This window comes from Rhizobium sp. 05L429 (assembly GCF_056397645.1).
The window spans coordinates 1-55,636 of the sequence record NZ_JBFTNV010000005.1 but is presented as its reverse complement, the minus strand read 5'-3'; the positions used below and the strand labels follow the sequence as shown (position 1 = coordinate 55,636).

The following is a 55,636-nucleotide window of genomic DNA, read 5'->3' as shown; positions in this document are numbered from 1 at the left end:
GCGAGAGATCGTGGGTGGCGATCACCACTGCGGTGCCCAGACGGTTGAGTTCCATGAAGAGGTTCAGCAGGCGCTTGGCCATCGGCGGGTCAACATTGCCGGTCGGTTCGTCGGCAAGCAACACTTCCGGCCGGTCCATCAGCGCGCGGGCGATCGCGGCGCGTTGTTTCTCACCGCCTGATAGTACCGGCGGCAGAACATTGATGCGTTCGCCGAGGCCAACCCATTTCAGCAGGTCCAGCACGTCGGTCTTGTAGGTGCTCTCGTCCTTGCCACGCACGCGAAGCGGCAGGGCGACATTCTCATATGTCGTCAGGTGGTCGAGAAGGCGGAAATCCTGAAAGACGATGCCAACACGACGGCGCAGCAGCGGCAACTCAGGGCGCGGGATCTCGGAGATGTCGCGGCCGAACATGCGGATCAGGCCGCGTGTCGGCTGCAGCGACATGAAGAGCAGGCGCAGCAGCGTGGTCTTGCCGGCACCGGAAGGGCCGGTCAGAAACTGGAAGGACTTTTTCGGGATGTCGAAGGTCAGGTCCCGGAGAATTTCCGGACCCATGCCATATCGCAAACCGACATTCTCAAAGTGGATCAACGGGCAGCTCAGTCTTTCGTGGTTTCACCGCATGACTTGTTAACCAACACCGTTAACAGCAGGTAAATTTTGCCGAAAAGACGCCCGTTTGATGGCGATCTTTGCGAAGCATTAACTATTGAAATTTACGACTGGGGCGGATTCGTTTCAATGCCAAGATTGTCTTGAGCAGTGAAACCATGTGGACATCCGAGAGGTCGCCACCATGGAAGCATCCTCCTTCAGACGACAGACCGCCGGCCGGGCCTATGATTTTCTGCCGCCGGAACCAACTATCCGACGGACCCGACGCTTGCCGCGCAGGGATGACGTTGCCGATGCCGAGTTCATTGTTGTCGGTAAGGCGCGGCCGCAAGGCGCATCTGCCGGTGCCCGCGACACGACCCATAACGACAAACGCCGTCGCAGCGCCCCACCCAACACCCAGCCGCCGGTCCTGTTTGCTGCTGCCGCCGCGATCCTCCGTGGTACGGAGATCTGGCTGCAACGTGCGTCGCTGCGCGGTTTTGCGGCACTGGTGATTTCGCTCTTCGTTCTGGTCTTCGGGCTTGCCGGTGGGTTCTCCGGCCTTTCGCGGGGGGAGGCTTCCGCCGCCGGCCTTCACTTCTCGCATGTCACGATCACGCCGCGCGATGCCAATGGCATGCGCATCCTGCTCATCAACGGCATCATCGAGAATGAGAGCGGTGTGACGCAATCGGTGCGGCCTATCCGCGCCGATCTCGTGACCGATGAGCGGCTGATGGCGAGCATCGTCATCACGCCGCCGACGGATGCCATTTATGCCGGGCAAAGCCGCGGTTTTTCGGCCCGTGTTCAGCATGCCGGCGGCAAGGTGCCGGATATCAGGCTTTCCTTCATGCCTTGAGCGCCGAGTGGCGTTTTTAGGTCGATCGGTGGGAAAACCTGTCCTTCCGGGGTGTTTCGACGGAATTAATGTGCTAACGGCTTACCCTTCTTTTTGTGGAGCAAGCCTTTATGCCTGTCGTGCGCGGAAAAAACATCGAGCCGCTCTTCACTGCCGAGCAGATTGCCGAGCGCAATCATTCCATGGCGCAGGATATCGCCGCCGGCCCGACGAAGGATCTGCTGGTCATTGCCGTGCTCAAGGGCTCGTTCATCTTCGCGGCCGATCTGCTGCGCGCCCTGCATGATACAGGCCTTGCTCCCGAGGTGGAATTCATTACGCTCTCAAGCTACGGCGCGGGCACGGTTTCGCAGGGCGTGCGCATCGTTAAGGACATCGACAGCGACGTGAAGGACCGTGACGTTCTGCTCATCGACGACATCCTCGAATCCGGCCGCACGCTACTGTTTGCCAAGGAACTGCTCTATGAGCGCGGTGCACGCAACGTTACCATCGCCGTGCTGCTCGACAAGCGAGTCAAGCGTAAGGAACAGCTGGAAGCAGACTATGTGGGCTTCGAGTGCCCCGATTATTTCGTTGTCGGCTACGGCATGGATGTCGCCTACGCCTTCCGCGAACTCCCCTTTGTCGGCGTGGTTACCGGTGACGCGTAAGGTGTCTTGCTTCAAGACGGCTTGTTAACCATTTCGCCGATCGGCTTGGCATGTTTACCGATCGCTAGGGAACCGCATGCGATCTCCGTCGCGGGGCATGACGACGGAGCAATGCACAGATGGCAAAAATTCTGATCACGGAAGACGAAGATTCCCTTCGCACTTTCGTAGCCCGGGCACTACGCCTTGACGGTCATGAGACCGATGAAGCCGCCGATGGGGCGGAAGGGCTGGAAAAGCTGAAGGGCGGCAATTACGACTTGCTGCTTTCCGATATCCGTATGCCGGTTATGGACGGCATCGAACTTGCGCATCAGGCGAAGGACGCATTTCCAGCGTTAAAAATTCTGCTGATGACCGGCTATGCCGAACAGCGCGAACGGGCCGACGATCTCGCAGAAAAAATCATCGATGTCGTACCGAAGCCGTTCGCCCTGCCGGATATCCGAAAGGCCGTAGCGCGAGCGCTGGTGGCCTGATATTTGACGGCACGGGCGTGCCGACAGGCACGCCGGCAATCTGCATTCTCTCTCAGTATCACTGAATATCCAGCAACCGCTCGAGATATTGCCGCTCGATCGCCTGGGTCGGATTGTTGCCGAGCTTCTCGCGGATAGCGTCCAGAATCTCTCGGGCGCGCTGAACATCGATCTCGTCGGGTATCTTCACATCGTTGTTCATATCCGGTCCGAGATCGGTCTGGCGCGGGCGGCCCAGCGGATCGCGGCCGTTCTGGTTGCCCTGGCCGAGCTGGCCGTTTGGACCCTGCTGTCCTTGCTGGCCCTGCTGCGCCTGCATCATCTGGCTCATCATGTCGCGAGCGCCCTTGCGCAAGGCTTCGAGGGCCCGGCCCTGACCTTCCAGTGCGCTGCTGCCGTTACCCTGTCCGAGGTCGCGGCCAGCGCCTTCCATTTCGCGCTGTGCCTGACCAAAGCCTTCGCCCGGCTTCATGCCCATATCGCCGAGGCTCTTCTGTAGTTCCTGCAACTGCTTGCCGAGCGCGTCCTGCTGGGCACGAAGCTGCTTTAATGCTTCGCGCAGTTGCTCGGCCGTCATCTGGTCACCGGGTTTCTGGCCTTGCTGTTCCTGCTGACCCTGTTGCTGCTCGCCTTCCTCGCCCGGCATCATGTCGTCCATATTGGGATCACCGCGCTGCATGCGGTCGCGGAGTTGCTGGTCGAGGCGGAAGGTCTGGTCCATCAGCTTCTGCTGATCGCGCAGGATCTGGCCCAGCTTGTCCATCTGCTGCGTCATCTGGCTGTTTTCCTGCTGCTGCTGGCCGCGCTGCGGGCGGGCCGTCTGCAGGTTGTTCATCAGCCGCTGGAGGTCCGAAAGCATCTGCTGGGCGGCATCGCGATTGCCGGAGCGTGCCAGGTTTTCGATCTGGTCCATCATGCGCTGCAGATCTTGCTGGCGCAGGAAATTCTGGGCGTTCTGGTTGGGCTGCATCGGCATGTTCTGCAGGCGCTGTGCCAACTCACTCATATAGTCCTGCATCGCCTTGCGCAGTTCGTCCATCAGCTTCTTGATCTCGGCGTCCGGCGCATTGCGGTTCAGTGCATCGGCAAGATTCTGCTGGGCGTCGCGCAGGCGACGCTCGGCAAGCGAAAGATCGCCTTCCTCGATGCCGAGGGCAATGTCCCAGAGATACTGGGCCGTATCCTTGAGCTGCTCATCGCCCTTGGCGAGCTTCATGCGGGTCAGCGCGGACTCGATCAACAGGTAATGAGTGGTGTTCGGGATCGTCTCCTCCGGCCGGATCGTCAGTGCTTCGTTGAGCGCGATCGCATCCGGCATTTTGCGAGTATCGAGAGCGAAGGTCTGTCGCTCTTCGGCGACGGCCGCAGCCAAGGGCTCGCTGAACGGACGCGACGGCATGATCATCTCATAGGGCGGGCTGCGACCCGTCTGCCCCGCGGCGTCCTTGGCGACGAGAGTGATGCGCACGCGTTTGCCGGCGAGTGGATGTTCGGTCAGGTTCTTGCTCGTCAGGCCTTTGCCGTCACGCGCATTGCGGCGGGGAATGTCCAGCTTGAATTCCGGCAGCGGATAGAGCGGCGTTGCGGCCGGATCGGATTCGACGGGCACGATCTCGGCATGGGCCTCCTGCACGCCGTAGTCGTCCTTCACCGTAAAGCCGACTTCCAACGCGCCGTTGACGGCGCGACGCGGCATGCCGTCGAAGGCGATTTCCGGTGCCTTGTCGGGCAGCACGTCGAAATTCCAGGTGCGGCCGTTCGCCTGCAGCGCGCCATTCTCCTCAAGTTTCATGATGTGCGTCTGCGCCATCAACTGGGGTGCTGTGGGCGCGCCTGAGGCCTGCTCTGCATTTACGTTTGTAGTCGGCAGCTGTGGCCGAGTGTCTTCCTGAACTGCGATTTCCTGGCTTTCGCCATTAGCCTTCCTGAAGATGACCTTCTCGGCCGATTGGCCGCCGCTGACACGCACCGTCAGGCTGGAAAACTGCGGAATGCCGATCGGCGCCTGTTCGCTGCCATCGGCTGTCAGATAAATTGGCGGGCGGCCGGTATAGGATGGCGGGGTCACCCACGCATCGATGCGCACGGCCGGATCGCTCTTTACCTGAGCGGGTGCCGACTGCAGTGCATCGGCGATGGACCCGCCATTGATCGACGTGGAATAGCCGAAGGCGGTGACGACCAGCAGCGCCGGAATGGCGCGCAGTGCGAAGCGATCGTGCCGGGCGATATCGGGCTGCGGCAGGCCGGCGTCGAGCGTTGCGATCTTCCGCGCCATTCGCGTCTGGTGTTCGCGCCACAAGGCGCGGGAGAACGGTGTATCGAAGGCCGGCTCATCCTCCTGCACCATGACGGGCTGGTGCGGCAGGCCGTTGCGCTCTTCAAGCATGCGGTCGGCCTCAACCACCCGCGGCCAGCGAAGATTGCGCAGTGGCAGTAGCGAAGCAAGGAAACCAGGAGCAAAGGCAATCAGGAGAAGAATGCGCAGCCAGTCAGGCACGAGGCGGAAAAAACCGAACCAGGAGATCGAGAGATAGATCGCGACGACGCCAACAGCCGGCATCAGCAGCGGAAGGATCTGCTCGGCGAAAAGCACGATCCTGGCCAGGAAACGTTTTGCCGCCACCAGCCGCGCCAGAGAGGGTTGAAGCGCGAATGCGCCTTTCTTCTGCCTTGCGGGGCTTGTCATCAATCCGGTCTCCGCGATCTGGCGTTCAGGAAACAGAGGGCGCTTCCGGCGATTGCTGGGCAATACGCTCGCGAAGGAAAAGGATAACACTCTTTGTGGCGAAGGCGAGGGCGAGCGCCTGTGAATACCGGTTTTTCGCGTGCGGTCGCCAAAAAGTGATTGCGGCCTTCAAAGCGTGTTGTGCATCTTTCGGATGCGCTCGCGACGCTTTTCATCTTTGTCTCACGCATCTCGTTATCGCAAAACCGCTGCGCACTTTTGCGCGATATGCGTTAGTCCAGCCAAGCCGGGACGGAATCGAGACCAATCAGCTCCGAGTAGGTACGGCGCGGGCGAATGACATGGAATTCGTCGCCCTTGACCAACACTTCAGGCACCAGAAGGCGGCTGTTATAGGTGCCGGCCTGAACCGCGCCATAAGCGCCGGCTGTGCCGACGGCCAGGAGATCGCCGGGCTTCGGCGTCGCCATTTCGCGGTCGAGGGCGAGGTAGTCGCCGGTCTCGCAGACGGGGCCGACGACATCGGCGCGGATGCGCGGGGCATTGGCTGCCGAAATCACCACTGGCATGATCTCGTGATAGGCCTCGTAGAGGGTCGGGCGGATGAGGTCGTTCATCGCGCCATCAACAACCACGAAGGTCTTTTCGCCGCCGTCCTTCATATAGATGACTTCGGTCACGAGGATGCCGGCATTGCCGACGATCAGGCGTCCGGGCTCGGCGACGATCTTGCAGTTCAGGGCGCGAAGCTGGTTCTTGACGATTGCGGCATAGGCCTCCGGTGAGGGCGGCGGGTTGTTGTCGTCCTTGTAGGGAATGCCGAGGCCGCCGCCGATATCGACGTGGTGGATATCGTGGCCGTCGGCGCGCAACGTGCTGACCAGATCGTGCAACAGCTTGAAGGCATCGTCAAAGGGCTGCAACTCGGTGATCTGGCTGCCGATATGCATGTCGATGCCGGTCACTACGATGCCCGGCAGACTGGCGGCGCGGGCATAGATGGCGCGAGCGCGTTCCCAGGATATGCCGAACTTGTTTTCCTTCTTGCCGGTCGAGATCTTCGCATGCGTGCGGGCGTCGACATCGGGATTGATGCGGAAGGAGACGGGAGCCTTCTTGCCGGCGCGCACGGCGCGCTGGTTGAGGATCTCCAGTTCCGGTTCGGATTCGACGTTGAAGCAGTAGATGCCGGCTTCCAGCGCATAATCCATTTCATGCGGCGTCTTGCCGACGCCGGAGAACATGATGCGGCTGGCCGGGATGCCGGCGGCAAGCGCGCGGCGCAGTTCACCTTCGGATACAACGTCGATGCCGGCGCCGAGCCGGCCGAGCGTTTTCAGCACGGCCTGGTTCGAATTGGCCTTCATCGCATAGCAGACCATGGAATCGACATCGCTGAAGGCTTCGGAGAAGACCCGGTAGTGACGCTCCAGCGTTGCCGTCGAATAGACGTAGAAAGGCGTGCCGACCGCCTTGGCGATCTCAGGAACGGGGACATTCTCGGCATAGAGGATGCCGTCGCGATACTCGAAATGGTTCACGGGAGTCCGGCCTTAGAGAAGGGGATCGAGAATGAAGGGCTTGTCGACGGAACCTGGTTGTTTCGTCGGCTTGGAGATATCGCCCCCCTTCGTCGCATTGGCGCTCGGCGGATCGAGGTCGCCCTTGCGGCCGCATCCGGCAACGGCAAGGCCGATGACGGCAAAAACCACCGTAAGGCGGATGAGATGCGGCAAGCTCGTCTGCATGGATATCCTCATATCGGGCACTGGCTGGCATCTTCATAGCGAAGTTTATCAACCTTGTGCACCCTGATTATTGAAGCTTGATGCTCAGCGCATTTCCGGATGGAGAGGCGGTTTGCCCTTCACCCGGAGGTGCTTCAGTTGCGAGCGCGCCAGTAGGCGATCTGTTTGCGGACTTCCGACGGTGCGGTGCCACCGAAGCTCTTGCGGCTGGCGACAGAGGCCTCGACCGTCAGCACGTCATAGACCTTGTCGGTGATCGCGGAATTGATCGCCTGCAGATCGGCGAGCGGAAGCTCGGCGAGATCGCAGCCCTTGCTTTCGGCAAGTGCCACGGCGCGGCCGGTGACATGGTGGGCATCGCGGAAGGGAAGGCCTGCCTCGCGCACCAGCCAGTCGGCAAGATCGGTTGCCGTCGAGTAGCCGGAACCGGCGGCCGCCTTCATGCGCGCTGTGTTAACAGTCATGTCACGCACCATGCCGGTCATGGCGGCAATCGCCAGTTCCAGGCTCTCGGCGGCATCGAAGACCTGTTCCTTGTCTTCCTGCATGTCCTTGGAATAGGCGAGCGGCAGGCCCTTCATGATCGTCAGCAGGGCAATCAGCGAGCCGTTGATGCGGCCGGTCTTGGCTCGCACCAGCTCGGCGGCATCGGGGTTCTTCTTCTGCGGCATGATGGAGGAGCCGGTGGAGAAGGCGTCGGAGAGGCGCACGAAACCGAATTGCGGCGTCGACCAGATGACGATTTCTTCGGCAAGGCGCGACAGATGCACGGCGCAGATCGCGGCAATCGCCAGGAATTCGATGGCGAAGTCGCGGTCGGAAACAGTGTCGATCGAATTGCGGGTCGGCTCACGGAAGCCAAGGGCCTTGGCTGTCATGTGGCGGTCGATCGGATAGCCGGTGCCGGCGAGCGCTGCCGCACCGATCGGGCTTTCGTCGAGGTGCTCGATCGCATGGCGCACGCGCGAGCGGTCGCGGCCAAACATTTCCACATAAGCCATGCAATGGTGGCCGAAGGTGACCGGCTGGGCGGTCTGGAGGTGGGTAAAGCCGGGCATGACGCTGTCTGCATGTTCCTCGGCGCGGTCGAGGAAGGCCGCGATGAGGCTGGTCAGCATGGTCTCGGTCTTCTGCAGCTCTTCCTTGACCCAGAGGCGGAAATCGAGCGCCACCTGGTCGTTGCGCGAGCGGGCCGTATGAAGGCGGCCGGCGGCCGGGCCGATCAAGGTCGCGAGCCGGGCTTCGACATTCATGTGAATGTCTTCGAGCTGGCGGGAGAATTCGAAATTGCCGCTTTCGATTTCTGACAGGATCGTGTTTAGCCCGTGAACGATCTTGTCCTTATCGTCGGTTGAAATGATGCCCTGATGAGCGAGCATCGTTGCGTGGGCGATCGATCCGCGGATATCCTGGGCAAACAGCTTCTTGTCGAAACCGATCGAGGCATTTATCTCCTCCATGATTGCATCGGGGCCGGAAGCGAAACGTCCGCCCCACATCTGGTTGGAGGATTTGGTGTCCGTGTTGCCCTCGGCCATGGAAGATGCCCGTCCTGGAGAATGAAATGATGACGAAAAAACCCTTCGGCCTGCCGTCCGTGAAACTGATCGCAATCGCCGCCGTTGCAGGCATTGTTGCCGGTGCGGCAGCGGTATACGTGAAGGAGACGGGCATTGGCAATGCCGTCAGTGATGCCGCCTCGGCCGAATGCCCGCTGACGAAGGAGCATGCCGCCAATCTGACGCCGCTCATGAAGGGCCAGGTCGCCGCGATGGTTGCCGCCAACCAGCCGAAGAAGCTTGAGACCGTCGCCTTCAACGGCCCTGACGGCAAGCCGATGACGCTCGATCATTTCGCCGGCAAGACCGTGCTTCTCAATCTCTGGGCCACATGGTGCGTGCCGTGCCGCGAGGAGATGCCGGCACTGAACGCGCTGGAGAAGGAGATGGGCAGCGACAAGTTCCAGGTCGTGCCCGTCAATATCGACACCGGCGATGACGAAAAGCCGAAGGCGTTTCTCAGCGAAATCGGTGTCGATGCATTGCAGTTCTACCGCGACAACACGATCGGTGTGTTCAATAACCTGAAGAAAGAGGGCCTTGCCTTCGGCCTCCCGGTCACGCTGCTGCTTGACGACAAGGGCTGCCTGATCTCGGCCATGAACGGTCCCGCTGCATGGGATAGCGAGGATGCCAAGGCGCTGATCAAGGGTGCTGTCGGATCGTAAAGACGGCAGTCAGGAGTCGCCGGCGCCGCGGATGAGGAAAACACCCGCAAGTCCGATCAGGACGCAGCACTGCAGCAGAAACATCGGCAATTCGCTCGACATGGCATTTTCCTTCCGTTCGCCGGAAGGAAAGCATGTCTCGGGCGTTTGTTCCATTCACCCGATCTGATGACGGGCGATCTTAGCGGGTCGGAACCGGCGTTTCGCCGCGATAGTCGTAGAAGCCACGGCCGGATTTGCGGCCGAGCCAGCCGGCCTCGACATATTTCACCAGCAGCGGGCAGGGGCGGTATTTGCTGTCGGCGAGACCATCATGCAGCACCTGCATGATCGAAAGGCAGGTATCGAGGCCGATGAAATCGGCAAGCTGCAGCGGTCCCATCGGATGGTTGGCGCCGAGCTTCATGGCGGTGTCGATGGCATCGACGGTGCCGACGCCTTCATAGAGCGTGTAGATCGCTTCGTTGATCATCGGCAGGAGGATGCGGTTGACGATGAAGGCCGGGAAATCCTCGGCGACCGTGACCGTCTTTTCCAGCGATGCGACGAATTCGCGGGCGGCGGAGAAGGTGGTCTCCTCGGTCGCGATGCCGCGCACCAGTTCCACGAGCTTCATGACCGGCACCGGGTTCATGAAATGAATGCCCATGAAGCGCTCGGGGCGGTCCGTTGCTGCAGCCAACCGGGTGATCGACAGCGAAGAGGTGTTGGTGGCGAGGATCGCTTCCGGCTTCAGTACCGGACAGACCTGCGTATAGATCTTGCGCTTGACGCTTTCGTCCTCGGTCGCCGCCTCGATCACCAGGTCGGAGGGGGCGAGGTCATTGATGTCGGATGAGCCGGTGATGTGTGAAAGGGCGGCGCTACGCTCTTCGTCCGTCATCTTGCCGTTCGTCACCAGCCGGGCGAGATTGCCGTTGATAGTGGCAAGGCCGGATTCGATGCGGTCCTGCGAGAGATCGTAGATATGAACCTTATATCCTGCAGCGGCCGAAACATGCGCGATGCCGCAGCCCATCTGGCCGGCACCGATGATACCAATATTCTTCAACACCGCAGCCATCTCCAACCCCCGCCAGCATACGCCCCCGCGCTGCCGGTATTTCTATATGAAATTGCCGGACGAAAGATCGCCCGGCAAAAGTAGTAGACCGATAGAAGACAATTTTCCAGTCATTCGCAAGTGCGAAAAGAAGGCAATGTGCCCGATCAGAGTGCCTTTTCGAGTTCCGGCAGAGCCTCGAAGAGGTCAGCGACAAGTCCATAGTCGGCGATCTGGAAGATCGGGGCTTCCTCATCCTTGTTGATCGCGACGATGACCTTCGAGTCCTTCATGCCGGCCAGATGCTGGATGGCGCCGGAAATGCCGCAGGCGATGTAGAGCTGCGGGGCGACGACCTTGCCGGTCTGGCCGACCTGCCAGTCGTTCGGGGCGTAACCGGCGTCAACTGCGGCGCGCGAGGCGCCGACGGCAGCGCCGAGCTTATCGGCGACCGGCAGGATGACTTCCTTGAACTTCTCGGCAGAGCCGAGTGCGCGGCCGCCGGAAATGATGATCTTGGCGGAGGTCAGCTCCGGACGTTCGGAAGCCGACAGCGCATCGGACACGAAGTTCGAAAGGCCCGGGTCAGAGACGGCCGGGATCGCTTCAACGCCAGCCGAGCCACCCTCGCTTGCAGAGGCGAAGGAGGCGGTGCGCACGGTGATGACCTTCTTGGCGTCGGTCGCCTGCACCGTCTGGATCGCATTGCCGGCATAGATCGGGCGCTTGAAGGTGTCGGGCGAAACCACTTCGATGATTTCGGAGACCTGGGCGACATCGAGGAGTGCTGCGACGCGCGGCATGACGTTCTTGCCGGTCGAGGTCGCAGCGGCGACGATCGTATCATAGCTGCCGGCCAGCGAAATGATCAGGTCGGCGAGCGGTTCGGCAAGGTTGTTTGCGAGTTCGTCGCTTTCGGCGAGCAGCACCTTGGAGACGCCGGAGAGCCTCGCAGCTGCATCGGCTGCCGCCTTGGCGCCCTTGCCGGCCACGAGAACGTGGACGTCGGTTCCCGCTTCCTTAGCAATCTGCGTTGCAGCGGTCAGGGCCTTGCCGGTCTGGTCGGAGAGGCTCGCATTGTCGTGGTCAGCCAGAAGAAGAATGGCCATGGTCGTATTCCTTTCTCGAACCTTAGAGGACGCCGGCTTCGTTCTTGAGCTTGTCGACAAGCTCGGCGACCGACTTCACCTTCACGCCCGCCTTGCGGCCGGACGGCTCTTCCGTCTTCAGCACCTTGAGGCGCGGAGCGGTGGAAACGCCGAAATCGGCCGGGCTCTTCTTGTCGAGCGGCTTCTTCTTCGCCTTCATGATATTCGGCAGCGTGGCGTAGCGCGGCTCGTTCAAACGCAGGTCGGTCGTCACGACGGCGGGAAGCTTGACCTTGATCGTCTGCAGGCCGCCGTCAATCTCACGGGTGACGGTGGCGCTGTTGCCGTCGATCTCGACCTTGGAGGCGAAGGTCGCCTGGGCCGAGCCGAGGAGGGCCGCGAGCATCTGGCCGGTCTGGTTGCTGTCGTCGTCGATCGCCTGCTTGCCAACGATAACAAGGCCCGGCTGTTCGGCGTCGGCAACACCCTTGAGGATCTTTGCCACAGTGAGCGGCTCGACCGCATCATCGGTCTCGACGAGGATGGCGCGGTCGGCGCCCATGGCGAGAGCGGTGCGCAACGTTTCCTCTGCCTTGGCGGGGCCGATCGAAACGACGATCACTTCCTCGGCCTTGCCGGCTTCCTTCAGGCGAAGGGCCTCCTCGACCGAAATCTCGTCGAACGGGTTCATCGACATCTTGACATTTGCAAGGTCGACGCCCGATCCATCCGGCTTGACGCGGATTTTCACGTTGTAATCGACAACGCGTTTGACTGGGACGAGAATTTTCATGGGGTCCTTCCTTCGAACAGAGATGGGCCTTCAACAGAGACGTCTGGGAAAATGCGCGCTTGGGCGCCGCTCCGATTGTCGAATGGCGACATGGATACGCGTTTTTCCTCCAAATACAACGCTTCCATGGCGTAGCCAGTCGATTTGAATGGCAATATATTAACGTTTACGTTCACGTCAATATTAAAGCTTGTCGCGCCCCCATGGCAGGCGAGGCGGCACAGGCATGCCCGACGCAGTAACGCGGATGGGGACCAGCCGATCTTGGACGGCGCGCGGGGTGACGATCTGCCGATCGAAAAGCGGCACACCTGGCCGGCGCAGGATGAGAATAAGCAGGGTGCCCGTGACGATGCCGCCGACATGTGCACTCCATGACACGTTGCCGTCGGGATCGATCAGCAGCATGAAGAACTGCTGACCGACCCAGAGCAGGAGCGGAATGAAGGCCGGCAGCGGCAACGGCACGCGGAAGAAGACCAGCACCCAGACCCGTACGCGCGGATGCAGCATCAGATAGGCGGCCACCACACCCGAAATCGCGCCCGATGCACCGACGAGCGGCGCTTCCGACGTCGTCATCAGCAGACCATGACAGAGGGCGCCGGCCGCAGCGCAGGCTAGGTAGAAGACGAGGAAACGCAGGTGCCCCATCGCGTCCTCGACATTGTCACCGAAGACCCAGAGGAAGATCATGTTGCCGGCAAGATGCCAGAAGCCGGTGTGGATGAAGGAATAGGTGATGTAGGTCGCTGCTTCCGGCACGATCTCCAGCCCTGGCGCCAATACCGCATGGCCAAAGATGATGGCCGGGATATAGCCGAGCCCTATGGTCGTGGCCTGCGCGACCTGCTCGCTTTCGACCGAGGTGAAAATCCAGGCCGCGATGTTTGCCGCCATCAGGCCGAGTGTGACCCACTGAACTTTAATATACTTCAGCGTATTGGCGTCGTGCAGCGGTATGAACATGAAAGCCTGCCCCCGGGCGATCGTGACTGTGGCGAGCCTACCTGTTTTTTCCGGGAACCCAAAGCACATCTGCCTTGCCTCCATCATTTGCATGACGGGCGGCAACGAACAGGAAATCGGAGAGGCGGTTGACGTATTTGAGTGCGGCGGCGCCGACAGTTTCTCCTTCGCTGCGGGCAAGTGCGACCATCAGCCGTTCGGCGCGCCGCGCGATCGTGCGAGCGAGGTGCAGATGGGCGGCGGCGGGGCTGCCGCCTGGCAGCACGAAGGATTTCAGCGGCTCCAGATCGGCATTCAGCCTGTCGATGTCCTGCTCCAGCCGGTTCACCTGGCTTTCGACGATGCGCAGCGGCTCGTAGGCCGGCGGCTCAGCAGTTTCGGGTGTGGCGAGGTCGGCGCCGAGATCGAAGAGGTCGTTCTGGATCAGCGCCAGCATGGCGTCGAGTTCGGCCAGCTCCGCCGTGTGCAATCTTGTCACGCCGATCGCCGAATTGGCTTCGTCGATGGTGCCGTAGGCTTCGACGCGCAGGTCGTGTTTGGCGCGGCGCGGGCCGGAGACCAGCGCAGTCGTGCCATCATCGCCGGTTCTGGTGTAAATCTTGTTGAGCTTTACCATTGCCGCTCTCAGATCAGCTCGGGCGTCCGCCGCCAGTCAACCAGAGCGTCAGCATGATCAGGAGGACGGCGATCGCCTGCAACAGCACGCGAAGCTGCATCAGTTTGTTGGAAAGGTTTGCGTCGCCACCCTTCATCATGTTGAACAGGCCGCGGATCAAAACGAGGGCAACGAGGCCCATGACGATGATCGCGATGACGTAGGTGACCGTGGACATGGCAGTCTCTTTTCTTCTCAATCCGTCCAGCGCATCAGGCGGTAGAAGAGGTCGGCCGGAAGCAGCCTCTTCAGCCATATGCCCTGTTTAGCCGGAGTCGTTACGGGATAATGTGGCTTTGGATTTTTCGAGTTCAATGCATGCGTCAATACTGCATAGACGGCCTCGGGGCCAAGCTTGTGGCGGTTGACCGGGCCTGAGCCTTCAAGGCGGGCAAGCTGTCGGCGGTACTCGACCGCATGGGGTGAATTTTCGAGGTCGATATGTTCCTTGATCTTCGCCAGCGCGTTTGCCGTAAAGCGGCTGGTGATCGGTCCCGGTTCGATCAGGCTGACGTGAATGCCGCTTCCCTGCAGTTCCATGCGCAGGGTGACGCTCAGGCCTTCCAGCGCGAATTTCGAGGCCGTGTAGGCGCCGCGATAGCGGTAGGGCACGAGGCCGAGGATCGAGGAGCATTGCACGATACGGCCCTGGCCGTGCCGGCGCATGAAGGGAATGACCTGCCTGGTCAGTTCGTGCCAGCCGAAGACGTTGGTTTCGAACTGCTCGCGCAACACCTGTGTGGAGATATCCTCGACCGCGCCCGGCTGCCCGTAGGCGCCGTTGTTGAACAGCGCATCGATCCTGCCGCCGCTGCGTTCGGCCACTGCACCCACCAGTGCCGAGATCGTTTCGGGCTGCGTGTAGTCCATCAGGAGGGCTTCGATACCGTCTGCTTCAAGCGACGATAGATCCTTGGTTTTGCGCACCGTGGCAAAGACACGCCAGCCGTCCGCTTTCAGGGCGCGTGCGCAATAGGCGCCGATGCCGGAAGAGCATCCGGTTACGACGATGGTGCGCTGGTCGGCCATTCAATGATTCCTGTACAAAATGGGACTCGTTTCCCATATTCGCCGAAAGGATACAATTGGGAAGCCGAATGCCGAAAATCCTGCGCACGCTGTACGATGTGGTCTATGATGCCATCTGCCACCTCATCGACGATGACGGTTTTGCCATGGCAAGCCATGTGGCGCTTTCGAGCCTGCTTGCGGTCTTTCCCTTCCTGATCTTCGGCACGGCGCTCGCCAATTTCCTTGGGGCCGACCAATTTTCGATTTATGCGATCCACTTCATCTTTGACACCTGGCCGGAGGCAATCGCCAAACCGCTTTCGGATCAACTTGTCGAAGTTCTGACAATCCCCCGTGGCGGTCTTCTCACGATTTCTGTACTGGCGGCCGCTTATTTCGCTTCGAATGGCGTAGAGGCACTGCGCATCTCTCTCAACCGCGCCTACCGAGTGCAGGAAACCAGGCCGTGGTACCTGACACGTCTTTTCAGCCTCGGTTATGTTCTTGTTGCGGTCATTATTGTCGCCGCCATCAGTATCCTGCTCGTCGCCGTTCCCGTCGGTCTCAATTATGCGCGCGATTGGCTGTTGCATAACGACACTCTCGAAGTGCTTCCAGAAGTCGTGCGCCAATGGTTGCCAACGGCCGTCGACACGCTCGAAATCGTTTTCGGCTGGCGTATCTACGGGACCCTGGTGCTCCTGACACTTGGCCTTTTGGTCGTCCATCTCTGGCTGCCTTCGGGCAAGCGTCGCGTGTTCGACGTCGTTCCGGGTGTATTTCTGACCCTGCTGCTCTGGCTCGCCGGCGCGCTGATCTTTGCTTATTATCTCGCGACCTTCGCCAATTACACCGCCACCTATGCCGGCCTGGCATCCGTCATGATCGTCCTGATCTTCCTTTACATGGTGAGCGTCATCTTCATCGTCGGAGCGGAGATCAATGCGGCATTGATGAAGTTTCGGGTGTTGCGCAATTTCTCACGCACCTTTTCGGTGGTCGGGCGTGACCGCGTTGCCGGTTCAAAGCCCGACAAGACGGCGAATATCGGCAGCTGACAGACCACTTGCGCGCAATTCCGCAAGGCCGGTGTCGCTCTGGCTCTTGGAAAGCTTTCGGCCCTCTCCATCCGCAACGAGTCGATGATGGTGATAGACGGGCTGCGGCAGGTTGAGCAGGTTCTGCAGCAGCCTGTGTACCGAAGTGGCGTGGAAGAGGTCGAGGCCGCGTACGACATGGGTCACGCCCTGCAGCGCATCGTCGATGACGACGGAGAGGTGATAGCTGGAGGGGGCATCCGAGCGCGAGAGAACGACATCGCCCCAGGCGCCGGGCTCGGCCAGGATTTCGCCCTTCCGCTCATCACCGGTCTCGGTCCAGAACAGCGGTACACCGATCAGATCCAATGCCCTGTTCATGTTGAGCCTCCATGCATGTTTGAGACCGGATGCCAGCATCGCATCGCGCTCTTCCTCGCTGCGGTCACGGTCGTCGGCTGGATAGCACGGCGTGCCGTCGGGATCGCGCGGCCAGCGTTCGCCTGCTCTCTCATAGGCGGCGAGGCGTGTTTTGACTTCACCGCGCGTCAGGAAAGAGGGATAGACCAGTCCGCGTTCGATCAGTGAACGAAGAGCTGCCTGGTATTCGGGAAAATGTTCCTGTTGGCGACGGACCGGCCGTTCCCATTCAATGCCCAGCCACTCGAGATCGGTGTAAATGCCGGCCTCGAATTCTGGTGTGCAGCGCGTCAGATCGATGTCTTCGATACGCAGCAGCAGCCGGCCGTCTGCGGCCTTGGCCATGTCGTCATTCAGGAAAGCCGACAGCGCGTGACCGAGATGCAAAGGCCCATTGGGGCTCGGGGCGAAACGGAATAGGGGTTTTTGACGCGGAGTCGTGATCATGCTTTCTTCTGGCATGGATTTGAAGCGATCGCGAGGCAAGGTGCGGGTCATCAGCAATGAGAAGGATATCGAGGAGGGGCTTGCCGCTCTTCTTGTTCTCGATCCCCGGCTCGTGGCAATTGCCAGGGAGGCAGGTTCTGTCCCGCTCAGGCTTCGCGAGCCGGGATTTGCCGGCCTTGCCCACATCATCGTTTCGCAAATGGTATCGCGCGCCAGCGCTGAGGCGATCTGGCGGAGGATGCAGCCCGAGAGCGGATTGCTGAGCGCTGAGACTTACATACTGCTTCATCCCGAGGCTTGGCGTGAATTCGGACTGTCCCGCGCCAAGGCCGACACGCTGACGCGGATCGCGCAGGCCGTCGCTTCCGGGCGAATCAATCTGCACGAACTGGTCCAAAAACCACCCGGCGAAGCGCTCGCCGAACTGGTGGCGCAGAAGGGAATCGGTCCCTGGACAGCAGAGGTCTATCTGATGTTCTGCGGCGGGCATGTGGATGTGTTTCCAGCCGGCGACGTCGCACTTCAGGCCGCTGTCGCTGCGGCATTCGGTCTCGCTGAACGCCCGCCGGCCAAGGCGCTCGCGGGGCTTGCGGAAATCTGGTCGCCGTGGCGCTCGGTCGCCGCCCGGCTTTTCTGGGCTTATTACGCCGCAAAAATGCGTCGCGACCTGCTGCCGATCGGCTAACGGACGCCCTCCCTCAATTCGCCTTTATCCGCTGAATTTATTGGACTTCACAATCCTGTAACAACCGGCCTAATATACAAGTGCAGATGCCGAATCGATCCAGGAGGGCTCCTTGACGATTGCAGTCTCCCCACAGGCCCTGCCGGCGCTCGTTCTGAACGCTGACTACCGGCCGTTGAGTTATTACCCCTTGTCGCTATGGTCCTGGCAGGACGCGATCAAGGCGGTATTTCTCGACCGTGTGAACATCATCGCGGAATATGAGCACGAGGTTTCCTCACCGAGCTTCTCGATGCGGCTGCCGAGTGTCGTTTGCCTGAAAACTTATGTACAGCCATCCCGCAATCCTGCTTTCACTCGTTTCAACGTCTTCCTGCGCGACAGGTTCGAGTGCCAGTATTGCGGTGCGCATGACGATTTGACCTTCGACCACGTCACCCCGCGCGCTCATGGCGGCGAGACGACCTGGGAGAATGTCGTTGCGGCCTGCTCGCCCTGCAATCTGCGCAAGGGCAGCAAGCTTCCGAAGCAGGCAGGCATGTTCCCCGCTCAGAAGCCATACCAGCCGACGGTGCAGGATCTGCACAATAACGGCCGGCTTTTCCCGCCGAACTATCTGCACGATAGCTGGCTCGACTACCTCTACTGGGATACCGAGCTGCAGCCCTGATCGAAGCCCCTACGCAGTCTTCTTCACGCTCCAGAAGGCGAAGGCCGCGAGGATCAGGCTTGCGATCACATTCCAGCCCGCAAAAGACAGGCCGAGAACGCGTAGCGCTGCATCCGTGCAGGACGGGCCTTTGATCGTGTTCAGTTCGCCCAGAAGGTCGCCGGCATTGGTCGTCATGCTGCTTGCCGTGGTCGAGCAGGTAGCCGGGCCTGCCCAGAAATGCCATTCCACGCCCGAATGATAGACGCCCATGCCGGCGCCGACGAGCATCAGGATGCCGACGGCGAGAATGATGGCGCGCGTCATCCAGTTCGGCAGGCCGATGACGGCCGCAACAGCGCCGAGGATGGCGATCGGAATGCCGTAGTAATAGGGCTGGCGCTGCAGCAGGCAGAGCGCGCAGGGAATATAGCCGCCGATATACTGGAAGCCGAGAGCCGTTCCGACGACCACGGCCATGCCGATGGCAAGCAGCAGAGAGTAGACGACGCCCGAACGGGCAAGCGGCAGGGTGGAGGCGTTCATGGCGGAACTCCGCGAAGTTGGCTCAGTGGGCAAGATATCGGTAGGCTAGATATAGCACGATCACGAACGCCGCGCCGATGCCGACGATCTGTCCGAGGCGCTTCTCGATGAAGTGACGGATCGGCTCGCCGTAACGGCGCAGCAGCCAGGCGAGGAAGAGGAAGCGGGCGCCGCGAGCGATAATCGCTGAGACGATGAAAAGCGGCAAGCTGACGTGGATGACCCCGGACAGGATCGTCACGATCTTGATCGGCGGCAGATGCGCCAGACCTGAGGTGACGAGCAGCAGCAGGATCGTCTCGTAAGTGACGTAGGATTTCATCTGCTCGAATTCATCGAGCTTTCCATAGAACTCGAGAACCGGGCGTGCCACAGCTTCGTAGGCGTAATAGCCGAGCGCCCAGCCGGCGATGCCGCCGAGCACCGAGGCGACGGTGGCGACGATCGCATAGCGATAGGAGCGCTCGGGCTTGGCGAGTGCCATCGGCAGGAAGAGCACGTCAGCGGGAACGAGAAAGACGGAACTTTCGACGAAGGCGATGACGGCGAGCCAGACTTCGGCCGATTTTTTCGAGGCCAGAGACATGGTCCAGTCGTAAAGTCTGCGGAGCATCCGTTTCCTTTCCCTGTTGCAACGCACAAAGCATTAGGGGGCGATCACGACGCTGTAAATGCTCGGCCTGCGGCTTACCGGGTTTAGTGTTGAAAATTTCGTGATCTGCGTCGGCTCCTCCCAAAATTTCGCGGGATGGCAAGCGGGCGAATCTGCGGCAAGCTTTATGCGAGTCGAAATACCGGGTGGCATGCCATGCGATTGAGGGTGATAGAAGGCGGGCTCGCTGCGGCCGGCCAGCGGGGTCGCGGAGCCGAGAGCCGTAGGCCGGACAGCGAGGATGTCCGCCGTGAGGCGGCGCGACGTCTTGGTGCCAGCGGCTATAACCGTTCACGGGTCATGGAATTTGCCGCTGGTGTGCCGATGCCGGCCATACTCAAATATCTCGCCATGCAGATCAATTTTGCCGCCGAAGCGATTTCCAGGCTCGATCCGATCCCGGCCGATTACCATTCGGATCTCTACTGGCCGAAGATAGACGACATCACGACAGCGTGATCAGGGCTGCCCGCAGATCGCACGATGTGCGGGAATAACGGGTCCTGCGCACTGTTCCCACCTCGTGACGTTGCGGCCCGTGCGGCGGCGTTTTTACGACAGATCCATGGATTTTTCCCACTGTTGGCGCATCACGTTCATTGCGGTGCGCTTCTGTGCCATTTCACTGACGATCGTACGCAGATGCGGATGGCGCGACATGAACATGTTGAAGTCACGCCGATCCAGCACTTCGAACTGGCAAAAATCGACGGCCGTGACATCGGCAGTGCGGCGTCCGCCGCTGAGCAACGCCATTTCGCCGAAAAAGGCCCCGGGCTCGAGCCGCACAGCCCCGCTTGCAAGCCGTACCTCGACTGCGCCGGAAGAGATGAAATACATGCTGTCACCGCGATCCCCGCGGCGGATGACGCGCTCGCCGGGCGAGGCGAGTTTGGGGTTGAACAGCAGCAGCAGTTCCTCGAGCGCATCCTCGCCGACTTCGGAGAAGAGCGGGAAAGTCTCGACCAGTTGCTGGATCCGCAGATGATGCTGGCGCGCGCGTTCCTCGCCGAGCGCCCTGATCTTTTCCAGTTCCCGCGCCAGGGCATCCTGGTTCTTCCGGCCGTAGCTTTCGTAGAGACGCGGCCATTTCTTCTTGATTTTGCGGTTCAGCTTCTCCGCCACGAAGATGACGAGCGGGTTCAGTGTGATGGAGAGAATTGCTGCGGCGAGGATCAGGTCTTGTCCCTCGTGCGGCAGCAGCCCGAGCGAAACGCCAAGGCCGGCGAGAATGAAGGAGAACTCGCCGATCTGGGCAAGGCCGCCGGCTGCCGTCAGCCCCATGCCGATCGGATAACGCAACAGGGCTACGATGCCGAAGGAGATGACCGCCTTGCCGATGATGATCAGTGCCAGTGCGCCGATGACGGCGAGAGGCTGATGTACGATGATCGAAGGGTCGAAGAGCATGCCGACCGAGACGAAGAACAGCACCGAGAAGGCATTCTGCAGCGGCAGGGAATCGGCGGCGGCGCGATGGCTGAGATGGGATTCGCTCATGACCACGCCTGCGAAAAAGGCGCCGAGCGCAAAGGAAACGCCGAAGATCGCCGCCGAGCCGAAGGCGATGCCAAGCGCGATGGCGAGCACGGTGAGCGTGAAGAGTTCACGTGAGCCGGTCCGGGCAATCAATGTCAGAAGCCAGGGCACGATGCGGGGGCCAAGGAAGATCGCCATGGCAGCAAAGGCCACAACCTTCAGCAAGGTGAGTGCGATCGTCACCGAAAGCGGCAGATCGAGGCCGTGCGTGGCGGCGTCGCTTGCGTGACCGCCCAGAAGTTCGGCAAGGGCCGGCAGCAGGACGAGCGCCAGCACCATGGCGAGATCCTCGACGATCAGCCAGCCGACGGCAACGCGCCCGCCTGCGGTGTTGACGAGGTTGCGCTCTTCCAGCGCTTTCAGCAACACGACGGTGCTGGCGACCGAAAGGCTGAGCCCGAAAACGATGCCGGCGCCGAGGCTCCAGCCCCACAACTCCCCGAGACCGATGCCGAGCAGGGTCGCAAGCAGGATCTGGCCGATGGCGCCCGGAACGGCGATGCCGCGGACAGCCAAAAGATCAGATGCGGAAAAGTGCAGGCCGACGCCGAACATCAGCAAGATCACACCCATTTCGGCAAGCTGGCTCGCCAGCTCCGTATCGGCGACGAAGCCCGGTGTGAACGGGCCCATGACGATACCGGCGACGAGATAGCCGACCAGCGGCGGCAGCCGCAGCCTGTCGGCGCCATAGCCAAGAATTGCCGCGAAGACGAAGCTTATGGCTACCGTTGCGATGAGTCCCGCTTCTTGATGCATCAGCCCTCTCAAAATGCCCTGCGGCCGGCACTTTAGGATGAAGCGCCGGCAAAGTTAAAGAGTTGATTTGGATGGATCGGGCCTAAATGTCCGGCTTTTTGGCGGAACCACTAAGCTCCCGTGTCGTTGCTTATACACGACGACAAGGAGAAGAAAGATGCGAAAGATCATCATCAACTGTGCAATCGTTGCCCTTGCCCTGGGCTCGACCGCAGCCCCTGTAATGGCAGACAGCGTGACGGTCACACGCGAGCGTGCATACGACGGTTATGATCATTACGATCGGTATGACCGTGACCGGGAGCGGGCGCGTCCCGGCGTAACCATTAGCGATCGCGGCATCACGTTCGGCGCGGTGCGCGAACGTGATCGCTACCGCGATCGGGACCGTGACCGCTGTGTCACCCGCAGTGTAACCCGTCAGACCGATGAAGGCGCTGTCACGAAAACGGTTCGCCGTTGTAATTAGTCGGCAGACTGAAGATCCGGCGCTCCACTCCGCCGGGTCTTCAGCATTGTCAGCCAAGGTTCACCCCTCGCCATCGGGGCGTAGGCAAAAATGAAATCCATTTATCTTAGAGATATCTGGTGCCCCATGCCGGGGTCGAACCAGCACTTCTTTCGAAACTCGATTTTGAGTCGAGCGCGTCTACCAATTCCGCCAATGGGGCAGCGAATACGAGGCGGCTGTCTAACATGCGTTCGCCCGCGCGTGCAAGACGGCGGGCGAAGTTTTGGCGTTTGGAAATCAAGGTTTAGTGGGCGACTGCCTCACCCGGGCCAGTGAGGTCGGATTTCTTCAGCGTGATTGCCAGGATCGAAGCCAGCAGGCAGAAAGCGCCGGCGATGAAGAAGGCGGGCAGGTAGCTTTCCAGGGCCGTGCGTGACAGGCCAGCGCCGTAAGCTGCGGTCGCTGCACCCAGCTGGTGGCCGGCAAAGACCCAGCCGAAAACGAGGCCGGCTTTTTCACGGCCGAAGCGGTCGGCAGCGATCTTGACGGTCGGCGGTACGGTGGCGATCCAGTCGAGGCCGTAGAAGACGGCAAAGATCGACAGGCCGTAGAAGCTGAAATCACTGAAGGGCAGAAAAAGCAGTGAGAGACCGCGCAGGCCGTAATACCAGAAGAGCAGCCAGCGATTGTCAAAACGGTCGGAGAGCCAGCCGGAGCCGATCGTACCGAAGAAATCGAAGATGCCCATGACAGCGAGAACGCTGGCGGCGGCAACTGGCATGATGCCGAAATCGCCGCAGAGCGTCACGAAATGCGTCTGGATAAGGCCGTTGGTGCTGAGACCACAGATGAAGAAGGTGGCGAACAGGATCCAGAAAGTGGACGTCTTCGAAATCTCCCTCAGGACGGTGATCGGCGTTGCCAGTGCAGCGATGAGAGTTCCGCGTGCCGGAGCCGGCGCGATCTGGGTTTCGCCGACCGACGGCAGGTTCACGTCCGAGGGACGGTCACGCATGAAGAGCAGCACGAGAAGGGCGGCGACCATGATCATGGCGCAGACGAAGAAGACGGTGGCGCGCCAGCCGTAGCGTTCGGTCAGTTCCGCCATTAGCGGCAGGAAAACGAGCTGGCCGGTTGCCGAGCTTGCCGAGAGCATGCCGACGACGAGACCGCGATGCTTGACGAACCAGCGGGTGGAAACCGTGGCCGCCAGTACCATGGCAGTCAGGCCGGTGCCGAAGCCGACGACGACACCCCATAGCGCCAAGAGATGCCAAAGCTTGGTCATGAACAGCGAGCCGACGAAGCCGGCACCAATGAGCGCCAGCGCGAAGACGATGACCTTGCGAACGCCGAAATAGTTCATGAAGGCGGCCGCGAAGGGACCCATCAGGCCGAAGAGGATCAGGCGGACGGCGAGAGCAGAGGAAATCTGCGAGGTTTCCCAGCCGAATTCGTCCTGCAGCGGTTTGATAAGGACACCTGGCGCGCCCATTGCGCCGGCGGTTACCAGCATGGTCAGGAAGGCGGCGGCAACGACGACCCATCCATAGTGGATGTTTCGCCGGGCAAGGGATGATGCAAGGACTGCAGAGACCATGGGCAAATTCCGTTAGTGGGAAGGGGACAATACAAGGCAGTTTTACATGATGATCATCATATTTGTTGCGTATTGATGATGGACATCATATAAATTGTCAAGCGACCATTTCCGGAGACGAAAAATGCGGGTCAGCCGCGAGAAATTTGCAGAAAACCGCGAGAAGATCCTGACGGCGGCCAGCGTGCTTTTCCGCGAAAACGGGTTTGATGGCGTCGGCGTTGCCGACATCATGAAGGCTGCGGGCCTGACGCATGGCGGATTCTACGGCCATTTCGAATCGAAAGACGGTCTTGCGCTGGAGGTTAGCCGCAAGCTGATCGAGCGCGTCGAAGAGCGCTGGCGTGAATTGATCGCCAATGCGCCCGACCGACCGCTCCGGGCACTGCTCGATCACTACATTGACTGGCGCACGGTCGATGATCCCGGCGGAAGCTGTGTGTTCGCTTCACTGATCCAGGAAGTCAGCCGCAGTGAAGGTGCGGTCCGTGCAACCTTCAGCGAGGGGCTGTCCACCCTGGTCGATGTGCTGAAGGATATCGTGCCGGGTGAGACGCCGGAAGAGCGCCGCGCCAATGCGACGACCACGCTTTCCTCGATGATGGGGGCCGTTATCCTCGCCCGCGCGGTTGAGGATCGAGCGCTGGCCGAACAGTTTCTGGTGACGATGCGCCGCAAGCTCGATTCCGAGCCGCAGTCCTAGTCGCGGAAGGCGATCAGCGCGTGGCTTTCAACGGTTTCGGTGAACCTGCCGTCCGGTGACAGGGCGGCCAGTTCATTGCGGAAGGCTGCCTCGAATTCCTGTGTCTTGTCACCCAGCGCCTGTGGCGAGGTGACGGACATGGAGAAGGCACGGCCGATGATGTCTTCCGCCCCGATCACCCTTTCGTTGACGATGCCGATGCGTTCCAGATTGTGGAAGGGGGAGCGCAGGAGGATTGTCTCATGCGGGCCGAATTCCGGCGCGCGACGCAATTTGCGTTCGGCGCTTTTTTCCGGCGAATAGGTCTCCGAGAGCTGATGCAGCACGTCGCGCCAATCCGGTGTCGCGGCGATATGCTTGTCGGCGAAGAGAACGACGGCGCCGCCCGGAATGATGAGCCTGTCGAGTGCTGCAAGAGTTGCCGGCCGGTCCATCCAATGGAAGGAACGGCCCATGATGGCAAGTTTCAGCGGCGCCAGATCCGGGCCGAGATCGTAAGACGAGCCTTGGATGAACCGCACGTCGACACCGGTTTCCGCGGCATTTTCGCGTGCGACCTCCAGCATTTCCGGCTCGGGATCGAGCCCGGTCACATCGCCGCCGGCAAGGCGCGCGAAGGCGACGCCGAGCGGTCCCGGCCCGCAGCCAAGGTCGAGTATATGCTCGCCGGGGTTCAGGCCGGTTCTTTCGGTAACGCGTTCAATCAGCCTGTCAGGATAGGGAACGCGGAAACGGCTGTAATAGACAGCGGTGCTGCGAAAGCGGTGAGCGTCGAAAGGAACGATGGTCATGCGGACGGTCCTCTGTTTACCGCAAACCGCTAAGACCTAACTGTGACCGGCTCGTGATGGTCTCTTGCTGCGGGCACGCGCAGCCTCGAAAGAGGCGACGTTTTCGGCGGCCCAGCGCCACATCGGCATGATCTGCTTCCATAGGTCGCGCCCGAGCGGGGTGAGCTCATATTCCGTGGCGGCCGGTTTCGATGAAGAGGCGACAAAGAGGTCGCTTGCCTGGAAGTCCTGACTTCAGGAAGTGTAAAGAGCCTCCCCCGCCAATGCCGAGGGAGGTCGCAATCCGGCGACTTATTTGAAGCCGGCGACATTGTGCGGAATGTAGGGTGTTTCGAGTGCCGCAATATCCTCGGCACCAAGCTTCACCGACAGCGCGCCGACGGCGTCGATCAGGTGCTGTGGCTTGGAGGCGCCGATGATCGGAGCGGTGACGGCGCTTTTCTGGAGGATCCAGGCGGTGGCGACCTGCGCGCGGGAAACGCCATGGGCCTTGGCGATTTCGGCGACCTTCTCGACGATCTTCCGGTCGGCATCCTCGGCCTGCTTGTAGAGCGTCTTGCCGAATTCATCAGTCTCGCTGCGGTTGGTCTTTTCGTCCCAATCGCGGGTCAGGCGGCCACGGGCGAGCGGGCTCCAGGGAATGACGGCGATTTTCTGATCCTCACAGAAAGGCAGCATTTCCCGTTCTTCTTCGCGGTAGAGCAGGTTCACGTGGTCCTGCATGCTGACGAATTCCGTCCAGCCGTTGAGGCGGGAGGTGTAGAGCGCCTTGGCAAATTGCCAGGAATACATGGAGGAAGCGCCGATATAACGCGCCTTGCCGGCTTTGACGACATCATGGAGAGCTTCCAGCGTTTCCTCGATCGGCGTCGTATAGTCCCAGCGATGGATCTGGTAGAGATCGACATAGTCTGTGCCAAGGCGGCGCAGGCTGTTGTCGATCTCGTCGAAAATCGCCTTGCGCGACAGGCCGGCGCCATTCGGGCCGGGGCGCATGCGGTTGAACACCTTGGTCGCAAGCACGATATCCTCGCGCTTGGCGAAATCCTTGATGGCGCGGCCGACAATCTCTTCGGAGGAGCCATTGGAATAGGTGTTGGCCGTGTCGAGGAAATTGATGCCGAGATCGATCGCCTGCTTGAGCAATTTTCGGCTTTCTTCTTCCGACAGGCTCCAGGCGTGGTTTCCGCGGTCCGGGTCGCCATAGGTCATGCAGCCAAGGCAGATCTTCGAGACTTCGAGACCGGTTTTCCCGAGTTTTACATATTCCATGAAAGTGCTCCGTGATGAATTTCAGCGACTCCCGAGGCGCATGCGCATGATGTAGCGCAGAAATCGTCATAGTCTCAGCGAGCTAGCGGAGAATGTGTTCTGCCGTTAGCGCAATAATACATGATGAGCATGCGGAACGTCGTCTCATCCTTGCGGATTACATCGCTTGCACATCCGCACGGTGAGGTGTTAGCTGGTGCAGCATTTTACGAGATCATGCTTATGAAACTGCCGCCCGGCGATCGATACGACACGCTCTACCGCGATTTCTCCTGGCAGATATCAGAGGATTTTAATATCGGCCGCGTCGTCAGCGACGACTGGGCCGCGCGTGATCCCGACCGCGTCTGCCTCGAACATTTCAGCCCCGACGGCCATCACCTGTCGCTGACCTACGGCGAACTTGCCGCTCGCTCCTCGTCCCTCGCCAACGCGCTTGCGGCACTTGGCATCGGGAGGGGAGACCGTGTGGCGCTGCTCCTGCCGCAATCCTTCGAGACAGTCATTTCGCATGTGGCGATCTACAAGATGGGCGCGATCGCCCTGCCGCTTGCGCTGCTTTTCGGTGTCGAGGCGCTGGAGTACCGGCTGAAGGCTGCGGGTGCGACAGCTATCGTCACCAATGGTTTCGGGCTTGCGCGCGTCAACCAGATCCGCGAACGGCTGCCTGACGTCAAACATATCATCAGCGTAGAGGGAGCCTCCGCAAGCACGCTCGGCTTTGCCGATCTGGTCTCTGCCTATTCCTCCACTTTCGAAATTGCGCGATCGGGACCGGACGAGCCGGCGCTGATGATCTTTACGTCCGGCACGACGGGGCCGCCGAAGGGCGCGCTGCATGGTCATCGAGTTTTGGCTGGCCATATTCCCGGCATGCAGTTTGCCCACGAGGGCTTTCCGCAGTCCGGAGACAAGGTCTGGACTCCGTCCGACTGGGCCTGGGCTGGCGGGTTGCTCAATGCGTTGTTGCCAAGCCTGCTGCTCGGCGCGCCTGTCGTCTCCTCGCCGGCACAGAAATTCGATGCCGACATGGCCTATCGCATCATGGCCGAGATGAAGGTGCGCAACGCCTTCATTCCACCGACGGCGCTGCGGCTCCTGAAATCCGTCGAGGATCCACGCTCGAAATATGATCTCGTGCTGCGCACCATTGGCTCGGCAGGTGAATCCCTGGGGCGCGAGACCTACGAATGGGTGCGCCGCACGCTCGGCGTCACCGTCAATGAATTCTACGGGCAGACCGAATGCAATTTCGTGCTGGCCTCGAGTGCAGCCTTCGGCGTATCGAAGGCCGGCGCGATCGGGCGTGCCTCGCCGGGCCACAGGGTGGCTATCGTCAGCGATGAAGGCGACGAACTGCCGGTCGGCGAGCAGGGGCAGATCGGCATTGCCAGCCCAGATCCGGTGATGTTTCTCGGCTACTGGAACGATCCTGGCGCGACCGAGAGGAAGTATGCCAAGGACTGGCTGCTGACCGGCGATATCGGCCGGCAGGATGCGGAGGGCTACATCACTTTTGCCGGCCGTGACGACGATGTCATCACGTCGTCGGGATACCGCATCGGCCCGGCGGAGATCGAGGACTGTCTCATCGGCCACCCGGCCGTGCAGCTTGCGGCGGCCGTCGGCAAGCCCGATCCGCTGCGTACGGAGATCGTCAAGGCTTATATCGTGCTTTCGCCGGGTTACAGCCCGAGTGCGGAACTGGCAGCGGAAATCCGGGACTGGGTGAAGACGCGGCTTTCGATGCACGAATATCCGCGCGAGGTTGAATTCGTCGATGCCCTGCCGCTGACGACCACTGGCAAGGTCATCCGCCGGCTGTTGCGGGAAAAGGCTGCAAAGGAATCTGCAACCTAGCCGCGGCCGGCAAGCGACATGATCTTCTCGCGCAGCATCTTCGCCATGTTGCGGGTGCTGCGGTACATGTGAAGCTGGGCGGCAACCTGGCGCATGTCGCGGTCGCCGTTCTGGGTGAGGCCGATCACCAGCGTGCCCATCTCCTCGCGTTCCCGCCAGAAGCGGCTCATGATCGGATGGTCGGAGACGGCGCATGAATCCGAGCGCACGACATTGGCGTCGTCGAGATGCCATTCGGTCAGTTCGCTCATCAACAGCTTGCCCGGCGAATAGCGAGAATAGCTTTCGTCATAGGCGGTCTTCCAGGTGTAGGCCTCGCCGCCCATCATCAGCACGACCACGGAGGCAATCGCCTTGCCTTTGAGGTCGATCGTGTGGATGCGCACGGCATCGATCTCCGCCAGGTTGGAGACGGCCTCGCGGGCGAAGGCGGTATGATAACGGTCGGTCACCAGCGCGCTGCGGCGCTTGCCCTTCCAGCCGCCGGCCTCCAGCGCCAGGAATTCCTCGAAGCGCATGTGAATCTCGCGCGGCTGGCGGGCAACCGTGTGGACGACCGTGCCGAGCTCTTCGAGCAGCCGCCACTGGCGGCGCATCTCGCGCAGGTGGGAAGAGGATACGGTGCGGCCGAGATAGACAATGGCGTCGTCATCGCTCTGCAACATCGGCCGCTCATAGGGATTGGCGATGGTCAGCGGCAGGTTGCGGCTCAGCGCAACGGCCTTTGCCATGCGCACGAAGATGCCGTTCAGCCGCACATCAGGCAGCACCAGCGTGCCCGGCAGGCCGAGATCCGGGGTGATCAGGCCCTCGAAGAGATTGTCCAGCGTCTCGGCCGCGTCCTCGGCATCGACCAAGGGCGTGCCGAGCGGGCCGAAGCTGTTTGCCCAGCCGCGGATGATCGATGGGCCAACGGCGAAACCGGGCTTGTCGACGGAGAAGGGCATGAGCAGGCGCATGCGGCTGCGCTTCTCGTTCAGGTCTCTGATAATGGCGAAATTGACCTGCCGATCCTCCAGCCGCGGCATGGCCGGGGCCAGGAAACGGCCGCTGAAGAAGACGTTCGGCTCCATCGCGCGGTTGGAGAGGAAGTCCAGTTCCTCCTGCAGATCGTAACCGAGCTTGCCGGGGTAAAGGCAGAGTTCACGGCCCGGCCGGCCGATTTCGATGCGCCCTTCGGCCTGCGGTGCTTCGAACTTGAGCGCGGCAAGATCGTGAACCATGCGGTTCGCGTTGCTGTCGGTACTCTCGGTGATGGGTGGTACGCGTACCATCTATCGGGCTCTCATTTCTGGCGTTGCGGCGGAAGGGGTGGCGAAAGCAAAAAGTACAAAGCCGAGCGCACGGCGCACGAAGACATGCAGCAGGATCGCTTCCACGGCCATGGCGGAGGCTGTAGCGATTGCCGTGCCGACGATGCCGTAATGCGGGATCAGCAGAATATTGAGGCCGACATTGGCGGTGAGTGCTCCGGCATAAAGGGCGACGCAGAGGTTTTGCTTGCCTGCCATCATCAGAAGCGTTTCGGCAGGACCGACGAGTGCCTTGGCGAGGATGCCGGCGAGCAGGATCGCCATCAGCATATAACCGGCCGTAAAGGCACCGCCGAAAAGCGACAGCAGAAGATGCCCGGCCGCCAGGACCACGAGACCGACGCCAAGGGCCGGCCAGAAGGTCCAGCGAGCGGCATCGATGGCCGCAGCCGCGAGATTTGCCTGGTTGCCTTCGGCAATGAGGGAGGAGAAGCGCGGGCCGGAGGCGGCCTTCACCGAGAAATTGATGAAATGCACCAGCGCCATGGTTTTGGCCGCCGCAAAGTAGATCGCGACGTCATGCGGCTCCAGGAAGATGCCGACGACGACGACGTCGGAATTGGTGAGCAGGAAGCTCATACCTTCGATCAGGAAGATCGGGAAGGCGACACCCAGCCATTCCACGAAATCCACCTTGCGGGGGCCGGCATCGTAATGCTTGCGCATCCGATAGAGCGTAGCGGCATATTGGCCGAGCGCGGTGACGAAGGTTGCCGCAAGTGCTGCCTGCATGGCGGTAACCGCCGTGTGCGGTACGCCGGAGAAGATCGCAGCCAGCATGAAAAGGATGATGAGGATCGGCCTGACAATATAGACAGGGCTGAGCGCCATGACGGGCCAATGATTGGCCCGTGACGTGCCCTCGAGGATGTCGCCGAGCGCGATCATCGGCATGGCCATGAGGCCGAGGAAGATCGGCACCAGGTAATAGCTTTCGATCCTGTCGCCGAAGAAATGCAGGCCGAGCATGCCGGCGATGAGAACGGTCGTACCTGAGAGCAGCGCGAAAACACGCGCCGTGCCGGTCAAGCCGCGGATCTCGGCAAAGGCGCCGGCAGCGCGATATTGCGGCAGGAAGCGGACGATCGCTGTGTGGAAGCCGAGGCATGAAAGATCGCCGCAGAGGACGACCAGCACCCAGACGAAAACGAAGATGCCGTATTCATATTCACCCATCAGCCTGGCGAGCACGATCTGCGACAGGAAGGCGAGTGCGGCGCTCAGAATGCGGATCGAAAAGGCGATCAGCGCCATGCGTTGCGCGGCTGCCTTGTCGCCCCGATCGGTCAGCACGGTGGCGAGCATGCGCAGCACGGGGCCGGCCATCGGCCGCAGCCCCGCCGGCAGCATTTTTTCCGCTGTTTCTATGACCGCCATTTTAACACGCAAAACTCTAAGGGCAGGGCATTCGCACCGGCAAGTCTTGCCAGACCAGGGTTAAGAAACGGTATTGCCGTGGTTGCCGAAGTACCTGCGGCTCATGACCAAAAATGGGAGGAAGGCAAAAGAAAATGGCGCCCGGAGGCGCCATTCTCAGACCTGTTCGAAAGCACCGTGGCAGTGCTTGTATTTCTTGCCCGAGCCACAGGGGCAGGCCTCGTTACGGCCGACCTTGCCCCAGGTTGCGGGATCGTCGGGGTTGCGGTTTTCCGGCGGGACGGTGATCTCAAGCGCCTGATAGGTCGTGTTCGTAAAATCATCCTCGCCGGTCGTCGGGTCGAGGTGATGCGCCTGCATGATCGGCGGTTCCGGCTGCGGCGGAGCCTGCTGCACCAGCTCGACACGCATCAGCTGTGCGGTGACGGCCTGGCGCAGATTGTTGAGCAGCGCTTGGAAGAGTTCGAAGGCTTCCGACTTGTATTCCTGCAGAGGATCGCGCTGGGCATAGCCGCGGAAACCGATGACGGAGCGCAGGTGGTCGAGGTTGACGATGTGCTCACGCCACAGATGGTCGAGCGTCTGCATGACGATCTGGCGCTCGACATAGTGCATGATATCAGGGCCGAAACGCTCCACCTTGTCGTTGAAGGCGGCGTTGGTGGCTTCCATCAGGCGCTCGCGGATATCGTCCTCGCCAATGCCTTCTTCCTTCACCCAGTCCTCGATCGGCAGATCGAGGTTGAGGATGTTGGCGACCTGTGTCTTCAGGCCGGCGGCATCCCACTGTTCGGCATAGGCCCGTTCGGGAATATGGGTCGTAACGAGATCGTCGACGGCTTCGCGACGCATGTCCGATACGGTCTCGGAAATGTTCGGCGCTTCCATCATCTCTACGCGCTGCTCGAAGATGACCTTGCGCTGGTCGTTCAGAACGTCGTCGTACTTCAGAAGGTTCTTGCGGATGTCGAAGTTGCGGGCTTCAACCTTCTTCTGCGCGCGCTCCAAGGCCTTGTTGATCCAGGGATGGACGATTGCCTCGCCATCCTTGAGGCCCAGCTTCTGCAACATGCTGTCCATGCGGTCGGAGCCGAAGATGCGCATCAAGTCGTCCTGAAGCGACAGGTAGAACTTGGAACGGCCGGGGTCGCCCTGACGGCCGGAACGGCCGCGCAGCTGGTTATCGATGCGGCGGCTTTCATGGCGCTCGGTGGCGATGACGTAAAGTCCGCCGGCGGCAAGCGCCTGTTCCTTGAGGGTTTTGATTTCTTCGCGAATTGCCGCGACTTTGGCGTCATACTCTGGGCCCGGCTCGATTTCGGCAAGCTCATGCTCGATGCGCATGTCGAGGTTGCCGCCGAGCTGGATGTCGGTACCGCGACCGGCCATGTTGGTAGCGATCGTCACTGCACCCGGAACACCGGCTTGAGAGACGATATAGGCTTCCTGCTCGTGATAACGGGCATTGAGAACCTGGAATTTCGAGAAGCCCTGCTTGCGCATAAGCTCGGCCAGAGATTCCGACTTCTCGATCGAGGTGGTGCCGACGAGTACCGGCTGGCCGCGCTTGTGAGCGTCAAGGATCTCGGTGATGATCGCCTTGTACTTCTCCTCGACGGTCCGGTAGACCTCGTCGTCTTCATCGATACGCATGATCGGCAGGTTGGTCGGCACCTCGAGAACGTCGAGATTGTAGATGTTGCCGAATTCTTCCGCTTCCGTCTGAGCTGTACCGGTCATGCCGGCAAGCTTGTTGTACATGCGGAAGTAGTTCTGGAACGTGATCGAGGCCAGAGTCTGGTTTTCCGGCTGGATCTGTACCTTTTCCTTGGCTTCCAGCGCCTGATGCTGGCCTTCCGAGTAACGGCGGCCCGGCATCATGCGGCCGGTGAATTCATCGATGATGACGATCTCGTCGTTGCGGACGATATAGTCCTTGTCGCGCTGGAAAAGCTTGTGGGCCTTCAGCGCATTGTTGATGTGGTGGACGATCGCAACGTTTTCGATGTCGTAGAGCGATGCGCCCTTCAGGAGGCCAGCCTGCTTCAGCAGGTTTTCCAGTTTCTCAGTGCCGACTTCGGAGAAATTTGCCGAACGCTGCTTTTCATCGATCTCGTAATCATCAGGCGTCAGCAGCGGAATGTAGGTATCGATGGTGTTGTAAAGGTCGGAGCGGTCGTCGAGCGGGCCGGAGATGATGAGCGGCGTGCGGGCTTCGTCGACGAGGATCGAGTCCACTTCGTCGACGATCGCGAAGTTGTGGCCGCGCTGGACCATCTGGTTCGTCTCGTACTTCATGTTATCGCGCAGATAATCGAAGCCGAGTTCGTTGTTGGTCGCGTAAGTGATGTCACACGCATAGGCGTCGCGGCGTTCGTCGTCGGAAAGGCCGTGGACGATGACGCCGGTGGTCAGGCCGAGGAAGCTGTAGAGGCGGCCCATGGTCGCTGCGTCGCGCTGTGCAAGGTAGTCGTTGACGGTGACGACATGAACGCCCTTGCCAGCAAGCGCGTTCAGATAGACCGGCAGGGTGGCGACCAGCGTTTTGCCTTCACCGGTTTTCATTTCGGCGATGGCATTGGAATGGAGGATCATGCCGCCAACAAGCTGTACGTCAAAAGGTCGCATGCTGAGGACGCGGCGAGAGGCCTCCCGAACGACCGCGAAGGCCGGGATGAGGATATCGTCCAGCGTTTTGCCTTCCGCCAGAAGAGCACGGAACTCCACCGTCTTTGCGGTAAGCTGCTCGTCCGTCAGCGCCTTGGTCTTCTCTTCGATAGAGTTGATTGCGGCGACGTTCGGCTGGAAGGACCGCACGCGGCGGTCGTTGGCTGAGCCAAATAACTTGCGGGCAATACCGCCAAAGCTGACCATATGACTGGCCCTTTCTGAATATTCTTCCCCGACGTTTCTTATTCGCGGCCCAGCCGAAAAACAGGCGCGCGCTTGAAAACGCCCGGAAACTGTTCTGGACGCGAGGTTGCGTGACAGATAAGAGGGGGGGCAAATGATGTCAACGGATTTGGCTGATATAGAAAGGCCACATTCCGGTGTTGAAGGCTGTTTTCGGGCTGGATTCACACAAGCTGAAGCCGGCGGGTATAATTGTGAAGGGTTATTTGATGTTGAGCACCAACAAACTTGCTGCGCTGGCGTTTACGGCCTTCGTCGCCTTCCAGGCTCCGGCCTATGCCGATGACGCCGTCGTCGCCAAGGTCGGCAATCTTGAGATCCACCAGTCGGAACTCGATCTGGCAGTAGCCAATCTCGACCCGCAGCTCGCGCAGCTTCCTGACGACCAGAAGAAGGTCGCAGCGCTCTCCGCCGCGATCGACGTAAAGCTGCTCGCTGCCGATGCCACCGCCGAGAAGCTCGACCAGACGGATGACTTCAAGAAGCGCATGCAGTACCTGACGGACCGCGAACTTCACAATGCCTACTTCAAGAAGCATGTCGTCGACACCGTGACCGATGCCGACGTGAAGGCACGCTATGACAAGGAAGTCGCCGGCCTGCCGAAGCAGGAAGAGGTTCATGCCCGCCACATCCTCGTCAAGACCGAGGACGAGGCCAAGGACGTGATCAAGCAGCTCGAAGCGGGCAAGGATTTTGCCGAGCTCGCCAAGGAAAAGTCCACCGATCCGAACAAGGATGATGGCGGCGACCTCGGCTATTTCAGCCGCGGCCGCATGGTCAAGGAATTCGAGGATGCAGCCTTCGCACTCGACAAGGGCACCTATTCCAAGACCCCTGTGAAGACCGATTTCGGCTATCACGTCATCAAGGTGGAGGATAAGCGCGACGCTCCGCCGCCGGCATTCGAACAGGTACAGGACCAGGTTCGTCAGCTCGTCATGCGCGACAAGTATCTTGCTCTTCTGAACCAGGCGAAGGCTTCGGCGAAGGTTGAAATCACGGACGAAGCGCTCCGCAAGGGTTACGAAGACGCGAACAAGCAGCCTGAGCCGGGTGCCGCGCCGGCACCGGCGCCGCAGCAGTAATCAGCATTTGGGCCCGGTTCTTCCGGGCCCTTCACTATCATTGATTGTTGTCGCATTTCCGGACGGTGAACCGGCTTCCACTTCGCCTGGAAATGCTCATTGGCAGGTCGCATCCCATGTCCGCTATCGTTTCTCCGCTTGCCCCGAAATCCTTCGCTTCGCTGCCCCCGCTACGCGGAGTACGCATGGCGACTGCTTCCGCAGGCATCAAGTACAAGAACCGGACGGACGTGCTGATGATGGTGTTCGACGCTCCGGCTGCCGTTGCCGGCGTCTTCACCAAGTCGAAATGCCCCTCCGCTCCAGTCGATTTCTGCCGGACCAACCTGCCGCATGGCGTGGCACGCGCCGTCGTCGTCAATTCCGGCAATGCCAATGCCTTCACCGGTTTGAAGGGCCGCGCTGCGACTGAACTCACTGCAAAGTCTGCCGCTGCTGCCGTCGGCTGCGGTGAAAATGAAATCTTCCTCGCGTCGACCGGCGTCATCGGCGAACCTCTGGACGCCACCAAATTCTCCGGTGTACTCGACAAGATGCATGCCGATGCCACAGGCGATTTCTGGTTCGAGGCCGCCAAGGCCATCATGACCACCGACACCTATCCGAAAGTCGCGACCCGCACTGCCGAGATCGGCGGCGTCAAGGTGACGATCAACGGCATCGCCAAAGGCGCCGGCATGATCGCGCCCGACATGGCAACCATGCTTTCCTTCGTCGTCACGGATGCCGATATTGCTTCCTCCGCCTTGCAGTCGCTGCTGTCTGCCGGCGTCGAGCCGAGCTTCAACTCCATGACCGTCGACAGCGACACCTCGACATCGGATACGCTGATGCTCTTTGCGACGGGTGCAGTTGCAGCCGACGGACAAGCGAGCATCACGAGCGCGGACGATCCGCAGCTCGGCGCGTTCCGCGCAGCCCTCAACGAACTCCTCAAGGATCTGGCGATTCAGGTCGCCCGCGACGGTGAGGGCGCGACCAAGATGCTCGAAATCACCGTGACCGGTGCGGAGAGCGATGCCGCTGCCAAGACGATCGCCCTTTCCATTGCCAATTCGCCGCTGGTCAAGACTGCGGCTGCCGGTGAGGATGCCAATTGGGGCCGTATCGTCATGGCCGTCGGCAAGGCCGGTGAAATGGCCGACCGCGACCGGCTCGCCATCTGGTTCGGCGATGTGCGCGTCGCCGTCAACGGCGAGCGCGACCCCAGCTATTCCGAGGATGCGGCCTCTGCCGTGATGAAGAAGCAGGATATTCCTGTCAAAGTCGATATCGGCCTCGGCTCCGGCAAGGCTACGGTCTGGACCTGCGACCTCACCAAGGAATATGTTGCGATCAATGGCGACTACCGGAGCTGATCGTTCGTTGATGCAAGCATCCCTTCCGAAGCAGAACCTGCCGCTGGTCCGGCGGCTGGAAGCCGTGGGTTTTCGCGCCTGGCCGGCCGCTTCCGTGCAATATGACGGAAGCTGGCAGGTCCGTCTGACTGCGGGCCATCCCTCCAACCGCCTGAACTCCATCGTGCCGCTCGATCCTTCCGATCATCGTGATGTCGAGATCCGGCTGGAGAAGGCAAGCCGCAAGTTCGAGGCCTATGGCCGTCCTGCCATCGTGCGCGAGACGCCGCTTGCCTCGCCTGTTCTGATCGACCTGATTAGAGAACAAGGATGGAAGCGTTTCGATGAGACGGCTGTGATGGTCTGCGATCTCTCGCAGGCCGATCTGCCCGATACGCTCGATCATCTTCCGACCCATGACATCGGTCGGTTCGTCGATGCCAATCTTGTCGTCGATCAGGCGCCGCTGTCGCTGAAGCCGTCGCTTGCCGAGATCATTTCTGCGATCAAGCCGCCATCGGGCCTTTTCATGATCGAGGATGCCACCCATGGCTCGCTGGCGACTGTCCTCTGCGTACAGGACAACGACCTTGCCGGCATCATGTCGCTTTCGGTTGCCGATGGGCATCGCCGCAAGGGTCTCGGCGTCGAAATCCTGACCTCGGCCTTGCGCTGGGCGCGGATGCGCAGCGCCCGCACCGCGTGGCTGCAGGTGAAGCTTTCCAACGCGCCGGCGATTGCGCTTTATGAGCGTCTCGGTTTTCGCGATGCCTATCACTACTGCTACTGGCAGGAGAGATGCGAATGAGCGACGCCGGAAGGAAACTGCTGCTCGTCGCTGCCTGCGCGCTGATCGATACCGATGGGCGTATCCTTTTGGCACAGCGGCCGGAAGGCAAGTCGCTTGCCGGCCTATGGGAATTCCCCGGCGGTAAGGTCGAGCCTGGTGAGACACCGGAGGAGACGCTGGTACGCGAGTTGAACGAAGAACTCGGCATTACGACCAAGGTGCCGTGCCTTGCGCCGCTGACCTTTGCCAGCCACACCTATGAGACATTCCATCTGCTGATGCCGCTTTACGTCTGTCGCCGTTATGAAGGCATTCCACACGGTCGTGAGGGACAGGCGATCAAATGGGTGCGCCCGCAGGCGCTGCGCGATTACCCGATGCCACCGGCCGATGAGCCGCTCATCCCGGTGCTGCAGGATTTACTTTAGCCTTTACTGATTATTGGTGTGAAACGTCGATTTCACCTGTGGATATTAATCGATCATTTAGCACCTTCTGGCAATGATCGGCCTCACTCAAGCAACTGGCGTGCGTGTATTTAAGGGCTTGACGTCATGGACGACGATTTCTGGAAAGCTGTTCGCGAGAAGGAACGGGCTTCTTCGTCTGCTTCGCGCAGGACGGGGGCGCTCAATATCGCCCTTCTGTTCGGCACGGCCGTAGTGGCGCTGACCCTCATCCTGACGCCAATGCTGGCGGATTCCTCCAAGAAGAGCGTGCTCGCCAGCGCACCGGCGGATTTCGACACGATCACCACCGGCTCCATCCCGAAGACCGAGAATGGCCCGAAGACCGAAAACGGCAAGCGTTATACGATTCGTCGCAGCGTGCTCCAGGATACGCCTGGCTCTGTCTGTGTCGTCCAGGGCTACGGCGTCGGCGCCGGCTGCTGAGGAAATGAAGCTTCCGTCGCCGGAGGCCGTGAATTTCATTGCTGTCTTGCGCACAAAAGGGTTGGGTTGATGAATTTGCTGAAGAAATTTCTGGCGGACAGAAGCGGTGCGACCGCGATAGAATATGGACTGATCGCAGCGCTGATGGCGGCTGCCCTCATTGGAGGCCTGGGCGTGTTCACCAATGGCCTGCGTGGCGTGTTCAACACTGTCGAGAATAACCTGACGATCAATTGAGCTATCCGTTAGCTCACTGCCTGAGCTTCTGCTCTTCCACCTTCAGGGCGTCAGCAAGCCGCGCCTTGGCCGTTCCTGGCTTCAGCGGCTGTTGCTGGCTTTCATGCGGTGCCCATCCCGACACGTAGATTATTGAAAATGTTGCGCGGATACGGCCGTCGGGGTCCGAATAGCGCTCGGCATAGATTTCAGCGGCGCGCAGGAAGAAGGCGCGCGTCAGCGGCTTGCGGCTGCGGGCTGCCAGCGGATTGGCCATGCCCATCGCTCTCAGGTCGCGCATCAGCGGAAAAATTGAATCATAGCGTACGGTATAATTCTCCGCGTCGATGACGGGCAGGGCAAAGCCTCCACGTTGCAGCAGGCCACCGACATCGCGCACATCGGCGAAGGGGATGACGCGCGGGCTTGCGCCGCCGGTCATTTCAATTTCGGTCGCAAGTAGCACTTCGCGCAGTTCCTGCAGCGTACCGGCGCCCGGAATGGCGGCCAGGAAAAGCCCGTCTGGCTTTAACGCGCGGCGGATCTGGATGAAGACGCCGGGTGTGTCGTTGGTCAGGTGCAGGTTGAGCGGCGCGATCACCAGATTGGCCGATTGCGGCGCCAGTGGCACGTCTTCAAGCGGTGCTTCGAGAAATGATTCCCCCGGCGCGACGTAGTCGATGTCGCTTTCCACGCGGGTGAGGCTGTCGACCTTGCCGGTGGCCATCGCCGCGCGGGCGGCTGCGCCCGTGGTGCCATGCAGTTCCACGGCGTGTTCGAAGGTGCGCTCCACGACGGCCAGACGTTCTGCCAGTTCCTCGGCGGCGATGTCGAGCAGGAAGCCTGCCTTCGGATCATGGTTTGCGAGCGCGCGGCGGCGGTTTGCGGCGATCTGTGGCTTGTCGAAGATGATATCCATGGGCGATGTCCATATTCCCCTGTCCGGCGGGCGGCAAGGCGATTTTCCTTTGGCTCGCGACACGCTAGTCTGCCTCATATGGGGATGATCGAGACGAAAAGAGAGAAGGGACACGTGTGGGCGCAGCTGCTGCGGCCGCTGTCGCTGATTGCCGATCTTGTCTATCCGCCGGCTTGTGCTGCCTGTGGCGTTTCGACGGGTGGCCATCGTGGGCTCTGTCCGAAATGCTGGGCCGCCGTCCGGTTCATCGAGCGGCCTTATTGCGAGGTGCTCGGCATTCCCTTTTCCCATGATCTCGGCACCGGCATCCTGAGCGCCGAGGCGATCGCCAATCCGCCGCCCTTCGACCGGGTGCGTTCGGCAGCCGCGCATGACAATGCCATTCGCGCCCTCGTGCATGGTCTCAAATATCGGGATCGCACCGATCTTACGCCGATGATGGCCGGCTGGATGCTGCGTGCCTCGGACGGCACGGTCGAGCGCTGCGACGCCATCATTCCAGTACCGCTTCATCGCGCCCGCATGGTTTCACGCAAGTTCAACCAGGCAGCGGAACTTGCCCGGCATCTGGCGCGACTTGCCGAAAAGCCCCTTCTGCCCGCAACCCTTCTGCGCGTGAAGCGCACCAGCCAGCAGGTCGGCCTCGGCGTTCGGGCGCGAGAGGAAAATGTCCGTGGCGCTTTTGCCGTCGCCGCCAATAAAGAAGACGATGTCTTCGGCAAGCGCATCGTGCTCGTTGACGATGTCTATACGACGGGTGCGACGGTCGCTGCGGCAACGCGCGCGCTGCGCAAGGCAGGTGCTGCCGATATAACGGTTTTGACCTTTGCAAGGGCCTTTGCGGAAACTATATGACGTTAAGAAAACAGCACCGTCTGGAGATCATTCATGGTACCCGTTACCATCTATACACGGCAGTTCTGCGGCTTTTGTACACGCGCCAAATCTCTGCTTGAAGAGAAGGGCGTGGACTATGTCGAGCATGACGCGACCTTCTCGCCTGAACTTCGCCAGGAAATGCTCGGCAAGTCGAACGGCCGCAGCACCTTTCCGCAGATTTTCGTCGGCAGCACGCATGTCGGCGGTTGCGATGATCTTTACGCGCTCGATCGGGCAGGCAAGCTCGATCCACTGCTGGCAGCCTGAGGAAGAGCGATGAGTTTCACGGCCGCTGCCATCCAGATGTGCTCCGGTGTCGATCCGGAGCGGAATGCCGCTTCGATGGCGCGACTTGTCCGGGAAGCCGCAGCAAAGGGCGCGACTTACGTGCAGACGCCCGAAATGACCGGCATGCTGCAGCGTAACCGCGCGGCGGCAAAGGAAGTGCTGCGCGACGAGAGCAATGACATCATCGTCAAGACCGGTTCGACGCTTGCCGCCGAGCTCGGCCTTTACATGCATGTCGGCTCGACGGCGATTGCGCTCGATGACGGCAAGATGGCCAATCGCGGGTTTCTCTTCGGACCTGACGGCAATATCCTGAACCGCTACGACAAGATCCACATGTTCGACGTCGATCTCGATAATGGCGAGAGCTGGCGCGAAAGCGCAGCCTATCGACCGGGATCGGAGGTGCGCGTGCTGTCGCTGCCTTTCGCGGAGATGGGTTTCACCATTTGCTACGACGTGCGTTTCCCGCAGCTTTTCCGTGCGCAGGCGGTTGCCGGCGCCGAAGTGATTACTGTTCCGGCCGCTTTCACGAAGCAAACCGGTGAGGCGCATTGGGAAATCCTGCTGCGAGCCCGCGCCATCGAGAATGGCGTCTTCGTCATCGCCGCCGCGCAAGCCGGCCTGCATGAGGATGGGCGCGAGACATTCGGCCATTCGATGATCATCGATCCCTGGGGCAAGGTGCTGGCTTCGGCCGGCCCGTCTGGCGAGGCGGTCATTCTCGCGGAGATCGACCCGGCGGCCGTAAAGGTGGCGCATGACAAGATTCCGAACCTTAAGAACGGCCGGGAATTTTCCATCGAGCGAATTGCGGGGGGAATTTCAGGAGGCACAGCAGCTTGATCCGCTATTCCCTTATTTGTGAAAATGCCCACGAGTTCGAAGGCTGGTTTTCCGAAAGCGCCGATTTCGATCGGCAGGTTGCAAATGGCTTTCTGACTTGCCCTGTGTGCAATTCCGCTTCCATCTCCAAATCGCTGATGGCGCCATCCGTTTCGACCGCACGCAAGAAGGAAGAGATGCAGACGGTTGCCATGGATGCAGCTCGTCGCGAAGCCTTCCTCAAGCTCAAGGAAGCCGTAGCAGAGATCAAGGCGAAATCCGAGGATGTCGGAACCCGCTTTCCAGAGGAAGCTCGCAAGATCCATTACGGTGAGGCGGATGCCCGCGGCATCATCGGCCAGGCGACGCCCGACGAAGCCCAGGCGCTAGTGGAAGAGGGCATAGAAATCGCCGCTCTGCCGGTCCTCCCCGAAGACGTGAACTGATATGGAGCCTGCGGCCGGCCTTGAAACTGTAGACCGGCCGGATCAGACCGGCCGTTTTGCCAGCAGCACGTAGTTCACATCCATGTCCTTCGACAGGTTCCACTGGTTTGCCAGCGGATTGAAGAAGACGCCTGTACGGTCGATGATGTCGAGGCCATTCGCCGCAAGCGGCTTTTCCAGCTCTTCAGGACGAACCAGCTTTTCATATTGATGCGTGCCGCGCGGCAGCCAGCGCAGGACGTTTTCTGCGGCGAAGATCGCAAGTGCAGCCGCCTTCATCGTGCGGTTGATGGTGGCAACGAACATCAGCCCGCCCGGCCGGACCATGCTGGCGCAGGTATTCATGAAAAGTTCGACATCGGCCACATGCTCCACCACTTCCATGTTGAGCACGATATCGAAGGTTTCGCCGGCTTCGGCGAGCTGCTCTGCGGTGACGGCGCGATAGTCGACCACAACACCCGATGCCTTGGCGTGGGTAGAGGCGATGCCGATGTTCTTCTCCGAAGGGTCTGCACCGACGACCTCGGCGCCCATGCGGGCAACCGGCTCCGACAGCAGACCGCCGCCGCAACCGATATCGAGCACACGCAGGCCTTCAAGCGGCCTGGCACTCCTCGGATTGCGCGAAAAATTCTCTGCCGCCTTATCGCGGATATAAGCAAGGCGAACGGGATTGAACTTGTGCAGCGGCCTGAACTTGCCGGTTGGGCTCCACCATTCGGCCGCCATGGCGGAAAAGCGATCGACTTCGCTTTGGTCAACGGTGGTCTTCGCCGCTTCGGTCATCTTGCCCGCTCCTTTGTCCTGCCAGTGAAGTCGGACGATCGGAGCAATAAGTCAAGGGCTGGCGGCTGCCGCATTGCTTGACGGGAGTCGCCAGGAGACTGCAAAAATTGCGGACGCTTTCAGCCAATAAAAAACCCCGCATTGCTGCGGGGTTCTTGCGCTTGTTCGGATATTGCCTAGCGGCATTGACGGCGCGGACCGTACGTGGGCTGGTACGTATTGTCGGATGCACGGTAGGAGCGATAACGGCTATAGCAATAATCGGCATGCGAACTACCGGCGCTCACGCGTGGCTGCGAAGCAATGATACCGCCGATAATCGCGCCAGCTGCGAGTCCGCCGATGATGGCGCCCGTGTTATCGCGGCGGTAATAGCGGTCGCGGTAGTAGCGGTTACCGTCATAGCGGTTGCCGTAGTAGCGGCGGTCCCCGTTCCATCGACGATCATCACGATAACGATCACTGTAGCGATAATCGCGGCCGCCACGCGAGCCGTAGTCGAAGCGCGGGCACTTGGTGAAATTATTGCAGCCTACCTTCAGAAGCTCAGCTTCGCCGCCCAGGGATTGCGGTGCGGATTGAACCGGATTTTCCACATAGGCCGGCCCTGCCCAGGCTGGTATTCCGGAGAATGCGGTTGCTATCGACAGGGCAAAAATCGCTAATCTTCTCATTTTCATCACCAGCCTTCTGAGACGTTTATCTGTGATTTAAACGCATTTGGCGCAACTAAGTTTCATGGTGGTTGCGAGGATCCACGTTTCAGATTTTCGCGAGGACTGCTATTGGGCTGAAGCTGCCATCTGATCGTCCTTGCTCTGAGATTCAGAAGGGCGATTATCCACGGCCGCTGGTCAGGATGAAATACCCTTCCACTTCGCTTTCTTCCCGCCCTTGCCACCCCCCATCAAACTCGCTAAGAGACGCGCCAACTTTCGTCCTTGGTTGGCGGGCGTTGGAAGTGTTCCAGAAACCAGTATTTCCGGGCTCTTCGGTCGATCGACAGCCAGAATTTTCTGATGTCTGGGAGGGTTGATATAGACCTCCCGGTGGTTTGTGAATGGCGCGTAGCGTGCCGGGGAAGCAAATCCCGTTTCCGGCAATCGCACGCGGGTCGTGGTAGAGGCTTATGGCGCGCATCGTTATGAAATTCGGCGGGACGTCCGTCGCTGACCTGGACCGTATCAAAAACGTCGCCCGCCACGTGAAACGCGAAGTTGATGCCGGCCATGAGGTGGCGGTCGTCGTTTCCGCCATGTCCGGCAAGACCAACGAGCTGGTCGGATGGGTTCAGAATACGCCGAAGGTGATCGGCGCCAACTCGCCCTTCTACGATGCGCGCGAGTACGACACCATTGTCGCCTCCGGCGAGCAGGTCACCTCAGGCCTTCTGGCAATTGCGCTACAGAGCATGGGCATCAATGCCCGTTCCTGGCAGGGTTGGCAGATCCCGATCCGCACCGACAACGCGCATGGCGCGGCGCGCATCATGGAAATCGACGGGACCGATATCATCAAGCGCATGGGTGAGGGCCAGGTTGCGGTCGTCGCCGGCTTCCAGGGACTCGGTCCCGATAACCGTATCTCGACACTCGGGCGCGGTGGATCGGACACGTCTGCCGTGGCGATCGCCGCTGCGGTAAAAGCCGATCGCTGCGACATCTATACCGATGTCGACGGCGTCTACACGACCGACCCACGCATCGAGCCCAAGGCACGCCGCCTGAAGAAGATCGCTTTCGAAGAAATGCTGGAAATGGCGTCGCTCGGCGCCAAGGTTCTTCAGGTGCGCTCGGTCGAGCTTGCCATGGTGCACAAGGTACGCACTTTCGTGCGTTCGTCTTTCGAGGATCCCGATGCTCCGGGCATGGGCGACCTCTTGAACCCGCCCGGAACGCTGATTTGTGACGAGGATGAAATCGTGGAACAGGAAGTAGTCACCGGCATCGCCTATGCCAAGGATGAGGCTCAGATCTCGCTTCGCCGTCTTGCCGACCGACCGGGCGTTTCCGCCGCGATCTTCGGGCCGCTTGCCGAAAGCCACATCAACGTCGACATGATCGTCCAGAACATTTCCGAAGACGGTTCGAAGACGGACATGACCTTCACCGTCCCCTCGGGCGATGTCGAGAAGGCCATCAAGGTTCTCTCCGACAACAAGGAAAAGATCGGCTACGACGTCGCGCAGAGCGAATCCGGGCTGGTTAAGGTTTCCGTCATCGGCATCGGCATGCGCAGCCATGCCGGCGTTGCAGCGACCGCCTTCCGGGCGCTCGCCGAAAAGGGCATCAACATCAAGGCGATCACGACCTCGGAAATCAAGATTTCGATCCTGATCGATGGTCCCTATGCAGAACTCGCTGTCAGAACTTTGCATTCCTGCTACGGTCTGGATAAGAATTGATTCCCAGCGGGCGGCATGCCCCTTCAGGTTGAAGATGCGGCCGGTTCTTCTGGCCGCATCAAGCGTTTGTTTCGGGGAGCTTGAGACGCAATGAGAGACCTTTCCGGCGGTCCGCGCGTGCTGCTCAAGCGGCTGCGCGAGTTGATGGCGGAGCCGCTGGAGCCGCAAGAGCGCCTCGATCGGATTGTTCGCCAGATCGCGAGCAACATGGTGGCGGAGGTCTGCTCCGTCTATGTTCTGCGCGCCGACGGCGTTCTTGAGCTCTATGCTACCGAAGGTCTCAATAAGGAAGCCGTCCACCTTTCGCAGCTGAAGATGGGGCAGGGCCTCGTCGGCACGATCGCCGCATCGGCCCAGCCGCTCAATCTGTCCGACGCGCAGTCACATCCGGCCTTCCGCTACCTGCCGGAAACGGGCGAGGAGATCTACCATTCCTTCCTCGGCGTGCCGATCCTGCGGACGGGACGTTCGCTCGGCGTTCTCGTGGTGCAGAACAAGGCAAGCCGCAATTATCGCGACGAGGAGCTGGAAGCGCTCGAAACGACGGCGATGGTTCTCGCGGAGATGATCGCGACCGGCGAGCTCAAGAAAATCACCAAGCCAGGCCTCGAACTCGATCTCACCCGTTCAGTCACTGTCGACGGCGATACGTATAATGACGGCATCGGTCTTGGCTACGTCGTGCTGCATGAACCGCGTATCGTTGTCACCAATCTGCTCAACGAGGATGCGGAGAAGGAAATCCGGCGGCTGGCGGAAGCCATGGGGTCGCTCCGGATCTCCATCGACGACATGCTGTCGCGCCGTGACGTTTCCATGGAAGGCGAGCATCGCGAGGTGCTGGAAACCTATCGCATGTTCGCACACGACCAGGGTTGGGTGCGCAAGCTGGAAGAGGCGATCCGCAACGGCTTGACCGCCGAGGCGGCAGTCGAGAAGGTCCAGAGCGACACAAAGGCGCGCATGATGCGCCTGACGGACCCTTATCTGCGCGAGCGGATGCATGATTTCGAGGATCTCGCGAACCGGCTGCTGCGCGTGTTGACGGGCTATACCGGCCGCACGACCGCCGAGGGCTTCCCGACCGATGCGATCATTTTGGCGCGTGCCATGGGTGCCGCCGAACTGCTCGATTATCCGCGCGCCAATGTGCGCGGCCTGGTGCTGGAAGAGGGTGCGGTAACGAGCCATGTGGTGATCGTCGCGCGCGCCATGGGCATTCCGGTGATCGGCCAGGCGGCGGGTGTCGTAGCGCTTGCCGAAAATGGCGATGCCGTCATCATCGATGGCGACGAAGGGCATGTGCATATCCGGCCGATGCCGGATCATCGGCGCTCTTATGAGGAAAAGGTGCGCTTCCGCGCGCGGCGGCAGGAGCAGTTCCGGGCTTTGCGCTCCGTGGAACCGGTCACCCGGGACGGGCAGCGCATACAACTGCAGATGAATGCGGGCCTGCTGGTCGACCTGCCGCAACTGGCGGAATCGGGGGCGGAAGGCATTGGTCTTTTCCGTACTGAACTGCAGTTCATGATCGCGTCGACCATGCCGAAAGCGGAAGAGCAGGAGATGTTCTACCGCAATGTGCTGAAGCAGGCGGGTGGCCGTACCGTGACCTTCCGGACGCTCGATATTGGCGGCGACAAGGTTGTGCCGTATTTCCGCGGTCACGAGGAAGAGAACCCGGCACTCGGCTGGCGGGCGATCCGCCTGTCTCTCGACAGGCCGGGTCTCTTGCGCACGCAGTTGCGCGCCATGCTGAAGGCTGCGGCGGGTGCTGAGCTGAAGCTGATGGTGCCAATGGTGACTGAAGTTTCGGAACTCCGGCAGGTGCGCGAGCTCCTGCAGAAAGAAGTTCAGCATCTGTCGCGCTTCGGCCACGGCCTGCCGCGCAAGCTGCAGTTCGGCGCGATGTTGGAAGTGCCGGCGCTGCTCTGGCAGCTCGACGAGCTGATGGATGCGGTTGACTTCGTCTCTGTCGGATCCAACGATCTCTTCCAGTTCGCCATGGCTGTCGACCGCGGCAATGCGCGGGTGTCCGATCGCTTCGATCCGCTTGAGCGGCCATTCCTGCGCATCCTGCGCGATATTGTGCGCGGTGCGGATCGCAACAAGACGCCGGTGACGCTCTGTGGCGAGCTGGCTGGCAAACCGCTCTCGGCCATGGCCCTGCTCGGTGTCGGCTTCCGCTCCATCTCCATGTCGCCGGCATCGATCGGACCGGTCAAGGCGATGCTGCTCAGCCTTGATGCGGGGGCGCTGACGGCGGCGGTCAATGAGGCGTTGGACGACCGCCACGCGACGACGCCGATGCGCGAAGTGCTTGCCCGCTTCGCCGAGAGCCACAATATTCCCCTTTAGACATATATAAGAAGAATAGGAGTAAGGGGTGGCGAAGCTTCCCATTGAAAAGATGCGTGAGCTTGAGCGCCGCTTCGGCGAGATCGAAGCGCGCATGTCGGCCGGCCCGTCGGCCGATGTCTATGTAAAGCTTGCATCCGAATATTCCGAACTGCAGCCGGTGGTAACCATGATCCGCGCCTATGAAAAGGCGGTCGGCGAGCTTGCCGATCTGGAGATGCTGCTTGAGGACAAGTCCGTCGACCGAGAAATGCGCGACCTTGCCGAGCTCGAACTGCCCGATGTGAAGGAGCGGATCGAGGCGCTGGAGAATGAAATCCAGATCTTGCTGCTGCCGAAGGATGCGGCTGACGAGAAGAGCGCAATCCTGGAAATCCGAGCCGGCACCGGTGGCAACGAGGCGGCACTTTTCGCCGGCGACCTCTTCCGCATGTATGAGCGTTATGCGGCAGCGCATGGCTGGAAGGTCGAAGTGCTCTCGGCGAGCGATGGAGAAGCCGGCGGCTACAAAGAAATCATTGCGACGATCACTGGCAAGGGCGTCTTCGCCAAGCTGAAATTCGAATCCGGCGTACATCGCGTGCAGCGCGTGCCGGAAACGGAAGCGGGCGGGCGTATCCATACCTCGGCAGCGACCGTTGCCGTTCTGCCCGAGGCCGAGGAGATCGATATCGAAATACGGCCAGAGGATATCCGCATCGATACGATGCGCTCCTCGGGTGCGGGCGGCCAGCACGTCAACACGACGGACTCTGCAGTGCGCATCACGCATCTGCCGACGGGTATCGTGGTGACCAGCTCGGAAAAATCGCAGCACCAGAACCGCGCCAAGGCCATGCAGGTGTTGCGTTCGCGGCTTTACGATGCCGAGCGGCAGAGGGCCGATAGTGAACGTTCCGCCGACCGCAAGAGCCAGGTCGGCTCGGGCGACCGCTCCGAGCGTATCCGCACCTACAACTTTCCACAGGGGCGCGTGACCGACCACCGCATCAACCTGACACTCTACAAGCTCGACCGGATGATGGTCGGCGAGATTGACGAAGTGGTGGACGCGTTGCTGGCCGACTATCAGGCGAGCCAGCTCGCGCTGCTTGGCGAACAGCAATGATCGCATCCGGGTCGACGGTTTCAGAGATGCTTTCCGAAGCCCGGCGTCGCTTCACGGAAGCGGGTATTGCCGATCCGCAGACCGATGCGCGGTTGCTGATTTCGGGATTACTGGAGCTTTCACCGACCGAGATGCTGACAGCCGGCCGTGAACCGGTTTCAGAAGAGCAGGCGGACAGTATCGGCCGCGCTATCGAAAGGCGGTTGAAGCACGAGCCGGTGCACCGCATCCTGGGAGAGCGGGAATTCTACGGTCTGCCGCTTTCGCTGTCCGCCGGCACGCTGGAGCCGCGGCCCGATACGGAAATCCTCGTCGATACGATCATTCCCTATCTGCGCGACCTTGCAAAGACGCAGGGCAATCTCCATATCCTAGACATAGGAACCGGGACTGGAGCGATTTGCCTTGCGCTCCTCAATGAATGTCCGGAAGCATCAGGCATCGGCAGCGATATTTCGACCGATGCACTTGAGACGGCAAGATCAAACGCAGAAAGACACGGATTGCAGGACCGATTCACGGCTATTCGATCGAGCTGGTTTGAGAACATCCATGGGACGTTTCATGCGATTGTCTCAAATCCGCCCTATATTGCTTCCAATGTCATTCACGATCTCGCTCCCGAAGTGACGAAATTTGATCCGGCTGCAGCTCTGGATGGCGGCCCGGATGGGCTTGACGCCTACAAAGCCATAGCAAAGGATGCAGCAAGGTTCGTACGATCAAATGGGGTCGTCGGACTGGAAATTGGCTATGATCAGCGAAACGATGTGACGGCGATCTTTGAAGCGGAAGGCTTCAAGTGCCTCAAATCCGTGAAAGACTATGGTCAGAACGACAGAGTGCTCGTGTTCTCGCCGGCATGACCGGCGACAAATTGCAGCATCGAACTGGACATTGTTGCTATTGCGAAGAAAAGGCTTGGATTTCCCGAGGAAGCAATATAGGTTGCCCTCACGCGTTGGGCGCATAGGAATGAACGAGATTCGTTCGGTACTTGCTCAGCTTCGGGGGTCTGCTCTTTTAAACGAGAGTTTCAAAAGTTGAACACGACCCAATGCGTGAATCAGTCAAACTGACTTGAAGACAAGCGGCAGGTCGGCGCGAAGGCGCACTATGCTTGCGGCACGAAGGCCCTGATCCGGATGAACCGGTCTTGGCGGTTGGTGCCATGTATCCAATCACAAACAGAGAATTCAGGTGAACGATCGATGAGGCCAGGACAGCAGAACAAGCGCGGTCGAGGGCGTGGCAGTAATAACAATAACGGCGGCGGCGGCGGTGGTGGAAATAGCAATAACAACAATTTCAACCGCAAGGGCGGAAACCCGCTGACCCGGACTTACGATAGCTCCGGCCCCGACGTGAAAATCCGCGGTACTGCTCAGCACATCGCTGAAAAATATGCGCAGCTTGCCCGTGACGCCCAGAGCTCCGGGGACCGCGTCATTGCTGAAAACTACCTGCAGCACGCCGAACATTACAACCGCATCATTGCCGCCGCACAGGCCCAGATGCAGGAACGCTTCCAGCGCGATGATCGCGGCGACTTTAATGATCGTGACAATTCGGATCGCGACGGCGATGAAATGGATATGGCAGACAATGACGATGTCGTCGTTGTTCAGCCACCTCATCAACAGCAGCGTGAAGAACGCCAGTCGCAACGCGAAGAACGCCAGCAACAGCGCGAAGAACGCCAGCCGCGCGAACAGCAGCAGGTTGCTCCGGCAGCCCCTGTTCAGCAGGCCGAAGCAATCGACGGGACCGGCCCGCAGCCGGAAATCGAAGGCATTCCTGCTGAAGTCGCGATGGAAGAGGAAGGTGGCGCAACGCAGCAGCGCCAGCCCCGCCGCCGCAATCCCAGCAGCCGCCCGCGCCGCCCGCGGCGGAGTGCCGAAGGTGAAGCAACTGGTGAGGAAGGTGCTTCGGCCGAAGCACCTGTTCTAGCTGAGGCTGCTTCGGAATAAGCTCGCTTCCAGAATAGACAAATTGAAAGGCCGCTCTTTTGGGCGGCTTTTCTGTTTGGGGAGTTCAAGGCTGCTTGTCGTGCTGTGATCACCCGGCGCATATTTTCGCATCGCGCCTATGGTAGGGTCGAGGATTTCTTCGATAAGAACTGGACGCGTCCGGACATGGTCAGCGCTCGGGCGAAGAGGCCTCGGAGGCAGCGCTTTTCGCATGCTTCACCCCTTTAAACTCCCGGGATTTCCCACCATATCCTGTTCAGTTTCGTTTGCCGGAAATCTCGCTGGCGACAAACAGGGCTTGCCTTTTGAGGGAGCTCAATCTCAATCATCGGCCTGTGCCTTATGAAGGGCAGGGCGATTCATGGAGGTAGCATATGAATATCGAAAAATACTCCGAGCGGGTGCGCGGTTTCGTTCAGTCTGCCCAGACTTACGCGCTGGCGCAGGGCCACCAGCAATTCACTGCGGAACATGTTCTCAAAGTCCTGCTCGACGATGATCAGGGCATGGCCGCTTCGCTGATCGAGCGCGCTGGCGGCGATGCCAAGGCCGCGCGGCTTGCCAATGACGCAGCACTTGCCAAACTGCCGAAGATTTCCGGCGGTAACGGCAACATCTATCTCGCTCAGCCGCTCGCCAAGGTTTTCTCTACCGCCGAAGAGGCTGCCAAGAAGGCTGGCGATAGTTTCGTGACGGTCGAGCGTCTGTTGCAGGCGCTGGCGATCGAAAGCTCTGCCTCGACCTATCAGTCGTTGAAGAATGCAGGCGTGACCGCGCAGGCGCTCAATCAGGTCATCAACGAAATCCGCAAGGGCCGCACGGCCGATACGGCAAGTGCCGAGCAGGGCTTCGACAGCCTGAAGAAATACGCGCGCGACCTGACCGCCGAGGCCCGTGAGGGCAGGCTCGATCCTGTTATCGGCCGCGACGACGAAATCCGCCGCACGATCCAGGTTCTCTCCCGCCGCACCAAGAACAACCCTGTTCTCATCGGTGAGCCCGGCGTCGGCAAGACCGCGATCGTCGAAGGTCTTGCGCTGCGCATCGTCAATGGTGATGTGCCGGAAAGCCTGAAGGACAAGAAGTTGATGGCGCTCGATATGGGTGCCCTGATCGCCGGTGCGAAGTTCCGAGGCGAATTCGAAGAGCGCCTGAAGGCCGTGCTGAACGAGGTTCAGTCGGAAAACGGCGAGATCATCCTCTTCATCGACGAAATGCACACGCTTGTCGGTGCCGGCAAGGCGGATGGGGCGATGGACGCCTCCAATCTGCTGAAGCCTGCGCTTGCCCGTGGCGAGCTGCATTGCGTCGGCGCAACGACACTCGATGAGTATCGCAAGCATGTCGAAAAGGACCCGGCTCTTGCCCGCCGCTTCCAGCCGGTCATGGTCGAGGAGCCGACGGTCGAAGACACGATCTCGATCCTGCGCGGCCTGAAGGAAAAGTACGAGCAGCATCACAAGGTGCGTATCGCCGATGCCGCACTGGTTGCCGCTGCAACCCTTTCGAACCGCTACATCACCGACCGTTTCCTGCCGGACAAGGCGATCGACCTGATGGACGAGGCGGCTGCCCGCCTGCGTATGCAGGTGGATTCAAAGCCGGAAGAGCTCGACGAGCTCGACCGCCGCATCATCCAGCTTAAGATCGAGCGCGAGGCGCTAAAGAAGGAAACCGACGTCGCCTCCGCTGATCGGCTGAAGCGGCTGGAAACCGAGCTTTCCTCAATCGAGGAAGAAGCGGATGCGCTGACGGCCCGCTGGCAGGCGGAAAAGCAGAAACTCGGCCTTGCTGCTGACCTCAAGAAGCAGCTCGACGATGCCCGCAACGAACTGGCGATTGCCCAGCGTAAGGGTGAATTCCAGCGCGCCGGCGAACTCGCCTATGGCGTGATCCCGGGTCTCGAAAAGCAGCTGGCCGATGCCGAAAGCAAGGAAGACAATAGCCGCAATGCGATGGTGCAGGAGGTCGTGACCCCCGACAATATCGCCCATATCGTCTCCCGCTGGACCGGCATCCCGGTCGATAAGATGCTGGAAGGCGAACGCGACAAGCTGCTTCGGATGGAAGACGAGCTGGCGAAATCGGTCATCGGTCAGGGCGATGCGGTTCAGGCCGTATCCCGCGCCGTGCGCCGTGCACGCGCCGGCCTTCAGGATCCGAACCGGCCGATCGGTTCGTTCATCTTCCTCGGTCCGACCGGTGTTGGCAAGACGGAGCTCACCAAGGCGCTCGCCCGCTTCCTCTTCGACGACGAGACGGCGATGGTGCGCATGGATATGTCGGAATACATGGAAAAGCATTCCGTGGCTCGGCTGATCGGCGCACCTCCCGGCTATGTCGGTTATGATGAAGGTGGCGCGCTGACGGAAGCTGTTCGCCGCAGGCCCTACCAGGTCGTGTTGTTCGACGAGATCGAGAAGGCGCATCCCGATGTCTTCAACATCCTGTTGCAGGTGCTTGACGACGGTCGCCTGACCGACGGCCAGGGCCGGACGGTCGACTTCCGCAATACGATGATCATTATGACGTCGAACCTCGGTGCTGAATATCTCACGCAACTGCGCGAAGGTGACGACAGCGATACCGTTCGCGAACAGGTCATGGATGTGGTCCGCGGTCATTTCCGGCCGGAATTCCTGAACCGTATTGACGAGATCATCCTCTTCCACCGCCTGAAGCGCGAGGAGATGGGCGCGATCGTGGATATTCAGCTGAAGCGGTTGTTGTCGTTGCTGTCCGAACGCAAGATTACGCTCGATATCGATGAGGATGCTCGCAACTGGCTGGCCAACAAGGGGTATGATCCCGTTTATGGCGCCCGTCCGCTGAAGCGGGTGATCCAGAAGTTCGTGCAGGATCCGCTTGCCGAGCAGATCCTTTCGGGCCAGGTGCCAGATGGGTCGATGGTGAAGATCACCAGCGGTTCCGACCGATTGCTGTTCCGCACAAAACAGGCGGTCAACGAAGCGGCGTAACGCTGCGCAGACAGGGATTGAAGATGGCGGCTTTCGGGCCGCCATTTTTGCTTCTGCTTGAAGGGAAGGTTACTTGCTCGCGACCTGATCCGAGGCGGGCTGGTTGTTCAGCAGCGTGTCGATGCGCTTGCGCTCGTCCTCGAACTTTGCGAGTGCATCGCCCTGGAGCGACTTGCCGCCCGGCAGTCGAATACGCAGCGGGTCGACCTTCGTGCCGTTGACGATCAGTTCGTAGTGCAGGTGCGGGCCGGTGGATTCGCCTGTCGTTCCTACCCAGCCGATGACCTGACCCTGTCGCACCTTGGTGCCCGGCACGATGCCCTTGGCGATGGCGCTCTGGTGGTTATAGGAGGATTCGTAGCCGTTGGCATGGCGGACGATCGTCTGGTTGCCGTAACCGCCGGAATCCCAGCCGGCCTTCTCGACCGTGCCGTTACCCGCCGCAATGATCGCTGTGCCGCGCGGGGCTGCCCAGTCGACACCGGTATGCATGCGCGCGAAACCGAGAATGGGGTGGCGGCGCATGCCGAAGCCGGATTTGAAGATACCATTCGGAACCGGGTTGCGCAGCAGGAACTGGCGGATGCTCTTGCCGTCCTGATCGAAGTAGTCGATCGTGCCGTCTTCCGGGTCCTGGAAGCGATAGAAGCGCGTCAGCGTATCGCCGAAGCGGGCATTGACGTAGAGAAGCTCGGAATCCTCGGTCGCCTGGCCGTTGCTGTCGGCGACGGAGAAGAAGGCTTCGAGATAGTCTGCCGGCTTCAATTGCGCCTGGAAATCGACATTGCTGGCGAGTAGCTTGATGACGAGCGCCGTCATGTCCTTGGTCATGCCATAGGAAAGGGATGCGCGGTAAATGCCGTCATAAACGCGCGGCAAATTCTGGCCGGCGGGCGGGGCGAAGGAATTGTCCTCGAAAGCGGTGGCGATTGCATCCAGCGTCGGTGGTTCGCTGCCGGCCACGAAACGGCCCTTGTCGTCGAGGGCGACGGTGATGAGATGGCGCGTGCCGCGATAGATGCTGGCTCGGATGATCTTGGCCTGCTCGCCCTTCTGAATGATACCGATGCGCAGGACGTCGCCCTTCGAAAGCGTATCGGTGCCGAACAGGGGGGCGATATAACCGGCCATGCCGTCTGCCTGCGGCTGCGGATAGCCGGAATCGGCGAGCGCCTTGGCGATTGTCGTATCCTGGCGCACCGGCAGGATATCGTCGGCGAATTCTTCGGTCTGCGGTGTGATGGATTCCGGTGCCGAGACCGTCATGTTCTGCTCGAGCACACGCGCCGCAAGGCCGGCGGTCAGGTCGACGTCGTTGTCCTCGGCGGAGAAACGGCGAGGATCCACATAGTAGAGGGCTGCAAGCTGGGCATTTCCGTCCGTCAGAACGGAGCCGTTCGAGCGGACATTTTCCTCGACTTCGTCAAGCGACAGGCCGGGGGCCATATTGAGGTCCGACTTGCTGGTCGGGAAGGGAACGGTCTTCAGCGCCACTTCGGATTCGACATCGGAACCGTAAATCGCACCGGTGCGGCTTTGCGCTGCGGGCTGGGGCTCGTCGGCAGAGAAGATCGCCAGCGGATCGAAGTCCGGATAATCCTCGGTCGCGACGTGATTGGCAGCCAACATCATCTTCACATGGGAGAAGGGCTGGCGACGCACGACTTCCTTCTCGCCATCGTGAACGACGGTCGAGACCTCCATGATGGCGCGGTCAGATGGCTTGGCGGCGATAACGGGGGCGATCAAACGGCCGCCGCGGGTCACAGACGTATCCTGATGTGCGTCTGCCGATGCGCTTGCATAGGCTTCGGCCGGGATTGCCAGCTGCTGCCGGCCATCGAGGGCGGCAAAAAGCGCGACACCCATGAGGATCGAAGAGGTAATGCCGGTGAGGAACGTGCCCGAAAGCCAGCGAAGCGAAACCTCGCGCCGGTCGGGCGCGCGTCGCCCGTCTGCCAGAAGCGGAGGCTCGCTGCCCAGCGAGCGGATCATCATTTTCTCCGTCATCATGGCAGCTGGGTTCGCATCCTTACATTCGATGTCGTTATGGGCATCCGCGGGCCATCCTGGCTGGGGCGAAAGATGTGCATATTTTGGGCACGGAAGTCAAATCACACCGGAATAGGCACTCTACGTGCGCATGCCTGCGTGAATCGTGCGTGTTTCCTCTGACCAGCAGAATGTGATGATGTCGGGGCAAGGCCGATCGAAATCGCATCTTCCACAACAAAACCGACAAACAGTCATGTTTTCCGGGCTTCCTGGCACGATCGGAATCCGGGAAAGGAGCGAGATTTGGTGGCTGATGTAAAATCCCTTTATAAAACAATAGGATGTGAGAAAAGTGATTTTTTTGAAAAAGGCCTGTTGACTGTTTCGAGGGTGTGGGATTATAAGCCCACTCACTGAACGAGGGCGGCGGCGCTGCTGGCGACGAAGTCTTTCGTTCTAAAGAAATCAAGCGAATTGGCGGATTGCTGGTTTGTTGCTCTGGACGGAAGTTTGGAGCGGGAT

The 55,636-nt window shown here is 60.4% G+C and carries 53 protein-coding genes and 1 tRNA gene (1 of these 54 cut by a window edge); 27 read left to right on the top strand and 27 right to left on the bottom strand.

Annotation, left to right across the window (positions count from 1 at the left end):
* On the bottom strand, positions 1–595 hold the 5' portion of the coding sequence (ftsE, locus tag AC1DNW_RS06475) for a cell division ATP-binding protein FtsE (protein ID WP_113299088.1). It extends 65 nt beyond the left edge of the window; the window shows 595 of its 660 coding nt (coding positions 1–595); it begins with the start codon at positions 593–595; its stop codon lies beyond the left edge, outside the window.
* 205 nt (positions 596–800) lie between these two features.
* On the opposite strand from ftsE, the gene AC1DNW_RS06470 reads away from it, so the two are divergent.
* The 3 genes from AC1DNW_RS06470 to AC1DNW_RS06460 all read left to right on the top strand — a co-directional run bounded on the left by AC1DNW_RS06470 (position 801) and on the right by AC1DNW_RS06460 (position 2,595).
* The gene (locus AC1DNW_RS06470; RefSeq protein WP_113308214.1) at positions 801–1,463 is read left to right on the top strand and encodes a hypothetical protein; all 663 of its coding nucleotides are present in this window, start codon (positions 801–803) and stop codon (positions 1,461–1,463) included.
* A 110-nt stretch (positions 1,464–1,573) separates the two neighbouring features.
* Complete coding sequence (hpt, locus tag AC1DNW_RS06465; RefSeq protein ID WP_113299086.1) at positions 1,574–2,116, top strand: hypoxanthine phosphoribosyltransferase; 543 nt, start codon at positions 1,574–1,576, stop codon at positions 2,114–2,116.
* A gap of 119 nt (positions 2,117–2,235) precedes the next feature.
* On the top strand, positions 2,236–2,595 hold the full coding sequence (locus AC1DNW_RS06460) for a response regulator (protein ID WP_113299085.1): 360 nt from the start codon (positions 2,236–2,238) through the stop codon (positions 2,593–2,595).
* Positions 2,596–2,653: 58 nt separating this feature from the next.
* Here the strand turns inward: AC1DNW_RS06460 and AC1DNW_RS06455 are convergent, their stop codons facing one another.
* The 4 genes from AC1DNW_RS06455 to argH all read right to left on the bottom strand — a co-directional run bounded on the left by AC1DNW_RS06455 (position 2,654) and on the right by argH (position 8,570).
* Positions 2,654–5,284 carry a TIGR02302 family protein gene (locus AC1DNW_RS06455; protein ID WP_113308213.1) on the bottom strand — a complete coding sequence of 877 codons (2,631 nt, stop codon included), beginning with the start codon at positions 5,282–5,284 and terminating at the stop codon, positions 2,654–2,656.
* 272 nt (positions 5,285–5,556) lie between these two features.
* A complete protein-coding gene (lysA, locus tag AC1DNW_RS06450; protein WP_113308212.1) occupies positions 5,557–6,825 on the bottom strand; it encodes a diaminopimelate decarboxylase in 1,269 nt (422 codons plus the stop codon).
* Positions 6,826–6,837: 12 nt separating this feature from the next.
* On the bottom strand, positions 6,838–7,032 hold the full coding sequence (gene lptM / locus AC1DNW_RS06445; RefSeq protein WP_113299082.1) for an LPS translocon maturation chaperone LptM: 195 nt from the start codon (positions 7,030–7,032) through the stop codon (positions 6,838–6,840).
* Between the two features lie 134 nt (positions 7,033–7,166).
* Positions 7,167–8,570: an argininosuccinate lyase gene (gene argH, locus AC1DNW_RS06440; protein ID WP_113308211.1), complete on the bottom strand. Its 1,404-nt coding sequence runs from the start codon at positions 8,568–8,570 to the stop codon at positions 7,167–7,169.
* Between the two features lie 26 nt (positions 8,571–8,596).
* On the opposite strand from argH, the gene tlpA reads away from it, so the two are divergent.
* Positions 8,597–9,259, top strand: coding sequence for a thiol:disulfide interchange protein TlpA (tlpA, locus tag AC1DNW_RS06435; RefSeq protein WP_113308278.1), 663 nt, complete (start codon positions 8,597–8,599; stop codon positions 9,257–9,259).
* Between the two features lie 181 nt (positions 9,260–9,440).
* Here the strand turns inward: tlpA and AC1DNW_RS06430 are convergent, their stop codons facing one another.
* The 7 genes from AC1DNW_RS06430 to AC1DNW_RS06400 all read right to left on the bottom strand — a co-directional run bounded on the left by AC1DNW_RS06430 (position 9,441) and on the right by AC1DNW_RS06400 (position 14,835).
* Positions 9,441–10,322: a 3-hydroxybutyryl-CoA dehydrogenase gene (locus AC1DNW_RS06430; RefSeq protein ID WP_477852238.1), complete on the bottom strand. Its 882-nt coding sequence runs from the start codon at positions 10,320–10,322 to the stop codon at positions 9,441–9,443.
* Between the two features lie 146 nt (positions 10,323–10,468).
* Complete coding sequence (locus AC1DNW_RS06425) at positions 10,469–11,410, bottom strand: electron transfer flavoprotein subunit alpha/FixB family protein (RefSeq protein WP_477852236.1); 942 nt, start codon at positions 11,408–11,410, stop codon at positions 10,469–10,471.
* A 22-nt stretch (positions 11,411–11,432) separates the two neighbouring features.
* Complete coding sequence (locus AC1DNW_RS06420) at positions 11,433–12,182, bottom strand: electron transfer flavoprotein subunit beta/FixA family protein (RefSeq protein ID WP_477852234.1); 750 nt, start codon at positions 12,180–12,182, stop codon at positions 11,433–11,435.
* A 183-nt stretch (positions 12,183–12,365) separates the two neighbouring features.
* Positions 12,366–13,151, bottom strand: a complete 786-nt coding sequence (locus tag AC1DNW_RS06415; protein WP_113312006.1) for a rhomboid family intramembrane serine protease — start codon at positions 13,149–13,151, stop codon at positions 12,366–12,368.
* Positions 13,152–13,188: 37 nt separating this feature from the next.
* Positions 13,189–13,767, bottom strand: a complete 579-nt coding sequence (locus AC1DNW_RS06410; protein ID WP_113312007.1) for a cob(I)yrinic acid a,c-diamide adenosyltransferase — start codon at positions 13,765–13,767, stop codon at positions 13,189–13,191.
* Positions 13,768–13,780: 13 nt separating this feature from the next.
* The gene (locus AC1DNW_RS06405; RefSeq protein ID WP_113299075.1) at positions 13,781–13,984 is read right to left on the bottom strand and encodes a twin transmembrane helix small protein; all 204 of its coding nucleotides are present in this window, start codon (positions 13,982–13,984) and stop codon (positions 13,781–13,783) included.
* Between the two features lie 17 nt (positions 13,985–14,001).
* Positions 14,002–14,835 carry an SDR family oxidoreductase gene (locus tag AC1DNW_RS06400; protein ID WP_113312008.1) on the bottom strand — a complete coding sequence of 278 codons (834 nt, stop codon included), beginning with the start codon at positions 14,833–14,835 and terminating at the stop codon, positions 14,002–14,004.
* A 68-nt stretch (positions 14,836–14,903) separates the two neighbouring features.
* Here AC1DNW_RS06400 and AC1DNW_RS06395 point away from each other — a divergent pair, with 68 nt between their 5' ends.
* Positions 14,904–15,875, top strand: coding sequence for a YihY/virulence factor BrkB family protein (locus tag AC1DNW_RS06395; RefSeq protein ID WP_113312009.1), 972 nt, complete (start codon positions 14,904–14,906; stop codon positions 15,873–15,875).
* Here the strand turns inward: AC1DNW_RS06395 and gluQRS are convergent.
* Entirely contained in the window at positions 15,840–16,721 is an 882-nt protein-coding gene (gene gluQRS, locus AC1DNW_RS06390) for a tRNA glutamyl-Q(34) synthetase GluQRS (protein ID WP_477852231.1), read from the bottom strand. The genes AC1DNW_RS06395 and gluQRS overlap by 36 nt on opposite strands.
* Here gluQRS and AC1DNW_RS06385 point away from each other — a divergent pair.
* On the top strand, positions 16,720–17,406 hold the full coding sequence (locus AC1DNW_RS06385; RefSeq protein WP_477852229.1) for a DNA-3-methyladenine glycosylase family protein: 687 nt from the start codon (positions 16,720–16,722) through the stop codon (positions 17,404–17,406). The two genes, gluQRS and AC1DNW_RS06385, sit on opposite strands and share 2 nt — an antisense overlap.
* Before the next feature lie 112 nt (positions 17,407–17,518).
* Complete coding sequence (locus AC1DNW_RS06380; protein WP_113299070.1) at positions 17,519–18,076, top strand: HNH endonuclease; 558 nt, start codon at positions 17,519–17,521, stop codon at positions 18,074–18,076.
* Positions 18,077–18,085: 9 nt separating this feature from the next.
* On the opposite strand, the gene AC1DNW_RS06375 is transcribed toward AC1DNW_RS06380, so the two are convergent.
* Positions 18,086–18,601 carry a disulfide bond formation protein B gene (locus tag AC1DNW_RS06375; protein ID WP_113299069.1) on the bottom strand — a complete coding sequence of 172 codons (516 nt, stop codon included), beginning with the start codon at positions 18,599–18,601 and terminating at the stop codon, positions 18,086–18,088.
* 22 nt (positions 18,602–18,623) lie between these two features.
* On the bottom strand, positions 18,624–19,214 hold the full coding sequence (locus AC1DNW_RS06370) for a YqaA family protein (RefSeq protein ID WP_113299068.1): 591 nt from the start codon (positions 19,212–19,214) through the stop codon (positions 18,624–18,626).
* Positions 19,215–19,409: 195 nt separating this feature from the next.
* Between AC1DNW_RS06370 and AC1DNW_RS06365 the strand changes: the two genes are divergently transcribed.
* Positions 19,410–19,712: a hypothetical protein gene (locus AC1DNW_RS06365; protein ID WP_477852227.1), complete on the top strand. Its 303-nt coding sequence runs from the start codon at positions 19,410–19,412 to the stop codon at positions 19,710–19,712.
* 93 nt (positions 19,713–19,805) lie between these two features.
* On the opposite strand, the gene AC1DNW_RS06360 is transcribed toward AC1DNW_RS06365, so the two are convergent.
* Positions 19,806–21,551 (bottom strand): cation:proton antiporter domain-containing protein, encoded by a 1,746-nt coding sequence (locus AC1DNW_RS06360; protein ID WP_113299067.1) that lies wholly within the window; start codon positions 21,549–21,551, stop codon positions 19,806–19,808.
* Positions 21,552–21,708: 157 nt separating this feature from the next.
* Here AC1DNW_RS06360 and AC1DNW_RS06355 point away from each other — a divergent pair, with 157 nt between their 5' ends.
* Positions 21,709–22,020: a hypothetical protein gene (locus tag AC1DNW_RS06355; RefSeq protein ID WP_113299066.1), complete on the top strand. Its 312-nt coding sequence runs from the start codon at positions 21,709–21,711 to the stop codon at positions 22,018–22,020.
* 117 nt (positions 22,021–22,137) lie between these two features.
* Here AC1DNW_RS06355 and AC1DNW_RS06350 read toward each other — a convergent pair.
* Positions 22,138–22,222, bottom strand: a tRNA-Leu gene (locus AC1DNW_RS06350).
* A gap of 84 nt (positions 22,223–22,306) precedes the next feature.
* Positions 22,307–23,602, bottom strand: a complete 1,296-nt coding sequence (locus AC1DNW_RS06345; protein ID WP_477852225.1) for an MFS transporter — start codon at positions 23,600–23,602, stop codon at positions 22,307–22,309.
* Positions 23,603–23,726: 124 nt separating this feature from the next.
* On the opposite strand from AC1DNW_RS06345, the gene AC1DNW_RS06340 reads away from it, so the two are divergent.
* Complete coding sequence (locus AC1DNW_RS06340; RefSeq protein ID WP_113312012.1) at positions 23,727–24,305, top strand: TetR/AcrR family transcriptional regulator; 579 nt, start codon at positions 23,727–23,729, stop codon at positions 24,303–24,305.
* Here AC1DNW_RS06340 and AC1DNW_RS06335 read toward each other — a convergent pair.
* Together AC1DNW_RS06335 and AC1DNW_RS06330 are read right to left on the bottom strand one after the other, a co-directional pair.
* Positions 24,302–25,096, bottom strand: coding sequence for a class I SAM-dependent methyltransferase (locus AC1DNW_RS06335; protein ID WP_477852223.1), 795 nt, complete (start codon positions 25,094–25,096; stop codon positions 24,302–24,304). The two genes, AC1DNW_RS06340 and AC1DNW_RS06335, sit on opposite strands and share 4 nt — an antisense overlap.
* 291 nt (positions 25,097–25,387) lie before the next feature.
* Complete coding sequence (locus AC1DNW_RS06330; protein ID WP_113299062.1) at positions 25,388–26,368, bottom strand: aldo/keto reductase; 981 nt, start codon at positions 26,366–26,368, stop codon at positions 25,388–25,390.
* A gap of 222 nt (positions 26,369–26,590) precedes the next feature.
* Here AC1DNW_RS06330 and AC1DNW_RS06325 point away from each other — a divergent pair, with 222 nt between their 5' ends.
* Entirely contained in the window at positions 26,591–28,228 is a 1,638-nt protein-coding gene (locus tag AC1DNW_RS06325; protein WP_477852278.1) for an AMP-binding protein, read from the top strand.
* Here AC1DNW_RS06325 and AC1DNW_RS06320 read toward each other — a convergent pair.
* The 3 genes from AC1DNW_RS06320 to secA all read right to left on the bottom strand — a co-directional run bounded on the left by AC1DNW_RS06320 (position 28,225) and on the right by secA (position 33,792).
* On the bottom strand, positions 28,225–29,502 hold the full coding sequence (locus AC1DNW_RS06320; protein WP_113299061.1) for a GNAT family N-acetyltransferase: 1,278 nt from the start codon (positions 29,500–29,502) through the stop codon (positions 28,225–28,227). The genes AC1DNW_RS06325 and AC1DNW_RS06320 overlap by 4 nt on opposite strands.
* Entirely contained in the window at positions 29,503–30,918 is a 1,416-nt protein-coding gene (locus AC1DNW_RS06315) for an oligosaccharide flippase family protein (RefSeq protein ID WP_113312014.1), read from the bottom strand.
* A 156-nt stretch (positions 30,919–31,074) separates the two neighbouring features.
* The gene (gene secA, locus AC1DNW_RS06310) at positions 31,075–33,792 is read right to left on the bottom strand and encodes a preprotein translocase subunit SecA (RefSeq protein ID WP_477852222.1); all 2,718 of its coding nucleotides are present in this window, start codon (positions 33,790–33,792) and stop codon (positions 31,075–31,077) included.
* Positions 33,793–34,040: 248 nt separating this feature from the next.
* Here secA and AC1DNW_RS06305 point away from each other — a divergent pair, with 248 nt between their 5' ends.
* From AC1DNW_RS06305 to AC1DNW_RS06280, 6 genes are all read left to right on the top strand, one after another.
* The gene (locus AC1DNW_RS06305; RefSeq protein WP_113312031.1) at positions 34,041–34,919 is read left to right on the top strand and encodes a peptidylprolyl isomerase; all 879 of its coding nucleotides are present in this window, start codon (positions 34,041–34,043) and stop codon (positions 34,917–34,919) included.
* A gap of 116 nt (positions 34,920–35,035) precedes the next feature.
* Positions 35,036–36,277, top strand: coding sequence for a bifunctional glutamate N-acetyltransferase/amino-acid acetyltransferase ArgJ (gene argJ, locus AC1DNW_RS06300; protein ID WP_113312016.1), 1,242 nt, complete (start codon positions 35,036–35,038; stop codon positions 36,275–36,277).
* Positions 36,258–37,064, top strand: a complete 807-nt coding sequence (locus AC1DNW_RS06295; protein ID WP_113299057.1) for a GNAT family N-acetyltransferase — start codon at positions 36,258–36,260, stop codon at positions 37,062–37,064. The genes argJ and AC1DNW_RS06295 overlap by 20 nt, the downstream gene beginning before the upstream one ends.
* Positions 37,061–37,474, top strand: a complete 414-nt coding sequence (gene mutT, locus AC1DNW_RS06290) for an 8-oxo-dGTP diphosphatase MutT (protein WP_113299056.1) — start codon at positions 37,061–37,063, stop codon at positions 37,472–37,474. Before AC1DNW_RS06295 ends, mutT begins: the two co-directional genes overlap by 4 nt.
* 126 nt (positions 37,475–37,600) lie before the next feature.
* On the top strand, positions 37,601–37,939 hold the full coding sequence (locus AC1DNW_RS06285) for a hypothetical protein (protein WP_113312017.1): 339 nt from the start codon (positions 37,601–37,603) through the stop codon (positions 37,937–37,939).
* A gap of 69 nt (positions 37,940–38,008) precedes the next feature.
* Entirely contained in the window at positions 38,009–38,176 is a 168-nt protein-coding gene (locus AC1DNW_RS06280; protein ID WP_113299054.1) for a Flp family type IVb pilin, read from the top strand.
* Between the two features lie 13 nt (positions 38,177–38,189).
* On the opposite strand, the gene AC1DNW_RS06275 is transcribed toward AC1DNW_RS06280, so the two are convergent.
* The gene (locus tag AC1DNW_RS06275; protein WP_113312018.1) at positions 38,190–39,074 is read right to left on the bottom strand and encodes a methyltransferase domain-containing protein; all 885 of its coding nucleotides are present in this window, start codon (positions 39,072–39,074) and stop codon (positions 38,190–38,192) included.
* 78 nt (positions 39,075–39,152) lie between these two features.
* Between AC1DNW_RS06275 and AC1DNW_RS06270 the strand changes: the two genes are divergently transcribed.
* The 4 genes from AC1DNW_RS06270 to AC1DNW_RS06255 are packed head-to-tail and all read left to right on the top strand — an operon-like array spanning position 39,153 to position 41,512.
* Positions 39,153–39,929, top strand: coding sequence for a ComF family protein (locus AC1DNW_RS06270; RefSeq protein WP_113312019.1), 777 nt, complete (start codon positions 39,153–39,155; stop codon positions 39,927–39,929).
* A 33-nt stretch (positions 39,930–39,962) separates the two neighbouring features.
* Positions 39,963–40,220: a glutaredoxin 3 gene (grxC, locus tag AC1DNW_RS06265; protein WP_113299051.1), complete on the top strand. Its 258-nt coding sequence runs from the start codon at positions 39,963–39,965 to the stop codon at positions 40,218–40,220.
* 9 nt (positions 40,221–40,229) lie between these two features.
* The gene (locus AC1DNW_RS06260) at positions 40,230–41,087 is read left to right on the top strand and encodes a carbon-nitrogen hydrolase family protein (RefSeq protein ID WP_113312020.1); all 858 of its coding nucleotides are present in this window, start codon (positions 40,230–40,232) and stop codon (positions 41,085–41,087) included.
* On the top strand, positions 41,084–41,512 hold the full coding sequence (locus tag AC1DNW_RS06255; protein ID WP_113312021.1) for a DUF1178 family protein: 429 nt from the start codon (positions 41,084–41,086) through the stop codon (positions 41,510–41,512). The genes AC1DNW_RS06260 and AC1DNW_RS06255 overlap by 4 nt, the downstream gene beginning before the upstream one ends.
* Before the next feature lie 42 nt (positions 41,513–41,554).
* Here AC1DNW_RS06255 and ubiG read toward each other — a convergent pair whose 3' ends face one another.
* Together ubiG and AC1DNW_RS06245 are read right to left on the bottom strand one after the other, a co-directional pair.
* Positions 41,555–42,301, bottom strand: coding sequence for a bifunctional 2-polyprenyl-6-hydroxyphenol methylase/3-demethylubiquinol 3-O-methyltransferase UbiG (ubiG, locus tag AC1DNW_RS06250; RefSeq protein WP_477852219.1), 747 nt, complete (start codon positions 42,299–42,301; stop codon positions 41,555–41,557).
* Positions 42,302–42,477: 176 nt separating this feature from the next.
* Positions 42,478–42,975, bottom strand: a complete 498-nt coding sequence (locus AC1DNW_RS06245) for a BA14K family protein (protein ID WP_113299176.1) — start codon at positions 42,973–42,975, stop codon at positions 42,478–42,480.
* A gap of 455 nt (positions 42,976–43,430) precedes the next feature.
* Here AC1DNW_RS06245 and AC1DNW_RS06240 point away from each other — a divergent pair, with 455 nt between their 5' ends.
* From AC1DNW_RS06240 to clpB, 6 genes are all read left to right on the top strand, one after another.
* Positions 43,431–44,705 carry an aspartate kinase gene (locus AC1DNW_RS06240; RefSeq protein ID WP_113299047.1) on the top strand — a complete coding sequence of 425 codons (1,275 nt, stop codon included), beginning with the start codon at positions 43,431–43,433 and terminating at the stop codon, positions 44,703–44,705.
* Between the two features lie 90 nt (positions 44,706–44,795).
* On the top strand, positions 44,796–47,063 hold the full coding sequence (ptsP, locus tag AC1DNW_RS06235; protein ID WP_113312023.1) for a phosphoenolpyruvate--protein phosphotransferase: 2,268 nt from the start codon (positions 44,796–44,798) through the stop codon (positions 47,061–47,063).
* Positions 47,064–47,091: 28 nt separating this feature from the next.
* Positions 47,092–48,171, top strand: coding sequence for a peptide chain release factor 1 (gene prfA / locus AC1DNW_RS06230; protein ID WP_113312024.1), 1,080 nt, complete (start codon positions 47,092–47,094; stop codon positions 48,169–48,171).
* Entirely contained in the window at positions 48,168–49,037 is an 870-nt protein-coding gene (prmC, locus tag AC1DNW_RS06225) for a peptide chain release factor N(5)-glutamine methyltransferase (RefSeq protein ID WP_113312025.1), read from the top strand. Before prfA ends, prmC begins: the two co-directional genes overlap by 4 nt.
* A 345-nt stretch (positions 49,038–49,382) precedes the next feature.
* Entirely contained in the window at positions 49,383–50,141 is a 759-nt protein-coding gene (locus tag AC1DNW_RS06220) for a DUF4167 domain-containing protein (RefSeq protein ID WP_113312026.1), read from the top strand.
* A gap of 374 nt (positions 50,142–50,515) precedes the next feature.
* Positions 50,516–53,119 (top strand): ATP-dependent chaperone ClpB, encoded by a 2,604-nt coding sequence (clpB, locus tag AC1DNW_RS06215; protein WP_113312027.1) that lies wholly within the window; start codon positions 50,516–50,518, stop codon positions 53,117–53,119.
* Between the two features lie 69 nt (positions 53,120–53,188).
* Here clpB and AC1DNW_RS06210 read toward each other — a convergent pair whose 3' ends face one another.
* Positions 53,189–55,132, bottom strand: coding sequence for a M23 family metallopeptidase (locus AC1DNW_RS06210; protein ID WP_113312028.1), 1,944 nt, complete (start codon positions 55,130–55,132; stop codon positions 53,189–53,191).
* Positions 55,133–55,636 lie beyond the last annotated feature (504 nt).

Coding starts and splice junctions, on each gene's coding strand:
- AC1DNW_RS06385 (WP_477852229.1), top strand. CDS start 16,720: ATGCTTTCTTCTGGCATGGATTTGAAGCGATCGCGAGGCAAGGTGCGG.
- AC1DNW_RS06280 (WP_113299054.1), top strand. CDS start 38,009: ATGAATTTGCTGAAGAAATTTCTGGCGGACAGAAGCGGTGCGACCGCG.
- AC1DNW_RS06220 (WP_113312026.1), top strand. CDS start 49,383: ATGAGGCCAGGACAGCAGAACAAGCGCGGTCGAGGGCGTGGCAGTAAT.
- AC1DNW_RS06420 (WP_477852234.1), bottom strand. CDS start 12,182: ATGAAAATTCTCGTCCCAGTCAAACGCGTTGTCGATTACAACGTGAAA.
- AC1DNW_RS06325 (WP_477852278.1), top strand. CDS start 26,591: ATGAAACTGCCGCCCGGCGATCGATACGACACGCTCTACCGCGATTTC.
- AC1DNW_RS06415 (WP_113312006.1), bottom strand. CDS start 13,151: ATGTTCATACCGCTGCACGACGCCAATACGCTGAAGTATATTAAAGTT.
- AC1DNW_RS06365 (WP_477852227.1), top strand. CDS start 19,410: ATGCGATTGAGGGTGATAGAAGGCGGGCTCGCTGCGGCCGGCCAGCGG.
- AC1DNW_RS06375 (WP_113299069.1), bottom strand. CDS start 18,601: ATGAACGCCTCCACCCTGCCGCTTGCCCGTTCGGGCGTCGTCTACTCT.
- ubiG (WP_477852219.1), bottom strand. CDS start 42,301: ATGACCGAAGCGGCGAAGACCACCGTTGACCAAAGCGAAGTCGATCGC.
- AC1DNW_RS06295 (WP_113299057.1), top strand. CDS start 36,258: ATGGCGACTACCGGAGCTGATCGTTCGTTGATGCAAGCATCCCTTCCG.
- lptM (WP_113299082.1), bottom strand. CDS start 7,032: ATGCAGACGAGCTTGCCGCATCTCATCCGCCTTACGGTGGTTTTTGCC.
- AC1DNW_RS06400 (WP_113312008.1), bottom strand. CDS start 14,835: ATGGCCGACCAGCGCACCATCGTCGTAACCGGATGCTCTTCCGGCATC.
- AC1DNW_RS06425 (WP_477852236.1), bottom strand. CDS start 11,410: ATGGCCATTCTTCTTCTGGCTGACCACGACAATGCGAGCCTCTCCGAC.
- AC1DNW_RS06410 (WP_113312007.1), bottom strand. CDS start 13,767: ATGGTAAAGCTCAACAAGATTTACACCAGAACCGGCGATGATGGCACG.
- grxC (WP_113299051.1), top strand. CDS start 39,963: ATGGTACCCGTTACCATCTATACACGGCAGTTCTGCGGCTTTTGTACA.
- AC1DNW_RS06260 (WP_113312020.1), top strand. CDS start 40,230: ATGAGTTTCACGGCCGCTGCCATCCAGATGTGCTCCGGTGTCGATCCG.
- gluQRS (WP_477852231.1), bottom strand. CDS start 16,721: ATGATCACGACTCCGCGTCAAAAACCCCTATTCCGTTTCGCCCCGAGC.
- AC1DNW_RS06455 (WP_113308213.1), bottom strand. CDS start 5,284: ATGACAAGCCCCGCAAGGCAGAAGAAAGGCGCATTCGCGCTTCAACCC.
- AC1DNW_RS06315 (WP_113312014.1), bottom strand. CDS start 30,918: ATGGCGGTCATAGAAACAGCGGAAAAAATGCTGCCGGCGGGGCTGCGG.
- tlpA (WP_113308278.1), top strand. CDS start 8,597: ATGATGACGAAAAAACCCTTCGGCCTGCCGTCCGTGAAACTGATCGCA.
- argJ (WP_113312016.1), top strand. CDS start 35,036: ATGTCCGCTATCGTTTCTCCGCTTGCCCCGAAATCCTTCGCTTCGCTG.
- clpB (WP_113312027.1), top strand. CDS start 50,516: ATGAATATCGAAAAATACTCCGAGCGGGTGCGCGGTTTCGTTCAGTCT.
- argH (WP_113308211.1), bottom strand. CDS start 8,570: ATGGCCGAGGGCAACACGGACACCAAATCCTCCAACCAGATGTGGGGC.
- AC1DNW_RS06270 (WP_113312019.1), top strand. CDS start 39,153: ATGGGGATGATCGAGACGAAAAGAGAGAAGGGACACGTGTGGGCGCAG.
- AC1DNW_RS06470 (WP_113308214.1), top strand. CDS start 801: ATGGAAGCATCCTCCTTCAGACGACAGACCGCCGGCCGGGCCTATGAT.
- AC1DNW_RS06360 (WP_113299067.1), bottom strand. CDS start 21,551: ATGCATCAAGAAGCGGGACTCATCGCAACGGTAGCCATAAGCTTCGTC.
- AC1DNW_RS06335 (WP_477852223.1), bottom strand. CDS start 25,096: ATGACCATCGTTCCTTTCGACGCTCACCGCTTTCGCAGCACCGCTGTC.
- secA (WP_477852222.1), bottom strand. CDS start 33,792: ATGGTCAGCTTTGGCGGTATTGCCCGCAAGTTATTTGGCTCAGCCAAC.
- AC1DNW_RS06355 (WP_113299066.1), top strand. CDS start 21,709: ATGCGAAAGATCATCATCAACTGTGCAATCGTTGCCCTTGCCCTGGGC.
- hpt (WP_113299086.1), top strand. CDS start 1,574: ATGCCTGTCGTGCGCGGAAAAAACATCGAGCCGCTCTTCACTGCCGAG.
- ptsP (WP_113312023.1), top strand. CDS start 44,796: ATGAGAGACCTTTCCGGCGGTCCGCGCGTGCTGCTCAAGCGGCTGCGC.
- AC1DNW_RS06340 (WP_113312012.1), top strand. CDS start 23,727: ATGCGGGTCAGCCGCGAGAAATTTGCAGAAAACCGCGAGAAGATCCTG.
- AC1DNW_RS06405 (WP_113299075.1), bottom strand. CDS start 13,984: ATGTCCACGGTCACCTACGTCATCGCGATCATCGTCATGGGCCTCGTT.
- AC1DNW_RS06275 (WP_113312018.1), bottom strand. CDS start 39,074: ATGGATATCATCTTCGACAAGCCACAGATCGCCGCAAACCGCCGCCGC.
- AC1DNW_RS06395 (WP_113312009.1), top strand. CDS start 14,904: ATGCCGAAAATCCTGCGCACGCTGTACGATGTGGTCTATGATGCCATC.
- AC1DNW_RS06245 (WP_113299176.1), bottom strand. CDS start 42,975: ATGAGAAGATTAGCGATTTTTGCCCTGTCGATAGCAACCGCATTCTCC.
- AC1DNW_RS06240 (WP_113299047.1), top strand. CDS start 43,431: ATGGCGCGCATCGTTATGAAATTCGGCGGGACGTCCGTCGCTGACCTG.
- AC1DNW_RS06430 (WP_477852238.1), bottom strand. CDS start 10,322: ATGGCTGCGGTGTTGAAGAATATTGGTATCATCGGTGCCGGCCAGATG.
- AC1DNW_RS06210 (WP_113312028.1), bottom strand. CDS start 55,132: ATGATGACGGAGAAAATGATGATCCGCTCGCTGGGCAGCGAGCCTCCG.
- AC1DNW_RS06345 (WP_477852225.1), bottom strand. CDS start 23,602: ATGGTCTCTGCAGTCCTTGCATCATCCCTTGCCCGGCGAAACATCCAC.
- mutT (WP_113299056.1), top strand. CDS start 37,061: ATGAGCGACGCCGGAAGGAAACTGCTGCTCGTCGCTGCCTGCGCGCTG.
- AC1DNW_RS06460 (WP_113299085.1), top strand. CDS start 2,236: ATGGCAAAAATTCTGATCACGGAAGACGAAGATTCCCTTCGCACTTTC.
- AC1DNW_RS06320 (WP_113299061.1), bottom strand. CDS start 29,502: ATGGTACGCGTACCACCCATCACCGAGAGTACCGACAGCAACGCGAAC.
- AC1DNW_RS06370 (WP_113299068.1), bottom strand. CDS start 19,214: ATGCTCCGCAGACTTTACGACTGGACCATGTCTCTGGCCTCGAAAAAA.
- prmC (WP_113312025.1), top strand. CDS start 48,168: ATGATCGCATCCGGGTCGACGGTTTCAGAGATGCTTTCCGAAGCCCGG.
- AC1DNW_RS06305 (WP_113312031.1), top strand. CDS start 34,041: ATGTTGAGCACCAACAAACTTGCTGCGCTGGCGTTTACGGCCTTCGTC.
- AC1DNW_RS06330 (WP_113299062.1), bottom strand. CDS start 26,368: ATGGAATATGTAAAACTCGGGAAAACCGGTCTCGAAGTCTCGAAGATC.
- AC1DNW_RS06285 (WP_113312017.1), top strand. CDS start 37,601: ATGGACGACGATTTCTGGAAAGCTGTTCGCGAGAAGGAACGGGCTTCT.